Source organism: Polaromonas sp. P1_E12 (assembly GCF_056405975.1).
The window spans coordinates 111,640-167,216 of sequence record NZ_JBFUBB010000010.1 but is presented as its reverse complement, the minus strand read 5'-3'; the positions used below and the strand labels follow the sequence as shown (position 1 = coordinate 167,216).

Here is a 55,577-nt window from a genome sequence, read left to right as displayed (position 1 = left end):
TGAAGGAATAGAACTCACATTGAAGTTTTTATCCTTCGCCAAATAAAACGAAATGCTTTGATCTGAAGGTAACGCATCTGGCCACTTGCGAAAGAGCTCCTGGTAAATTTTGGGTGACGCTACGCACGCACGCATAGCCCGGAAAAAATCCTCTCCGTCTGGCTCGGCAAGTAGAACCGTTAATGCATTGTCCGTAAGCTTCACGTGACGGTCGTTTCCTCGGCCGATGTCCTCAAGTAGTCCGAACTGCAACAATGTCGAAATAGCCTGACGACCGCCACTGCTGGTCTCTGAATAGCCAAAGTGACCTATTGCGGCTGCCACGGGCGCTTCGGCTTTCCGTTCGGCGTCGAAATACTTCTTAGCTAAATTTATTGCTGCCCCGATGTGTGTAGACGGATAAGATACTCCACGGGTGTTTGTACGACGCGGTGCAGCACCGTTTGCTGGTACGACTTCATTGCCCATGATGTGCCCCTTTGGCTTTGTGGAAAACTAAATTTTATCGTAACAATGGCTTTTTCTGATTTTATTTTTAATTAGCCATTGAATTATCCTTGACAGAGGATTTTTCATGGTTCAGAATCGTGTCTGCTGGTGGGATGAACTACTTGTGGGCATGAAAAAAACCCACGAGGTCCTTGGCGGGATCTGGTGGGTCATTTCAACGGTAAAGGCTAGTAGGAGCTGGATCCGACTGCCCTGCACCGAGACTATGGTAGGTCAGCCTGACATTTTAGACCGTCAGGCCGTTGTAGGCAACAAGATGCTCCCCGGTAACTTTTACCTGGAAAGGAGGACGCCATGCGTTACTCCCGGCTCAGGAGCGTTTTTGTGCGCGCTTACATTCGGTTCCGCTTCGGCAAGACCGAGCATGTATGCCAACACTTCCGCTCTCACCCCGGTCAGCTCGAACTGTTTGCCTAAACGGTTAGCTTGGCCTCCACGTAAGTGGTTTCAGCCTCTGACGCAATCCGGTCAGAGGCTGTCTTATTTGTTTGAGGACATATTCCGAGTAGATGAGCCGGTGCGCTACAGACTAAAGCACCCTCACCCCCGCAACATGGACACAAGCCATTCCTCAAACAACCGAATATTCCGCTGCTCCCGCCGCTCAGGCGGATAGGTGAGGAAGTAACCATTCCCGCTGTCGACCTCGATGTCGAAGGGCTTCACCACTTTGCGTGAAGCAATCAGGTCGGTGAACAAGGCAGCATCGGCAATGGCAACGCCCAACCCGCGCTCTGCGCTTTGCACGCACATGTCTACCGTGTCAAACAGTTGCTCACGTGCGCCCTGCAGGTCCGGCACGCCGGCGCCGCGCAGCCAGGTCAGCCATTCGTACCGGTTGGCTGTGGCATGCAGCAGGGTTGCGCCGGCGAGGTCGCGCGGCTCGCGCAGGCTGGCCGCCAGCTGGGGAGTGCACAAGGGCACCAGGTGCTCGCGCATCAGCGGCACCTCAACCAGGTGGGGCCAGCCGCCCTTGCCGTGGGCAATGATGGCGTCGGCATCGGTGTTACTGAAGTCGGGTGCGTCCGTCCAGTGGGTGGCGACGCGGATTTCAAGCCCGGGCAGTTCGGCCTGCAAGGCCGACAGGCGGGGCAAGAACCACCGTACGGCCATTGTGAGAGGGGCCGAATAATCAACGCCAGACTTCTTTACGCCCGGCTGGGCGTCGCGAGGAAGTAGGTCCCGCCTGACATCTCCTCCAATCGAAGGACGCGTTCGACAAGCGTTGGTGCCACTATGTGATCGACAAGGCTTGGACTGAAGAGACAAATTTGGGGAGATCTGCGGCCTCGATGGCTTGCACACTTCGACTCACTCAAGGGAACCGCGATGCCAATAACCAGCGTAAATATCGCTCAAGCGAATACACTTCTTGCCCCATTTTGTACGCCCAACGCCGGCATTGGGATTTCCCGAGCCCTTGTCGAAAAATTACTACTTGACCAGGTCAATCTCGCTAATAAAGTAATTAATCAGGTTGCCGCAAACGAAGGATTCCACACTCTGGATACTCGTTTCTCCGGCAACATAGATACGTCGGCGTTGAGGCTGATTTTTGCGAACGTCACCAATCCAAAAAATCCCACTGAGTTCTTTCCTACGATTGAGATCGCAGGATTGCAGATAGCTATTTCGATTTTCATCGAACAAAAAGAAGTTGCGGTGATCGTGATCGATTTTCAGCGAATTGTCGCCCAGATAATTTTCGAAAAACGACGGATGCGCTTGGTAATGGTGAGCGATCAGCATGGTGTCAAGTCAACCGATAAAAAGTGGGAACACGACAAGACTCTGAAATTATTTTTTGAGACCTCTTTCAAGTTCCAGCCAGATGATTGGCTAGACCTTGGTGTATACCTGCGAGCAATCTCGGTCTTCTCAGGTTCAGAGATCTGTGAATCAGTCGTGCAAGCCCTGGAGTTTCCAGATCTCCTGTCAATCTTTGTAGGGATAAAGTTTGGTGACGATGTTCGAATACGTTGTGACGTCGATATGGTGATGCTGACAGCTACTTCGGAACTGGACTTCTCACACTGCCCGACATCGCCTTTCTCTGGCAGCATTCGCACAACGGCTACCTCTACCGCGACTGAGGCCTGGTCCGGCCATGAGGGTAAAACTACGCAGCCGAAACGCACGGAGGAAGACGTCTTTGTGAACGTCAGTGTGGACGACGATTCCCCCTCCAACCAATATCCCCCCGGCCCTCCAGTTCCAGAGAAACTGCATCAGGGGGACGTTTTCCTCTTCACTCCAATCACGCTCCTTCAGCAGAATTTCAACGGGGTGGTCAAACCATCTATTACCGCTTCAGATACTGGGTCTTTTGGTCCTATTTACTGGAGATACTCGCTGACGGCAGCTCTCAAGCAGCAAGGATTTTCACTAAAAGTGTTCCCGACTTGGCCAATCCGATTCACCATTGATGCACCGGTTGATGTAACAGCTCAATGCGGTGCCGGAATCAAGATCGGCTGTGTGCGATATGAGGCGGCAGGCGCCATGGCAGATGGGTCTGTAGATCCTCTGCAGATCGAGTTCCGAATCAACCTCGACGTGCCGCGCCTTGAATTAGTTTTTGAATCCCGAATTGCCGATATACAAGGCAAAGATTTTTCATTCCGAACGTTTCCCGAGGCGGAATTTCCAGTCAGTCAAATTCTGGATTTCCTGCTTGCGCGCATTGCCGAAGTGGCGATCACGGGTCAGGCTGGCCGTATATTGAACACCACACGCATTCCCCTCGCACGGTTTGGTGTACTCAAGCGAGTTGCTGACTTGGTGAACGGTCTTGCAGGAGTTTCCGATGGCGCCGGAAATGTCACTATGGGGGCAAAGCTGAAATTAGTTTGAAGACACGACGAGCCATCAGCTAGCCACACATTGGACGGATCGCGTTGATTTGCGGGGGCCGCTCGGACCGGCCGAGAAATGGCTGACTATCGCCAATCGAACATTAGCGTTAGTCAGCTCTACTGCCCAACTCGGCAAATAAAATTAAATACCGTTCCCGCGGTTCACCTGAAATGCGCGAGCCGGCCTTTCGGAACACCTCTGCCAGCCGAGCCCGCTCAGCCTGGACGCCAATACGAGATTCCCTCATTTGGGCAAGAGCACCCTCACCCCCGCAACACACCCAACATCCACTCCTCAAACAGCCGAATACTCCGCTGTTCCCGCCGCTGAGGCGGGTAGGTTAGTAAATAACCGTTCCCGCTGTCGACCTCGATGTCAAAGGGCTTCACCACCTTGCCCGAAGCGATCAAGTCAGTGAACAGCGCAGCGTCGGCAATCGCAACGCCCAAGCCGCGCTCGGCGCTCTGCACGCACATGTCCACCGTGTCAAACAGCTGCTCACGCGCGCCCTGCAAGTCGGGCACATCGGCGCCGCGCAGCCAGGTCTGCCATTCGTGGCGGTTGGCTCTGGCGTGCTAGAGGGTGGCATTGACCAGGTTGACGGGCTGTTGCAAGCCGGCGGCCAGTTGCGCATGGTGCCACCGTGGCGAGCACTTCAGCTTGCACTAGGCCCCGCACATCCGAGCCATGAATAAAAAGGTACACGTTCCGCCTGTGTAACCATCGCCCAACGACAACCAAAGACGGCTCGCCCAACGCGGCCAACACTGGCAAGATCAGCACAAGGCTGGCGGGGCAACAAAAACCAGACTTTCATGCCCCGGCTGCCGTGAAGCCAATGGAATACGGCGCACCGCCAGACGGCCGCGCCGCAATTCCCGCTACCTCGCAAAGAAGGTCTTCATGAAGACCTCCCCAAGCGAAGGCGGGGCAGATTCCGTAAGCCAAATATTAGGTAGAAGCCCCACTCCCGCCCTCTTCTTCCCACCCGGTACCCAAGGGAAAATCACTGATATTGTTGTTGCCCGCACCCCGCCCCGCTCACAGAAGAATCCGCTCTCAATGACGCCCACCACGCCAGCAGCCCCCGAAGGCGCCGTTCGATGACCCCACGCGAGACCTGGGTCAGCGTGCAGCTGGCCCGCACGTTTGTGCAAAATGCGCAGCCTACGCTGCATGCGGCCGTGCTGATCATTCTGGTGGTGGTGGCAATGCTGCATGGGCGTGTGGCGCCATGGGACTTGTGGGTATGGACCCTGGCCACCTGCTCCATGACGCTGCTGCGTTATGCCATCCTGCATGCATACCGCCACCGCCTGGCGGAGGCCGACGGGGTGGCGCTGCGGGAGTTCATGTCCCTCCTTGGATGGGCCTGGCCCTTGAGCGCGGTGGTCTGGGGCTCGCTGATGTTTGTGGTGTACCGCCAGGCCCCCATTGAAGACCAGCTGGTGTGCATCATGATCCTGGGGGGCATCGCGGTGGTCGCGGTGGCTTCGGGCCCGCCGAGCCTGCGTACCGTCTCAGCGTACTGCAACGGCTTGAGTGCCTCGGTGCTGGCGGCCCTGGCCTGGCGAATAGACCTGACGAGGGGTGTTTCTTCGGTACTCGACACCGGCGCGGAGATGGGGGTGGTGCTGGTCTTCCTGTGGGTGGCCCATGTGACGGGCCGGCGCATGTACCGGGCCCAGCACATCAGCCTGGAGCGGCAGTTCGACCGCCAGGAACTGATCAAGGCTCTGGAGGAGCGAAAACAGGCCCTGGCGGAGGCGGAGGCCGTGCGGAGCAGCTTTATTGCCAGCGCCGCGCATGAGCTGCGCCACCCCGTGCAGGCGCTGGGCCCGTATGCCGACTGGTTGACGGCGGAGCCGGAGTTCGCGGCGCAGATTGCGCGCAAGATTGGCGATTCGACACGCAAGATTGACGAGCTGTTTGAATCGCTGTTCAGCCTGGCGGGGCTGGAACCGGCTTCGCTGAGCGTGCACCTGCAGCCGGTAGACCTTGGCGCGCTGGTCCAAACGCTGGCCGAAGAGCACACGCCGCAGGCGCGCGAAAAAGGCCTGCGCCTGCGCACCCGAACCGCCGCGGGACGGGCGGTGTCAGACCCGGTGCTGCTCACGCGGCTGGTGGGCTGCCTGCTGTCGAACGCCTTGCGCAACACGCATGGCGGCGGTGTGTTGCTGGCCGCGCGGCCGCGCCGGGGCAAGTGGCGCATAGAGCTGTGGGACACAGGCACGGGCGTTGCGCGTGAACGCCAGCAGACTTTCTCTGAAGGCATCCCGCAGCAGGGCATGGCCGAGGGCTTTGGGCTGGAGCTGGCGGTCGTCTACCGCCTGAGCCAGCTGCTGGGGCACCCCGTGGGCATGACAGACCGCCGGGGGCGGGGCAGCGTCTTCTGGGTGGAGCTGCCCCGATACGAAGAGGTTGAGAAAAGCGCAGATACTCCCCGCGGGTCTGTACCTGGGCCTGTGATTGGGCCTACACATCCATCGCAGGCAATGCCTTCCGCAGCCGCCCGGGCGAAACACCATACAGCTGTTGAAAGTGCCGGATGAAGTGCGAGGCATCGGCAAAGCCGCATTCGTAGGCGATGGTGCTCACCGGTGAGTCGGTTGAGGTCAGCAGCCACCGGCCGTATTTCAGCCGGGAGTTTCGGTAAAACCCTGAAGGGGAAGCGCCCGTTTCTGCCAGAAAGACCCGTTCAAGTTGCCGGCTGCTGGAATCCACAATTTTGGCGATGACGGAAATTTCCAGCGGCGTGGTGATGTTCTTTTCCATCAGCACAATGGCCTGGCGGAGCTTGTCGTTGTCGGCACAGGCATAGCCCAGGGCGCGCCGGCGTGCGACGTGCGAGATGGCGGATTTGCGGGTTACCGTCATCTGGTGCACGACCTTGGCGGCGCGGTCCGGGCCGCAGTGCAGGCGAATCAGCTCGGTGGCCAGCTCGATGATCGAGATACCGCCCGCACAGGTGATCCGGTCACCATCAAAGATGTAGTCGCAGTTGGTGGTGAAGGGTAGATCGGGAAAGGCTTCCTTCCAGTCATTGACATGGAAGGGATGAACACAGGCCATGCGGCCTTGCATGAACCCATGCCGCGCGAGCGCAAAGCTGCCGGTGCAAATGCCGATCAACGGCACACCGGCTTTTGCGGCGTGGTTCAGAAACTTCACACCTCGAGGGTCGGCCGTTTTCATGAAGGGCAGCAAGCCTCCGATCACAGCCACGTAATCAAAGTTGCAGTCCGACGAAGCCGCGGGCAGCGTGGCCACTTCGACGCCACAGCTGGAGGCCACGGTCTCGCCGGCGGCGCTGAGCACCGCCCACGTGCAGCGAAGCTGTCGGCTCTGGTCGCCCAGGTCTGCGGCGTGGCGCAGCGCATCGCATAGCCCCGCCAGCGACAACAGGGGAAAACGCGGGCACAGAAAAATACCGACCCGCAGTTCCACACCGGTTTTGGGAGGCGTTTTGGCCTTGGCCGCGTCAAGCCGGTCCACCAGCTGGTTGCCCTCATCCTGTACGCCGGCCGCCCTGTTGGCCTTCGCGGGTGCACGCTTTGCGCGCTTTGCCGCCGCAGCTTTGGGCGCAGAAGCGCCCTTCGTAGGTAATTTTCCCGAATGTCGCATACGTTCAATTTACACGCCAAAGCTTCCTATGACAAGTTGACGGTGCTTCATACCATCCACCCCGTCAGTGAGAGTTTCGTTAAACCACCATCAGGAGTTTTCATGAAAAAAACATTCGCCGCACGCCTCTTGTGCATGCTTCTCGCCGCGGGGGCGGTACTGCCGGCTGCCAACGCCCAGGCCTTGCAAACCGTTGAAAAAGACGCGTTGACGATCGCCTTCACTGGTGACATGCCGGGCACCGGCTACCAGGACGGCGCCATGATTGGCTACGACGGCGAGATCCTTCAGCGCGTGGCCGAGGCCGTGAAGCTCAAGGTCAAGCCCGCCCTCATGGAATGGTCGGGCACCATTGCTTCGGTGCAGGCCAAACGCGTCGACGTGATGGCCGGCACCATGGGCTGGACCGAGCAGCGCTCGAAGATCATGACCTTGAGCGACCCGATCCATTACTTCAAGAACGGCATCACCCAGTCGAGCAAGACCAACTGGTCGCACCTGAAGGACCTGGAAGGCAAAAAGGTCGGCACGATCACCGGTTTTTCGTTCATTCCGGAGCTTCGCAAAATCACCGGCCTGCAACTGACGATGTATGACACATCCGACGCGGCAGTGCGCGACCTGCTGGCCGGCCGCATCGACGCCGTCATCGGCGACCCGCCCGTGATGCAGTACGCCATTTCGCGTAACCCGCAGTGGAAGCTCAAGTTCAACGCCTTTGTTGACAACAACCCGGACTACCCCCTGCTCACCGGGCTGGGCCAGGTGGTGTTTGGCCTGAACAAGGACAACCCGGAACTCGCCAAGGCCGTGAACGCGGAAATCGCCAAGCTCTGGCAGAGCTGTGAGCTCAAAAAGATCGGCGGCAAATACGGCCTGGTGCAAGACGTCTGGTATGTGCCCGTGGGCCAGAACTTCCGTGCCGGCGTAGACCGCCCCGCCGACTGGAAACTGCCGTCCTGCAAGTAAGCCCTTCGAAGCATGGATACAGGCGAACGTGTGTGTGCACATACGTTTGCCTGCATCAAAAAAATGAATCCAATGAACAACACCCTGTTAAAAGTCGACGGGCTGAAAAAAAGCTACGGCCCGCTCGAAGTGCTCAAGGGGATTTCCTTTGACCTGCGTAAAGGCGAAACCCTTTCGCTGATCGGGCCCAGCGGCTCCGGAAAGTCGACCTGCCTGCGCTGCCTGAATTTTCTGGAACAGCCGGGCGAAGGCGCCATCGTGCTTGACGGCGAGCGAATCGGCCAGGTGCCAACCCGGCACGGCGGGTTCCGCTTCATGAATGACCGTGAACTTGCACCGCAGCGCCGCGAGATCGGCATGGTGTTCCAGTTGTTTTACTTGTGGCCGCACCTGAACGTTCGCGACAACGTGGCCCTGGGCTCCATCAAGGCCGGCGGCATGTCGAAACCCGAAGCCTATGAGCTGGCCGACGCCATGCTGGAAAAGGTTCACCTTTCCAGCAAGGCCGATGAATACCCGGAGCGTTTGTCCGGAGGGCAACAGCAGCGCGTGGCCATTGCCAGGGCCCTGGCCCAGCAGCCCAAGCTCATTCTGTTTGACGAGCCAACCTCTGCGCTTGACCCGGAGCTGGTCGGCGAGGTGCTCACGGTGATTCGTGAGCTGGCCGAAGAAGGCCGCTCGATGATTCTGGTCACACACGAAATCCGCTTTGCCAGGGACGTGGCCGACCGCGTGATCTTCATGGACGGCGGCCACATTGTTGAGCAGGGCCCCGCTGTCGATGTCATCAACAACCCGCAGCTGGAACGCACCCGCAGCTTTCTCGGCCAGGTGGCGGACAACCCGGGGCTGGCCAGGTGATGGAACAGCTGGGAATTTTCGGGGGCATCCTCGCCGTGCTGATGGGTGGCGCGGTTACCGCCGCGGTGGTGGCCCTGGGTGCTTTCGTCATTGCGCTGGCGGGCGGAATGCTGCTGGCGGTGACAGTCACTTTCGCACGCTTTCGTTTGCTGAAGCTGGCCATTGCCGCCTACATCGAATGGATGCGCAACGTTCCGGCATTGGCCCACCTCTTCGTAATCTATTTCGGGCTGGCGGCCGTCGGCATACGGCTCTCGCCGCTGGTGGCGGCAATTTTGGGCCTGGGGCTGGTTGGGGCGGCGGTGTTGTGCGACGTGTTTGTCGCCGGGCTCAAGTGCCTGCACGCCGGCCAGCGCGAGGCCGCCCTTTCCGTCGGAATGACACCGCGGCAGGCGCTGATTCACATCCTTCTTCCACAAATGCTGCGGGTGACTTGGCCATCCCTCGGCAACTACACCAGCCAGCTGCTCAAAGACACGTCCATCGCTTCTGCGATTGCCGCGCCGGAAATCATGTTTTTTGCCAGGAACCTGGTGACCTCTACCTTTGAAACCACTTCGATCTATCTTGCCGCCATGCTGTTGTATGCGGCCATGGTGCTGCCGGTCAGTTGGGGATTTGCCAAGGCCGAAAGCCGCATGGAGAACAAGCGATGAACAGCTTTTTTGCAGTCTTCCTGCAATACTGGCCCGAGTGGGCTCCCCGCCTTGCAGAGGCGGCCAAGGTAACGGCAAAGCTGTCATCTGCGGGCTTTGTGATGGCCCTGGTTCTGGGGGCGGCCCTGGTGACCATGATCCGCAGCGGCCGGCCGGCCCTGCGTTTTGCCGCGAACTTCTTCATCCAGTTCGTGCGCACCGTGCCCCTGCTCGCACTGCTGCTGGCGCTCTACTTTGCGCTGCCGCCGCTGGGCCTCACGCTGCCGGGCTTCTGGGCCGGGGTGGTCGGGCTGGGCCTGCACGGCGCGGCCTATGTTGCCGAGATTTTGCGCGGAGGCCTGCAGTCGATTCACCGCGGGCAGCGCGAAGCAGCCCTGGCCGTTGGCCTGGCGCCGCACCAGGTGTTCATGCATGTGGTGTTTCCCCAGGCGCTGCGCGTCATGCTGCCACCCTTGCTGAACACCTATGTGGCGCTGTTAAAAGACAGCTCACTTTGCGCACTGATCGCCACGGACGAGCTGATGCTGACGGCGCGGGCCATGTCCAGCGAGTTCTTCCTGCCCCTGCACATCTTCCTGCTGGTGGGCGCCTTCTACTTTGCCATTGCTTTCCCCTTGTCAATGCTTTCGCGGGCGCTGGAAAGGCGCCTCTCGCGCGGCCGGCGGGTCATGGGTGCTGCATGACCGACACCGCCCATACCTCCCATATCTCCAACACCCCGCTTGCCTACGCTTCCATGGAGCAGACGCTCGAGGCTCTGGCCAGCGGAGAGACCAACAGCGAAACACTGGTCGAAACCCAGCTCTCACGCATAGACGCCTTTGACGCCAAGCTGCACGCCTATGTAGACCTCTATGCAGATGAAGCCTTGCAGGCCGCCCGCGGCCTGGACAAGCTCAGGCAGGCCGGCTTCACGGTGGGCCCGCTGCATGGTGTGACCATTGCCGTCAAAGACCTTTTTGAAATTAACGGCCACGCCATCACCGCGGGCTCCAGATCGCTTCCGCCGCGCACCTCCACCATCACGGCGACGGTGGTCGACCGATTGAGGGCAGCCGGCGCCATCGTGCTGGGGAAAACACACACGGTGGAGTTCGCCTTTGGCGGCTGGGGAACCAATACTTCCATGGGCACACCCTGGAACCCTTGGGACCTTGAAACCCACCGTGTGCCCGGCGGCTCCAGCAGCGGCTCGGCCGTGGCGGTTTCGGCGGGCATGGCCAGCGCAGCGCTGGGCACGGACACCGGCGGCTCCGTTCGCATTCCGGCCGGGCTCTGCGGGCTGGTGGGGCTGAAAACGACGCATGGCCTGATCAGCCGTTACGGCCTGATTGACCTGTGCCCCACGCATGACACAGTGGGCCCCATCACACGAACGGTGAAGGATTGCGCGACGCTGCTGGACGTGCTGGCGGGGCCTGACCCGCAGGACGCGGCATCCCGCTTTTCGCCCTCGCGTTCGGTTTCAAAAGAGATTGAAAAAGATGTCAGGGGAATGCGGGTCTGGACCCTGCCAAAAGCTGAACGCGAAGACGTGGACCCGGAAGTGCTGAAGGCTTACGACAGGTCTCTTTCCGTGTTCACCGGGCTTGGCATGACCCTGGTGGACAAGCCGCTTCCGCAAAGCCTGGCGCAATCCATGCGCATTGCAGGCAGCCTGATGAGCGCCGAAGGCTATGCCAATCTCGGCACGCTTTTCGAGCGCAATGAGCTGGAGTTTGACCCGAACATCAAGCGGCGGATCATGCTGGGCCGGGACATCGGGGCCGCCCAATACATCACCCTGCTGCGCGACCGCGAGTCTGCGAAAGCCGCGATGCTGGACGCCATGGACGGCGTGGATGTTTGTGTATTTCCGACCAACGCCATTACCGCCATACCCGTCAGCGAGGTCGACGAACTGACCACGCCACTGTCGCGCTTCGGCCGCTTTGTGAACCTGCTGGATCTGTGCTCGGTCGCCATTCCGGCAGGGCTGTCTGACGGCGGACTTCCGGTTTCGATTCAAGTGATCGGGCGCCCGTTCGCCGAGCCAACGATATTGCGCGCGGCGTTTGCGTTTGAGAAGGCAACGCCATGGAACCGCCTGTATCCCGCAGGCCTTGAGCTGGAGCGCTGAAAGGGCGGCGCTGCAGCGTGGTGGACCGCCGTCGGTTTTCGCCTACAAAAATCAGCGCCAGCCTGGCTGGAGTTCGCTTTGCACCTTGCTGAAAATGCACTGATCATGCCCAGCACTGCGGCTCACCTTTCCGACAGCACGTCCCCGGCAGCCGCAACGTCGCTGTGGCCGCGCATCCGCCGCTGGGTGTTTCCTGCGCTGGGCATCGTCGTCCTGGGTTTGCTGATTTCCCATGCCCACAAGGTGGACTGGGAAGGCGCCTGGCAGACGCTGCGGCGCTACTCGCCTCTTTTGCTGCTTGCCGTGCTGGGCCTGGCCACGGCCAGCCATGCGCTGTATGGCTGCTTTGACCTGATAGGCCGGCAGCACACGCGCCACAAGCTGCCGCGCCTGCAGACCTGGGCCATTGCAGTCACCAGCTACGCCTTTAACCTGAACCTGGGCTCGCTGGTCGGCGGGGTGGCGTTGCGGGCGCGGCTGTATGCGCGGGCCGGGCTGGACGAAGCCACCATTGCGCAGATCGTGGGCTTGAGCCTTGCGACCAACTGGCTAGGCTATGGGCTGGTGGCGGGGAGCCTCTTTGCCGCCGGCGCCATTGCGCCGCCCAGCCAGGCACACATTGGCGCCGCGGCCCTGCGCCTGCTGGGCGTGGTGATGGTGCTGATTGCGCTGGGCTACGTGGTGGCGTGCGCGTTGGCGCGCGGGCACGTGTGGCGGGTGCGCGGGCGGCGGCTGAAGCTGCCTTCTGCGCAGCTGGCCCTGGTGCAGCTGGGTATTTCAGCCAGCAACTGGGCACTGATGGGAGCGGCCATGTATTTGCTGCTGGGCCAGCAAGTGCCCTACACCACGGTACTGGGCGTGCTGATGGCGGCGTCCATCGTGGGGGTGATCATGCCGATCCCCGGCGGGCTGGGTGTGCTGGAGGCGGTCTACCTGGCGCTGCTGTCGGGCAGCGTGCGGCAGGGTGCGCTGATGGGCGCGGTGCTGGCCTACCGCGCGCTTTACTATCTGTTGCCGCTGGCGGGCGGGCTGGTGCTGTATGCGCTGCTGGAGCGGTATGCGTCAACCCATGCGGATGCCCATTCGCCATGAGTTGCTATCAATAACGTAGCTGCTCGCGCAATACCAGAAAGGGTCGCAGGCCAAAATAATGCCAAATCAGCCCGGCAAGGCCACCGTACGGCAAACCCGGCCAGGCGCCGCACGCACTACCTGAATATGCGGGAGCCGATCAGCACGCCCAGCTTCCGGTAGCTTTCCCACTGCGCTTCGTCAAAGAACTGGTCAAACGTGGTTTGTTGCGGAAACGACGGTTTTTTGGTCTGGTATTCAAACAGGTCAAGGGGCGCGCCCTTGATCAAACGCGGCTTGAGCACCAGCAAAATACTTTCAGAGGGCTTGCCCGGCTGGCTGCTGGCATAGCGCACGCGGTAGAGCAGTGCGCATTTTTCGTCGAGTGGCGCCAGCGGGTCGGTTGCCGGGCGCAGTTCAGACTCGTCGCGGGCGAAATAGGGCGCGAGTGTGGCGGCATTGGGTGCAAGCCGTGGCACCGCGCTCGGCCCGACGCATTCAAACTCGGCACCGAAATCAATGCGTGCCAGGCGCATCAGATTGGCAAGGTCTTCAAAGCTGTAGTTCGGGTCTGCGCCGCAATCGCAGCAGACGATGAATTCCACCCGCCTGCGCAACAGCTCGAAGACACCGGTGTTCTCAAAGTGCCCGCCGTCGCTCAGGTACCAGTGCGAGCCGTCCGTGCCCAGGAAGCGGGCCCGCAATTCGCACTGCAGATAGCTCTGGTTGCGCCATAGAAAAAAAGGTGTTTTGGTGTCCTTTTTGCCGGAGTCCCACCACCAGCCCAGGCGTATGTTGGTGATGGTGAAAAGCATGGCCTGCCCCAGCGAGGTGCCGCGGCCCAGCCCTGTCGAAAATGCCGCGCCCGACACGCCCACCCATTGGCCGATGGACAGCTCGGGCGGCGCCCGCCTGGCGGCTTTGGCCTGCGTGCCCGCAAAATTGCCGGTCTTTGCATTCCAGAGCCTGCCGTCCACGGTGATGCCCGCAGGCGTGACCGCCAGCGGCAGGCCCTGCCTGTCCCGCTGTGTCAGCTGGTCGCCGGTGCCCGTGGTGGCATTGATGGTCACGTTGATGAGGTGGGCCGGACCCAGGTGGTCGTTGCGGTAATAGGCCTCGCGCGTGAAGTCGTCGCTCGCATCGGCTTCGGTCACGTCCATCTTCGGGCGTTCCGATTCAAACCGTGCCTTGTTGGACGCACCCAGGTAGGCACGCGTGAGGCGCGCGCCGTACATCACCTGCAGGCTCGACAAATTGATGAACCCCAGAAAGTAGCCCGCCACCGCCACAGCCGTCAGGCAAAACACAATGGAGATGACGGGGTAGAAGTATTGCCAGACCCATGATGAGTCCGCGCCAAAACGGACCGTGGTGAACATGGATTCGATCATCAGCTGCCCAAGCCCCGGCAGCGGCGGCTGCATGCCAAACAGCAGGGCCGCGGCCGCGCAGTTCCAGGCCACGGCCAGCAGCAGGGCCAGCGCCAGCCCGACCGCGCCAAGCAGGGTGTTGAGCGGAAGCCTGCTGAGCAAGCCGTCTTTTCCGGGCTGAGCCAGCACCGGCGCAAACTGCTTCACGGCCGCCACCAGGGCCGCGACCACGCCGGCCACGCTGAAAACGGTCAGCGGCGTTGACTGGCTTGTCGCCAGCCAGAGATACAGCGTCTGCCCCGCGGTTTCAATCAGCGCCAGCACGGCAATGATGAATGAGTACGTCAACACCCTGGAGAGCCACCGTGTGATGCGGTTGCGAAACAGCCCGGGTGATTGCTGCGGAAGGTACTTCGCCACAAAAAACACGCCCAGGGAAAAAGCCAGGATGACATCGATCAGCACCAGCAGCAAAACAGGTACCGGAACAGCCTCAAGCAGTGACCCGGCGCCGGCGGCCGGCGGCGCTACCCGGCTCCAGATGACGCAGGCAGCCAGCACACCCGCGGCCAGCAAGCCGGCAGCCGCCAGCGCCGGTGCGGGAATGGCCGACAGCAGCGCTTTTTTTGTGTTGCTGCCGGAAGGCGAGGTGTCCTGGTCGAGCCAGTAGGCCGCGCCACACGGTATGACCGCAAGCACGAGCCAGATGCCCAGCACACCGAACCACGGGCTGAACCAGATGTCTCCGCCCTTCAGCGGAGGCCTGGGCTGCATCATGGATTCCAGCGTAAGCCCCAGCGCATGAAACCCCTCCCATGGAATCTGCAGGCTGCCGTAACGCAGGGCAAACATCAAAAGGAAAATGGTCAGCAAGGTCACGCCAATCACGTAATGCACCGCACAGAGGTTGCGGATGGCAATGGCGATGTCGTAGAGAAAGTCACCGGTGTTGTTCGGTGCCAGGTAACGCCCGTTTTCACGCAGCCAGCGCAAGGGGCGGTCAGGCATCTCGGTGAGCGCGGTCTGGACCTTGCTCAGCCTGCCGGGCGGGTCGGTCGCGAGTGCTTCGTAGGCTTCGGTGGCCAGCACTTCGGGTGCGGGCGGCGCAGGGGGTGTATGGGGCGCCGGAGGGGTGAGGGGATCGCGGGGGCGAAACAGGGCCGAGAAAAAACTGCCGGTATACCCGCCCCCGCTTACGGTGGAGAGGAAGTCAAAGCGGGCGAGCAGCGGCCAGGGCTTTTGCCTGTCTTTGGGGCTGCTTTCGGGCCCGCTTTCTCCCGGGAGGTTGAACCCGGCTTTTGCCAGTGCCTGCAACACGCCAAGGCAAAAGGTGGCGCTGCGGATGCCGCCGCCCGACAAGGCCAGGCCCCACAACTCCTGGGGCGCCGTGCCGCTGGCGTAAACAAAACCTCGCCGGAAATCAATGGCCTTGCGCTCTTCTTCTTGCGCCCGCTCCTGCGCTTGTTCTTGCGCCTGTTCCGGTGTGACGGGGTTTCCAGTGCCTGGCTCGGTCATATCTCGCCTCCTTGGGCAAACAACACAGCTACCGCATGGGCTTTGAAGACGGCTCCGGCGTTGTCATGAAACGCGACGCCCTGCAAAGACTCAGGCGAGCTTAGGCAGGCGGTGCGGGAAAGACAAGGCTCTTATTTCCACAAATCGTATCGAAGCAACGCGCAGGCGGTGGCGCCATCCGGCAGACGGGGTGGCAGTGGCGCCAGTGATACTTGACAGGTGCCCATCTTGCTATCAATAGCATAGCTTGTCGCGCAATACCATCAAGGGCTGCAGGCCAAAAGGATGCGTAAACTGTTGCTGTGGAGGCCGCAGGAATGCATGGGGGACCCTGCCCCGCGCACTTCATGTCCAATACAGGCATGGAACCGACGAACGACACACCCCAAACCGACCAGCGCCTGACGGCGCTGGAGATCAAGGCCAGCTTTACCGAAGACCTGCTGGACCAGCTCGACAAGGTCATCGTGCGGCAGCAGCAGCAAATTGATGCGCTGGTGCGCGAGGTGGCAGAACTGAAAGCCGGCCCGGTGCGCGACGGCGATGTGACGGTGGGCCGCAGCCTGCGCGACGAGTTGCCGCCGCACTTCTAGGCCTGCCCGCTGCTCAGACGCCGAGATGGGCGGCGAGCTGGTCGAGGGTGCCGCCGTAGCCTTGCGTGAGCGACGGCTTCAACTCTTCAAAGTACTGGCGTTCAGCCGCAAGCTCACCGAAGGGTTGTGCGCGCAATGCCACGATGGTGCTTCCGTTCTTCTCGGTGAAGGTCACGGTGTTTTCTATTTCCAGGGGGCAGGCTTCGCTGAACGGTGCGCGCGCAATGCCGCAGTGTTCATTGGCAAACGAGTTCAGCCACACGATGCGTTCACCCTCGGCTATTTCACGGTAATTGAACCGGCCCCACATCGTGGGTGCGCCCGGAAACTTCATGGCGTAGTGAAAAAACCCGCCGGGCCTGAACTCGAAACGCAGCAGGTCGACGGTGCAGCCCTTGGGCCCCCACCATTGCTGGATGTTGCCGGCTTCGCTCCATGCTTTCCAGACGCGCTCACGCGGGGCCTTGAATACGCGGTCGATCAGGAAGGGGGAAGCCATGGCTGCCTTGCTGTCATTTGCGGGCATGTTTCTTTCCTTTTGCAGAGGTTGATTGAGTTGACTGGGCTGATGACGTGGATGTGTCCGGCTGCAAAAACGCATCGAGCCTGTCGAAGCTGTCTTCCCAGACATTGCGGTACAGCGCCATCCAGCTGGCGACTTCTTTCAGGGGTGCGGCCTCCAGGCGGCACGGCCGGGTTTGCGCCGCACGTCCGCGAGAGATCAAGCCCGCCCGTTCCAGCACCTTCAGGTGTTTCGAGATGGAGGGCTGCGTCATGTCGAAGGGGGCCGCGAGTTCATTGACCGTGGCTTCGCCGGAAGCAAGCCGGGCGACGATGGCGCGGCGGGTCGGGTCCGCGAGGGCGGCGAACGCCTTGTTGAGGGTGTCTGGGGTCATTACATGGCCAATCGTTTATATAGCTGTTTAGCTATATTAAGGCGGTCAAAACGGGATGTCAACCGCCTGCCTTGGGGCTCAACTACCAGAGGTTCTTGCCGTCGATCACTGTCACGGGTGCTTCGGCCGCGTCGAACCCGTCAAAGAGGCGGGCATTGACGCCGATGCGGCGGGTGGTGCCGTCCCAGCTGCCGTCCATCTCGAATGCCGGGCTGTCTGAATAGGTGGACACGCCGCATTCGGCGCAGAAGTGGTGGTCTACCAGCTTGGTCTGCCAGCGGTAGATGGCGTCGCCATCCGTGGGGGTGGTGACGTGGAACTGCCCGGGTGTGTAGTACGCCAGCAGCGCACCGCGCCTGGCGCAAAACGAGCAGGTGCAGCGCGTCAGCTGCGCGGGGATTTCGCCGTCAATGCGAAAGGCGTTTTTGCCGCAGTGGCAGCTTCCTGTGATCGTCATGCGCCACCTCCACGAACTGTTGCATCGCCGTCTTCACCTTCCCCGTATTCGTCATCTTCTTCATCCTCTTCATCTTCATCGGCCAGGACGCCGGCAATTTCCTCTGCACCGCCTGCGGCCCAGGTAGCTTCGCCCTCCTCGCCCCTTGCTTCCGGGTCTTCATCACGGGCGCCTTCCCCTTCTTCCAGGAAGTCGGCCTCGTCCATTGTCCGGTCGGGCAGGATGTCGGCATCAGGTCGCTCATCGCCGATGACACCGGCACGCTCGCCGGTACCGGCAGCGTCGCTGTCGCTGGCCAGTTCCTCTTCGCTGTAGGCACCTAGCGTGTCGCTGCCGGTGTCTGAACTGTCGCCCGGGCCGAGCGACTGTGTGTCTTTTCCGCGCATCCACTGTTCGGGCGGAATGCTGCCACCCGCAATGCTGCTTTTTGCCATGCTGTGCCTTCTTTCATGCTTGTACCGGCGCGAATCACGCGCAATGGTGATGGGGAAGGCGCCAACCGCTGCCCCTTGAGATGACGCTATTTTTTACCCAGGTACTGGCGCACGGCGGAGGCTGAATTGCCGACAGCCTTGACGGCCTCGCGCAGCTGCTGCTCGGTGCAGCCCAGGGTTTTGGTCCAGTCGCGAACTTCATAGTCCTGCCCCAAGGCGATGAACCTGCGGTCCACACCGGTTTTAGTTGTGTCGTCTGCCATGACGCATCTCCTAGGGAAAAAACGAATGCTAGGACGAAATGTCTGGGGTACCCTGTAGGACAAAACCCGTCACGCAGGCAGTCCACTTTCTGACACCGGCTGACATCTCCAGCTCCAGGTGCACGCCATGTCACTTCCACCGGATTTCAAGCCTTCAGACTTTTCCATCGGCTCCATCAGCGACCGCCAGCTCGTGAACCTGGCCAAACTGGCCGGTGCCATGACGGAAGGCGACGCGCTGACGCCGGAGTTGCAGGAGTTCACCCTGCTGATCATGGAAAAGTGCGCAGACATCGGCGACAAGTACAAAAGCCAGAAACACGGTCGCACCGCCGGCGACGAGATTCGCGCCCTGTTCGGGGTTTACTGATCACCCTGCGGGCGGCGGACCCACGCCGCCGCCCCTGTCAATCCGCTACCAAATTAATAGCTGCTTGCGCTTTTATCTATTGGGCTGAAGGCCAGTTTGATGCATAAACCAGCCGTGGCTAGCCGCCGGCTTCCGTCGCCGGGTGCGCACCCGGCACTGCAGCGCCCGTGCGAAGCAGCACGGCGCCCAGCAAGGCGGCGCAGGCCGCAAACACCGCACCGATGACAAACGCCAGCTGGTAGCCGCCGTTGAGCGACACCACGGCATCGGCACCCGCACCGGCCAGCGAACCGGTACGCGCCGCCGCCAGGCTGGCCAGCACCGCCAGCCCCAGCGCGCCGCCCATCATGAAAGACGTATTGACCACACCCGAGGCAATGCCGGACTCGGCCGGGTCCACGTCGCTCATGGCGGCCAGCAACACCGGGTTGAAGGCCATGCCGGCCCCCAGCCCCAGCAGCAGCATGCCGGGCAACACGTCGAGCACAAAGCCGCCGCCCACCGGCGCACGCGCGAACAAGGCCAGGCCCAGGGCGGCCAGCAGCAGGCCGGCAGACAGCGGTGCGCGTATGCCGAAACGCATGACGATTTTGGCCGACAGGCCCAGCGAGAACGCGGCCATGATCAGGTTGGCGGGCAAAAAGCCCAGGCCGACCTGCAGGGCGCTGTAGCCCAGCACCAGTTGCATATACAGCGCCGAAATAAAGAACCAGGCAAACATGGCCGCGGCCCACAGTACGCCGACCACGTTGGCGGTGGCGACGTTGCGCAGGCGGAAAAGGCCCAGCGGCACCAGCGGCGTCGAGACCCTGGCCTCGATGGCCAGGAAGATCGCCATCAGCACCGCGGCAACGCCCAGCAAACCGAGCGTCTGGCCTGACAGCCACCCGGCTTCGTTTCCATTGACGATGCCGTAGACCGCCAGCATCAGCGCGGTGGTGACGGTGACGGCGCCCCACACGTCAAGCCGCGCGCCGGTGGCCTGCCCCTTGCCGCCGGGCAGCAGGAACAGGCACAGCGCAAACACGGCGCCGCCTATGGGCAGGTTGACCAAAAAGATCCAGTGCCAGTTGAGCGAATCGGTCAGCACGCCGCCCAGCAGCACACCAATGCTGCCGCCGCCGGCACAGACAAAGCCGTAGACCCCCATGGCCTTGGCGCGCTCGGCCGGTTCAGTGAAGAGGTTCATGATGAGCGACAGCGAAATCGCCGACACCACCGCGCCGCCCAGGCCCTGCACCGCGCGGGCCACCACGAGCAGCACCTGCGAATTGGCCAGGCCGCAGGCCAGCGAGGCCACGGTGAACAGCGTGAGCCCCGCCAGGAACAGCCTGCGCTGGCCGTACAGATCGCCCAGCCGGCCGCCCAGCAGCAAAAAACCGCCGAAGGTCAGCATGTAGGCGTTCACCACCCAGACGAGCGAGGTTTCGGTGAAACCGAGGTCGGTGCGGATGGAAGGCAGTGCCACATTCACGATGGTGGTGTCGAGCACGATCATCAGCACGCCCAGGCAGAGCACCACCAGTGCCCACCAGCGCTTTCGGGTTTCCATGTTGTGTGTCATCGGCGGTTTCTCCCTGGTTCAATGAAGGTTGATCGGTGTGATCAGCGGAATCAATTCATGAGGCTCGTCTGGTTCGCAAACCCGGATGCTATCAAATCAATAGCTGGTCGCGCGCGTTCATATTGTTCTGGAGATCATTTTTATGATGAACACGCCGCAGGAGCGGTGCGGGGTGCCTGTGTCCTACAAACGCAGCGGGATTTGGCGGATAGAAACCGGGAGTTCGGCTGGCTAATTTAGCTGTCAGGAAACGGGAGCACCGTGGCCCTCCCGGCATCCTGGCACCCCACACAGGCCGCTGACCTTTCCCATGGGACTCCTCATGCTTTTGACCCCACCCTCCGGCCGGGCAACCCGCGCCGCCAGATTTGCGAGCCTCGCCGTGCTGGGCGGCGCCGGCCTCGTGGCCTTGCCGGCACTGGCAGACCCTTCGCCCGCACTGGACCGCGCCAGCCTTTCCATCGGCGCCTTTCATGCAGACCCGACCTTCAACGCGGCAGTGGACACCCGTTTCGGCCGGCTGGATTCCGGCGATGTGAACCGCAGCAGTGTGACCATGCCGCGCATCAAGGCCGACGTACTGCTGTTTGACAGCCAGGGGCTGTCGCTCGACTACTACCAGTTCAAGCGCGGCTACTCGGATTCGCTGGTCAGCAACACCAATGTGGGCAGCGGCACCGTGACCACCACGGGCACCGCCAATCTGGACGTGAAGCTGGACTTTGCCAAGCTGGCCTACAAGTGGTGGCTGGGTTCCGGCAACACCGTGCTGGGCCTGGGTGCAGGCGCTGCCTACTACCGCGCCAACCTGGACTTGCGCGCCACGGCTGCGGTGGGGGCCACCACCGGCGCCATCAACGAAAGCTACAGCGACGACGCCGTGGCGCCGCTGCTCGAGATCGGCGTGCGCCACGCCATCAGCCCTGACCTGCGACTGTTTGCCGATGCCTCCGGCGTGAAGAAAACCGGCGGCAGCGTACGCGGGGAGATTTATAACGCCGCGGTGGGTGTGGAATGGTTTCCCCTGAAGAATGTGGGCGTGGTGCTGGACTATGGCCTGACCGATATCGACCTGCACCGCGACAGCAGCAACGCCCGCTTTCGCGTCAAGCTCAAGGGTCCCTCGGCTTTCCTGAAAGTGCGCTTCTGAGGTTTCCAACACGGGCTGGCTCCGGGGCTGTTCAAGCGGCTGAACCGGTGCGGGCCTGCCGCAGCATGACAGCGGTCAGGATGGCCGTGCCCAGCACCAGTGCGGCGCTGATGCCGGCGGTGACCTGAAAGGCCTGGGCGTACGCATCGCGTGAAGTGCTGAGCAAGGCCGCACCGCTGGCGCCGGGCAATTCAGCCGCCACTGCCACCGCGCCGCCCAGTGTGCTGCGGGCGGCCTCTGCGGCTACGGCCGGCACACCGCTGAGCACGGTGCCCTCCATTGCATGGCGGTAGACCCCCGTCACCACGCTGCCCAACACAGCAATGCCGAGTGCGCCGCCAAACTCCGAGCTGGTTTCTGAAATCGCCGCAGCCGCACCGGCGCGCTCGGGCGGTGCGGAGCCGACGATGAGGTCGGTACCCAAGGTCACGACCGGGGCCAGGCCCAGCGAAAAAATCACGCTGCCGGTGACCAGCGTGGCCAGGCCCGAGGCGCCACTCACCTGCGTGAGCACGCCAAAGCCCAGAAACGCCAGCGCCAGCCCGCCCGTGACGGCCAGCCCGGCGCGGATGCGCCGTGCAATAACAGGTGCCAGCATGGAGCCCACCACAAAACCCAAGGCCGACGGCACGGACCACAGGCCGGCTTCCAGCGGCGACAGGCCAATCACCAGCTGCAAATACTGCGCGATGAAAAGAAAAGCGCCAAACGCGCCGAAAAAGCAGAAGGTGTTGATGGCCAGGGCCGCGCTGAATGCCGGCACACGAAACAAGGCCAGGTCAATCAGCGGGCTGGCCAGCCGGCACTGCCTGCGCAGAAAGGCCGCGCCTATCACCAGCCCCGCGAGGATGCAGCCGACGGCCAGCCAGCCCAGGCCGCCCTCCGCAATGCGCTTGAGGCCGTAGATGACGGCCAGCACGGCCGCAAGCGACTGCGCCGCGCTCAGCAGGTCCAGCCGGCCGGCGTCGGGGTCGCGGTATTCCGGCAGCAGCACCGGGCCCAACACCAGCAACAAGACCATCACGGGCACGCTGACCAGGAACACTGAGCCCCACCAGAAATGCTCAAGCAGCACACCGCCGATCAGCGGGCCAATCGCGCCGCCTACCGAGTAGCTGGTGATCCAGACGCCAATGGCCACAGTGCGCTCGCCGGCGTCGAGGAACATGTTGCGTATCAGCGAAAGTGTGGAAGGGGCCAGCGTCGCCCCGGCAATGCCCAGCAGTGCGCGCGTAGCGATCAGCATTTCAGCCGTGGTGGAAAACGCCGCCAGCATCGACGCAGCGCCAAACGCGGCAGCCCCCATGAGCAGCAGCCTGCGCCGGCCAATGCGGTCGCCCAGCGTGCCCATGGTGATGAGCGAGCCGGCAATCATGAAGCCGTAAATGTCGACCATCCACAGCAGTTGCGCGCCCGTGGGTTTGAGGTCGGCGCTCAGGTGCGGCACCGCCAGGTTCATCACGGTGAGATCCATCGAATACAGGAGGCACGGCAACGCGATGACGGCCAGCCCGATCCAGTCGCGCCGCGTGGCTTTGGGCGACACCGTCATGCGGCGCCGGCCTCGGCGTGACAGCACGCGGCCGCGGGCTGGCTGGCCGGGGCGCTCTGGCCCGCATTGCCAGCGCCGTGCGGTCCCTCAGCGTATTTGTCATGGTGGCGCACCCAGGCCATGGGGAAAGGCAAGCCGCCTTCATCGCGCCCTTTGGGGGTGAGGTCCATGTAGTTGTAGGCGCCCACCAGCATGTCCGCCCCGCGGGCGTAGCTGGAATAGGTGTGAAAGATGTTGCCCTGGCCATCCTGGTAAAACACACTGATCCCGTGCAGCTCCTGCATGCTGGCGCCCTCGACATCGTTCATGCGGTAGTTGTAGTCAAACTTTCCGCTGGCCAGCTCTTCGGGCGTGAAGGAGACGTGATAGTCGTGGTTGAAGTCATTGCCGAAGGACGACACCCACTTGAAGCGCCAGCCCATGCGCCGGCGGAACGCAGCCAGGTCGGGTTGCGGCGCGTGCGACACCACAGCCAGCGTGATGTCGCGCTCTGCCAGGTGCGGCAAGGCGCCGTCGATGTGGTCCGAAAGGAAGGAGCAACTGGGGCAGCCTTCCTTCCAGCCGGGACCGAACATGAAGTGATAGACCACGAGCTGGCTGCGCCCCTCGAACAAACCAGCAAGGGTTTCCTTGCCCGCGGGGCCGTCGAACACATAGGGCTTGTCGACCTTGAGCCAGGGCAAGCGGCGCCGCTCGGCGCTCACCAGATCCCGGTGGGCGGTGAGTTCTTTTTCACGGGCCAGCAACAGCTGGCGGGCGGCAAGCCATTCGTCTTTGGATACCACGGAGTGGAAAACGGCGTTGGCAGCGTTTGCGGGGGTTGAAGTCACGGCGGGCTCCCTGGATACGGTCAGTTCAGTGAAGGGTCGAGTTGCTGGAACGGTGGCCTATTGGTTCAGGATGTGAAGGATGTTGCCGTCCGGGTCCTTGAACCAGGCGCCTTTGAAGTCGCCCGCTATGTGCGCATCGCCCTGCCGCGTCATGCCGGGCATGTCGTAGTGCTCAAACACAACGCCTTTGGCCTTCAGCGCTTTCAGGATGTTGTCGAACTCGTCGCCCACACCCCAGGTGGCGGACGTGGCCTTGTTGGTTCCGGCGAATGAGGAGACATACACCACCAAAGTGGCGGTGCCGCTCTGGTAGGTGAGCACGCCCTCCTCGGCGGTCTCAAGCGGGGTGAGGCCGAGTGTGCCTCCATAAAATTTCTTCGCCGCCGCAAGGTCCTTGACGGCGATGGTGGCCATGGCGTTTCGGTTGGCAAGCATGGTGCGTCTCTCCTGGGGTTGGGGCTGAACAGCGGTGGTGGTTTGGGGTGACTTTCAGGTCACAGCCGATGAAACAAACAGTTTGTCGAGCTTGAGGAAAGCGCCGGCCCAGCCCTCGTTGTGGCTGTCGCGTGCGGCTAGGTCGTAGAAGCGCTCATGCTTGAACACCAGCTCGGTGCCGGCCCCGGAAGGTTTGAGCGAGACCGTGACCCGCGACACGCGTTCCGGTGTGCTCTTCCAGCCCCAGTCAAACACCAGCTTGCGGTGTGGTTCGACTTCGAGGTAAGTGCCGCTCACGTCGTGTGTTTCCCCGCCCGGCACGCCGAACTGGATGTGGTAGCGGCCGCCCACACGCACATCCATGTCGGCAATGGTCACCACGCCGGTCGGGTCGGGGCCGAACCACTGCGCTAGTGCTTGCGGGTCGGTCCACGCGCGCCAGACTTTTTCGGGAGCGACGGGGTAGTGGCGGGTGATGTCGACGGACGGGCCGGCGGACGGTTTGCCTTGCGCTGTGCTTCTTTCCATGGCGGGTTCAACTCCTCTTGCTGGTAAAGGTAGCGGCCCAGCGCGTCAAGGCGCTCGGACCAGAATTTCTCGTAACGGGATAGCCACATGGCGGCCTCCTGCATGGGCTCGGGTGAAATCGCCAGGTTGACGACGCGGCCATCCTTGGCGCGGCTGACCAGGCCGGCGTCTTCCAGCACCCGCAGGTGCTTCATGAAACCGGGCAGGGACATGCCGTGCGGCTGGGCCAGCTCGCCGACGGACAGGTTGCCCTGTTCCAGGGCCTGCAACACCTTGCGCCGCGTCGGGTCTGCCAGTGCGGCAAATACGGCGCTCAGGGTCTCTTCTTGCGCATCATTTTTATACTTAACCATTTAGCTTAGTATTTGATAAGTAATGGGGCTTGTCAACCCGGTTGGCCCGGGAAATCTGTTTCTTTATGTACGCACGATTTGTGGACAGGCCGCCGGAGTGAAGCGCTTTTTTTTTGAGCGTGCAAATAAATGTGTCGGCTTGCACCTACCCTGTAAAGCGGCGAAACACCCTGCAAGTTGGCTGGCACTGAAACGTGAATTGACATCCAATCAGGGTATGAACCATTCACCTCATTCACCTTTCACGACCCCGTTCACGACCCCGATGATTTTGCCCAGCCCGCAACAAACCTTCCCTACGCCCGGCCGCCGTGTGGCAGTCCGCTACGTGGGTGCAGTGGCGCTGGCCCTGGCCGCAGCAGCCATGCTGTACACCCCACGTGGGCATGCGCAGGCTACAGACCCGGCCGCCGCTGCGTCGGCGCCTGCGGCCGGTGCATCGCAACCCTCCGCTGCCGCGGCTTCCCCCACTCCCAAATACGCGGCCAGAGACCTTGAGCGCGCGTTCAGTTTCATGGACAAGGACAACAACGGCAAAGTCAGCCGCGATGAGGCGTCCAACTTTCGCGGTGTCTCCAAACACTTTGACGAAGCCGACACCAACAAGGACAACATGCTGTCGCGCGAAGAATTTGAACGTGCCATGAACGGGCCGAAACCCCAGTAAACGACGCGCCGGCTTGCGCAAATGGTGATGCGGGAAATGGCTTGTGAAAGCTATTTTTTCCGGTAAACATACCAGGCCGCGAAGGCGGTGAAAACGCCAATGATCCCCACGATCACCATGAAGCCGTGGGGATGCTCGGCCAGGGGGATGCCGCCCACATTCATCCCCAGCAGGCCGGCAACAATGTTGATGGGCAGCGCCAGTACCGTGACCATCGTCAGGATGAAGACGCTGCGGTTGGTCTCCTCGCTGACCTGCGCGGCAATTTCCTCTTGCAGGAGCTTGATGCGCTCCTTCAGCTCGGACATGTCCCGGATGGTCAATGAGAATTCTTCCGTGGCCTGCCGAAGCTCCTCGAGGTCGTGCTCGCTGACCCATGGCGGCGGCAGCCGCAGCAGGCGGAAAAGCGCACCGGGCTCCGGCGCGAGCAGCCTTTGCAGCCGCACCAGCACCCGCCGCAGCTTGCCCAGGTCAGCCCGGCGGTTGTGCAGCCGGCCGATCAGGAATTTGTCTTCCACCACATCCACCTGGACAGTGGCGTCACGCACGATGCGCACCAGCACATCGCCCTGCTCGCGCAGCAGCTGGTTCAGAAATGACACCGATGACGCCAGCGGCTTGCCGTTCTTGATGGCGTCACGCATGCGGTCGATGGAACGCAGGGGATGGGAGCGCGCGCTCAGCGCCATATGGGGCGCCACGTTCAGCCACAGGCTGGACATCTCAGCCGGGTCAAACGCGAATTCATACGCCACGTCGTTGACGACAGCAATCAGTGTGTCGTGCGCATCTTCTATGCGGGTGGATCTTGAACCCGCATGCAGAGCCTCGAAAAACTCGGGTACCGCGTGCAGATGCTTGCGGATGCTCGCCTCCGCCGCGGCGTCACTCAGGTTGAAGTGCAGCCAGACGAAATCTGATTTTCCCTTGGGGCTTTCGTCCTGCAGCCAGGCGGCCGCCTCCAGGAGATCTACCGGGATGCCGGGCGCGCCGTTTTCAAACCTGTAACCGCAGAGCAGGCCGGTTCTGTCGGCGCCGTAAGTGATGTCCATTCAGAAGTGGCGTGAAGTAGTCGAGAAATGGGGTGAATCGGACACGACAGGCACCGGCAGCCGGTATCCGGCGACCTGCCCCGGGCAGTGGCGGTCATACAGTGTGTTGCCTTTGCATGACGGTTCGGTGACAGCGGCGTGACCGCGTTCTTCAGGCGCCTGGCCGGGCGGTGCATGCCCGCAGCACGCCGGGTTGTCACTGAGCTCCAATGCGCCTCATAATTTCAGGACAGGCTGGCAGCACCTCAGGCCTCGCCTGGTTCCTTCACATCACCGACGGAGACGATATGGCCACCCACGAATTGTTTGCCTACCTTCATGTCAAAAATGCTGCAAAGGCCATGGCGTTTTACATCTCGGTTTTTGGTGCCACGGAAAAATTCCGGCTCACAGAACCCGATGGCCGCATCGGCCATGCCGAACTGGACTTTGACGGCGCCACGCTGATGGTGTCGGAAGAATTCCCGGAGTACGGCACCCGGGCGCCGGATGCCGGCGCGCCGGCCACCGTCACGCTGCATCTGCATGTGGACAACTGCGATGAGGTGATTGCGCGTGCGCTGAAAGCCGGCGCCACGCTGGAAATGGCGGCGCAAGACCAGTTTTATGGTGAGCGCTCGGGCAGCTTTCGCGATCCGGCAGGCTACCGCTGGAGTGTGGGGCACAGCATTGAAACCGTGTCGCCAGAAGAAATGCAGCGCCGCTATACCGCGTTGATGACCACGCCTTCTGCGTGAATTTGCTATGAAAAATATAGCTGCTCGCGCCCGCCAGTAAAGGCTACAGCCCGGATTTATTCACTAGCGCGCTAGAAACCCCGTAGCCTGCCGCGGACCCGGTACAGGTTCAGGCTTCGTCCGTCGGCGATCCCGCAGAATTGCTTTGCCCGAGCACGCGCCGCAAGGTTTCGAGGAGCTCGGTGTTGGAGGTTTTGGCCTTGACCAGCACGGCGGCTGCCCGTGTGGCCTGAAGCCTGTCCACCTCCAGCGCCGAGAAAATCACCACCGGCGGCGGACCGTCCATGGCCTCGACGTCCTTGAGCAAATCCCAGCCGGAGCCGCCCGGCAGGCTGAGGTCCAGCAGGATCAGGTCGAAGCGCTGTTCCTTCAGCCTGTCGCGTGCTTCCTGCACCGTGTCGGCAAAGACGAAGGTCGCAAACCCCTGGGCAATGGTCGCTGCGATGCGCTGGATGTCCGGATCGTCTTCAACATGCAGGATGACGGCGCGGGCTTCGACCGAACCGGCAATGGCGCGCCGCACGCCCAGCACGAGCATGTTCTCGTCGATGGGTTTTTCCAGCCAGTCCGATACGGTCAGGGACTGCTCGTTGAACTGGATCCGCCCCTCGGCCGCCGAGGCCGACACCACCACGATCGGCACGTCGCGTGTATGCAGCTGGGCGCGCAGCGCCCTGATCAGCGCAATGCCGTCCTGGTCGGGCAGCTTCAGGTCTATCGTGACGGCGGCATACCGCCTTTTTGCCAGCTCCGCGACGGCCTGCTTGGCCGTGTACACCATTTCGGTGTCAAAACCGCCCTTGTCGAGCATCATGCTGATCAGGCGGGAGATGTCCGGGTCGTCCTCGCAAATCAGGACACGCGGCCGCTGTTCGACCAGTGCCGAGAAACCGGAAGTACGCTCCGGCGAATCCACCCATTCGGGCAGTTCAAAGAAGAAGGTGGTGCCGACGCCGGCGTCGGTATTAAAACCGATGCTGCCGCCCAGGCGCTCGATGATGGCCCGTGAAATATTGAGGCCCAGACCCGTGCCGCCCTTTTGCCGTGTATCGGAGGAGTCGGCCTGGGAGAATTTCTGGAAGATACGGTTGCGGAATTCCTCCGGAATACCGGGCCCGTGATCCCGTACCTCGACGCGTATGCCCGTCTCGCTGCGTGCCACGTGAATGTCCACCGTGCCGCCTTCGGGGGAGAACTTCATCGCGTTGGACAGCAGGTTGGTCACCACCTGCGTCAGCCGGTCGCTGTCGACCCTGACCTGCAGGTCTTCATCGGGAAATTCGAGCTGCAGATGCACATTCTTCGCCGCGCCGTAGCCTTCGTTGGCGGCCAGCGCCTGCTCCAGCAAAGGCCTGAGTTCGATGGCCTGGAAATCCAGGGTCATCTTGCCGGACTCGATCTTCTCGATGTCCAGGATGTCATTGATCAGCCGGATCAGGCGCTCACAGTTGGTCTTCGCGATGCCCACCAGCGTCTTGACGGCGTCGGGCAGCTGGCCGGCAACACCACCGGAGATCAGGCCCAGCGAGCCCCGGATCGAGGTAAGCGGCGTGCGCAGCTCATGGCTGACGGTCGACACAAACTCACTCTTCATGCGGTCAATGCGCTTGAGTTCGGTAACGTCGTTGGCCAGCGTGTAGAAGCCGATCACCTTGCCTTCGTCGTCGCCGTCGCCGTAGCGCGGGAAATAATTGACCACGTAGTCGCGCATGCCACCGCGGGCGGTTTTTTGCGATCGCTCGTAGACCACCGGGTAGCCCTGCAGCACCTCTTCCACCCGGGGCTTGATCAGGGCGTACATCTCATCGCCCACGATGTCCCGGATGGTCTTGCCTTCGAGCTGCGCTTGCGTCATGCCGAAGACTTCCTCGTAGGCCCGGTTATGAAAGCACAGGCGCTGGTCGGCGTCAGCGTAAGTAATCCAGGCCGGCACGGTGTCGGTGATTTCGCGCAGCTGCGCTTCGCTGGTGCGCAGGGCCTCGGTGACACGACGGATTTCGGTGGTTTCGCGCCCCGTGCCGCGGTAGCCGGTGAATTTTCCGTTGGCGTCGAATTTGGGCACGCCGCTGATGCTGAAGTAGTGCAGCCGACCCTTGGAGTCGCGCCGGGTACTTTCAAGGTCGCGGAAAACCTCGTGCCGGGCTATCGTGGCCTTGTACTCGGCCAACGCACCGGCTTCGATGTTGATGTAGTCGAGCTCCCAGGCAGTCTTGCCATGGGCCGCTTTCGGGATGCCCGAGGTGCTTGGGGCTTCGCCGGGAACCTCGACGAAGCGGAAGTTTTCGTCCTGCTCCCAGAACCAGTCGGAGGCCAGCGAGGTGAGCGCGCGAAAGCGCTCCTCGCTTTCACGCAGAACCTGCTCGGTCTGCTTGCGCTCGGTGATGTCCTGGATTTGCGCGATGAATTGAAGCGGCTTTCTGTCCGCATCGCGCACGAGGGAGCAGCTCATGTAGCCCCAGACAGTGCGGCCGGACTTGTGGATGTAGCGCTTTTCGACGTGGAACGATTCGATTTCACCGGCCAATGCCCTGCGGCGCTGCTCCAGGTCCCAGGCAATGTCGTCGGGATGGGTCAGGTCATGGATGGTGCGCGACAGCATTTCCGCTTCTGAATACCCCAGCATCTGGCAAAAAGCGGTATTGACCTTCAGCCGGCGCGAGTCGATGCCGATCAGCGTCATCCCGATGGCCGCATGTTCAAATGCATTGCTGAATTGCTGGTCACTGACCGTGAAGACATCGTTGTCCGTGCTGATGGGGCCGGCCCCCTTGGGATTTACTTCTCCGGCGTCCTCGAACGCGCTTGCGCCGCCATCCGTCAGCGCGACGCCTGAATCGTCAAACACGTCCCCTTCAGCTGGCATGGCCCCGGCCTGCTCGCCTCCGAGCGTGAAATAAAAGGTACTGCCCTCACCCACCGCCGACTTGGCCCAGATTTTTCCGCCGTGACGGGTAATGATGCGTTTGACCGTGGCCAGCCCGATGCCGCTGCCGGCAAACTCTTCCGGTGAATGCAGCCGCTCAAAAGTGCCGAAGAGCTTGTCGGCATACGCCATGTCGAAGCCGGCGCCGTTGTCCCGCACAAAGTACACCACCTGGTCCTCAGGCCCGGCTTCTTTTCCGACCAGGATTTCGGTGTGCGGTTTTTTCGAGGTGAACTTCCAGGCATTGGCGATCAGGTTCTCCAGCACCTGACGCAGCAAGGCAACGTCCGCCCGGCCCCACAGGTTGGGCTCGACGGTGATCCGCACCCGCCGGTCTGGATCGTTTTCCGTCCATTGCTTGATGATCTTGGCCGCCTCGGTGCTGATATCGACAGACTCCCAGTTCAGGCTGGTCCGCGACAACTGGGCCAGGGACAGCAAACCGTCGGTCAGCTCACCCATGCGGCGCACACTGCTGCGTATGCGGCCCATGAAGTGATGCGCGCGCTCCCCCGACTCAGGTGGAACCGCTTTTTCAAGCAGCGCACAAAATCCGTCGATGGTGCTCAACGGTGTCCGCAAGTCGTGCGCCACGGAGTATGAGAAGGCCTCGATCTCCCGGGTGGCGACTTCCAGCTGGGCGGTCCTGCGCAGCACGCGCTTTTCCAGGTTGACGTTGAGCCGGACGATTTCCTGCTCCGCCTGCCGGCGTTTGCTGATGTCGGTAATGGTGCTGACATACCCCGACGGAGCGCCGTTCCCGTCCACCAGGGGCTGCACGTTGATCAGTGCCCAGAACTCGCTGCCGTCGGGCCTGCGATGGCACACCACACGGTTCAGTTGTGGCTGGCCGGTACGCACGGCGACAACACTGGGCCACTCTTCCCTGGGCATTGGCGTGCCGTCTTCGCGGAATCTTTGCCATTCCGGCTCGACCGAAGTCTGGCCTTTGAGCTGGGCCAGGGCCAGGCCGAGGATGCGCTCTGCACTGGCATTGCAATCAACGATATGCCCTTGGGCGTCCCGCAGGATCACACCTTCGGCCAGCGCACCCACAACCGCCCGGAAGCGGGCCTCGCCGACCCGCAGCGCCATCTCCACTTCCTTGCGCGACGTGATGTCGGCGCCCACACCCCGATAACCCGCAAAGGTTCCTTCGTCGCCAAACACCGGTTCCCCGCTGACGCTGCGGTAAACGACGCTGCCATCTTCCTTGGTCAGCCGGTATTCAAAATTGCGGAACGGCAAATGCGCCTGTAACACCGCCTTGTGCTCGTCCCATGTACCGACAAGCGGCGCAGCATTGGGGAGGTCCCATCGGCATTGCCCCTCTCCAATGACCTGGGTTCCCAGGGAGAAGCGTTGCGGATCATTGGAGACAAAGACGTTGCGGAAATTTGTATCCTGTTCCCAGTACCAGTCGGACGAAAGACCGGTGAGGCTGCGAAAGCGCTCTTCGCTGCGACGCAGTTTGGCCTCGGCCTCAAGCCGCGCGGTGATGTCGGTGCCCACGCCGTGATAGCCGGTGAAGCGGCCGTTGGCATCCACCATGGGCTCCCCGCTGATACACAAGGTCACACGCCTGCCGTCTTTTTCTTCGCGTTCGTATTCAAAGTTGCGGAAGACTTCGTGGCGTTCCAGCAGGGCCCGGTGGTTGGCCCAGAGCTCCTTGTTGACCGGGCTGTGGTCGATCTCCCAGCGTGTCTTGCCAAGATGCTCATTGATCGCGCGCTTCGCTTCGTCCGTGTTGCCACCGGACAACTTGGTGAACCGGAATTTTTCATCCGTCTCCCAATACCAGTCGGACGAAAGGCTGGTCAGGCTGCGGAATTGGCGCTCGCTGCTGCGCAGGCGCGCTTCGTCGGCCAGCTGCTGGGTGATGTCTTCAGCGATGACCAGGACATGCGTCACCGCACCGCTGGAATCCTTCAGCGGGACCTTGCGCATGTGGACATGAATAGCGCCCCTGTGTCTTGTGTAGGTAAGCCGGTCAGGGAACTCCTGCTTCTCGCCTGAAGCAATCAGGCTCAGATCCGCCGCGTACATATTGTGAGCATGGGCCTTTGGCCAGAGATCATGAACCGTGCGGCCCAGCGCTTCTGCGCTGGTGACACCGTACAGCTCTTCTGCGGCCCGGTTCCAGGCCAGGAAGCGGTGGTCCGTGGCGGATTTCAGGTGAAGAGCGACCGGGAGGTTCTCAACGATGTCATCGAGCAGGCGGGCGACCTTGCGTTCTTTTTCTTCAGCACGCCTGCTCGCCGTGACATCGCGTGTGATGCCCCGGTACCCCACGAACTCCTGATGTTTGTTGAACACCGGCACACCGCTGATGGAAAAATAATGCGCGACGCCGTCGTCCAGAACGCGGATGTATTCGAAATCGCGGAAGGGCTTGCGTGCAGCCAGCACGGCGCGGTGGTCTTCCCATGACATGGTGACCGGCAGGGCGCCAGGCAGTTCCCAGCGGCATTTGCCGACGGAACTGTCGAGATCCTCATCTTGTGACTTGTTGCTGTACTCGGCAGTGAAGTCGGTAAAACGATACTCCGCGTCCTGCTCCCAGTACCAGTCCGCCGAGATGGTGGCCAGGCTGCGCAGCCCGCTGATGTCGTCCTTCAGCGCCTGGACCAGGCGCTGCTGTTCCACGATTTCAAGCTTCAGCGCATCATTGGCGGCCGCCAGCGCAAGCGCTTCGGCCTGTATGCGCTGCTGGGACTGCTCTGCCGTCTCGTCGCGTTTCATCGCGGCACCTGACCTGTAACCGTGCCGGGCCGACGCGGCAGGGGCACGGGCGCCCCCATCAGGCCAGGCTCACGGTGGACTGCGGTGAATGCGCTTGGCAAACTGGGGTTCATCCGCCGGTGGTGACTTTCTTTGCAAAGGTGCGCGGCTCCATCAAGACCCGCTTTCCGTAGCTGCCGCCCTGCAAGTGTGTAATGCTGCATTTAATTGCACTATAGGACAACACCCTGATTTCTTTTGGCCGTGCCTTCGATTAGATTGGCCTGGTTTTTGCATACTTAAGACCTCCTATGACGGCAGTTAATAGGTCCTCGGAATTACATGAATTGCCGGTTCGGTATTTGGCAATTATTACCACCACTCCACTCAGGCAGTCTGGGGGTATTCCAGCGCCAGCCCGGCCGCCTGCCAGGCATCAATCCCGCCGTGCAACGGCCTGACATTGCTGAACCCGGCCGCCATCAGGCGCTTGGCCACCAGGGCTGCAGAAGCATCGTTGGGACAAGCGCAATAAACGACCACGGCGACATCGTGCGGGATGTCAAGCGATGCCCGGGTTCGGTCCAGGTCCGACCAGACCAGCGCGCCGGGAATGATGCCGCCGCCGGCGCGCGCCAGTTCCGTGCGCACGTCCAGGATGACGGCAGGCTTGTTCTGCTGTGTGAGCTGCAGCAGCTCCTGCGGTGAAATGCGGGCCATGCGCAGCTGCCGGTAAAAGCGCTGCCGCTGCCACCATTTGTGCGCCAGGAAGAGCGCAAACGCAGCCAGCAGCACCATCAGCCCGATGCGTCCCATCTGCTCGAAAATGGCCAGCACGTCGGCCACCGCGTCATGAAAAATCATGCCGATCCCCACACCGGCACCGGCGTAAAGCGTTGCGCCCAGCGCATCAAAAACCAGAAAGCGGCCGAAGGGAATGCCGGTGCGTCCGGCCAGCGCTGTGGCGAGCGAAGCAAACCCGGGAATGAACTTTGCCAGGATGAGCGACTTGACACCCCAGCGCGTGAAGATGGATTCGGTTTGCCGCACGCAGGAGTCGGGCGACAGCGAAATGCGGCACAGCGTTTTCAGCACACGGCTGCCGTAGCGGTGGCCGGCCCAGTACCAGACGCTGTCCGCGGCCAGGCAAGCCAGCACGGCGGTGAAGATAAGGCCTGCTGCGGAGTATTGGCCGTTAAAGCTCAACGCGCCGGTGAGGATCAGCACCGGATAGGCCGGAATCGGCAAGCCGAGCTGTTCCAGCCCGACATTCAGGAAAACGGCGGCGAGCCCGTAGTGCTCGAGCCACACAATGATCTGTTCCATGGAGTCGCGTTACTTTCTGCGGGGGTCGTTGCGGGCTGCAAAGCCGTTCAGCTCCGCTTTTGTTGCCCATTGATGCAATGTAGACGGCTACAGCGCAGCAGTAAATGGTGGCCCGGTGAATGTTCTTTTTCCATGGGGAGAACAATTCGGGCAATTCGGGTTATTTGGGCTGATTTTGGGAGGCGGCGCCCGGCGCCTGCGCTACCATGAACCCTTCCCCTGTTCATGTGACTCAGAGAGCGACTACCGATTGAAATACCTTGTGGCTGTCCGGGCCCTGTGCGAGTTCACCGCCAAGCATGGCGACCTGGACCTGCGCTTTACGCCATCACCTTCCGCACAGGAAGGCATGGCCGGGCACGCCATGGTGGCGTCGCGCCGTGCAGAGTCTTCAGAGTCCTATCAGGCCGAAGTCAGCCTGGAGGGCGAGTACAAGACCCTGAAGGTGCGCGGCCGTGCCGATGGCTACGACCCTGAACGCAACCAGCTTGAAGAGGTCAAGACTTTCCGGGGCGACCTGCACGCCATGGCCGACAACCGCCGGCACCTGCACTGGGCACAGCTGAAGATTTACGGCTGGCTGCTTTGCGAAGCCAAAAAGCTGCAGGACGTCAACCTGACACTGGTGTACCTTGACGTGGCCAGCACGCAGGAAACACCGCTGACCGAACATTTTTCCGCCGCGTCGCTCAAGGAATACTTTGAAACGCAGTGCGAGCGCTTTCTGGCCTGGGCCAACCAGGAACTGGCACACCGCCAGGCGCGTGATGCTGCGCTGGCCACGCTGGCATTTCCGCACCCTGCATTCAGGCCGGGTCAGCGTGAACTGGCCGAAGCGGTTTACAAGACAGCCCAGGCCGGCACCTGCCTGATGGCACAGGCGCCCACGGGCATCGGCAAAACCATTGGCACGGTGTTTCCGCTGCTCAAGGCTGTGCCGAAAAAGCAACTCGACAAGCTGTTTTTCCTGGCGGCCAAAACGCCGGGCCGCAGGCTGGCGCTCGATGCGCTGGACCGCATCAAAGGCAGCACGGCGGCCCTGCCGCTACGCGTGCTGGAGCTGGTGGCGCGTGACAAGGCGTGTGAACACCCGGACAAGGCCTGCCACGGCGACGCCTGTCCGCTGGCCAAGGGCTTTTACGACCGGCTACCCCAGGCGCGCAGCGCTGCGGTGCAGCATGCCGCCGCACAAGGCCCGCTCGATAAAGCAGCACTGCGTGAACTGGCGCTGGCCCATCATGTGTGCCCTTACTACCTGAGCCAGGAACTGGTCACCTGGGCAGACGTGGTGGTGGGCGACTACAACTATTACTTCGACACCAGCGCGCTGCTGCACGGCCAGGCCGTGGGCAACCAGTGGCGCGTAGGCGTGCTGGTGGACGAAGCGCACAACCTGGTGGAGCGCGCGCGCAAGATGTACTCAGCCACGCTGAGTCAGGCGCAGCTGCAACAGGTGCACGCTACCGCGCCCCGCGCCGTTCGCGGCGCACTGGAGCGGCTCAACCGCAGCCTGCTGGAATTGCAGGAGGCGCAGCAGGCGCGGGGCGAGGCCTACCAGGTCCATCCCGAGCTACCCGTACCTTTTCTGAAAACCCTGGCGCAGGCGCTGACCCAGATCACCGACTTCCTGCTGGCCAACCCGACCCGCATGGACGGCGAACTGCAGGATTTTTATTTCGAGGCACTGCACTTTTCGCGTATGGCTGAAGACTTTGGCGAACACTCGCTGTTTGACGTGACGCTGCAGCAGGAAGCCGGCCGCGACGCGCTGGGCCAGGTACTCGGCCAGCAGCTCGCGGTGCTCAACATCCGCAACGTGGTGCCTGCGCCCTTCCTGGCGCCGCGTTTTGCCGCCGCGCAGTCGACGGCACTCTTCTCCGCCACGCTGAGCCCGCAAAACTACTACGCCGACACGCTGGGCCTGCCGGCCGGCACGGTCTGGACAGAGGTGGAGTCGCCCTTCCTGGCCGAGCAATTGCAGGTCTCGGTGGTAAGCGACGTCTCCACACGCTTTCAACACCGTGACGATTCGCTTTCGCCCATCGTCGACCTGATGGCTCGGCAGTATGAGGGCCGGCCCGGCAATTACCTGACGTTCCTTAGCAGCTATGACTACCTGCAAAAGCTGGTCACGCTGTTCCGGCGGCGCTACCCGCATATTCCCGTGTGGGAACAGACGCGCGGCATGGAAGAAGCCGCGCGCGACGCCTTTTTGGCACGCTTCACGCCAGCCTCGCAAGGCATCGGCTTTGCGGTGCTGGGCGGCTCGTTCGCCGAAGGCATAGACCTGCCGGGCGACCGGCTGATAGGCGCGTTCATCGCCACACTGGGTTTGCCGCAGGTCAATGCAGTGAACGAGCAGATCCGCGAACGCATGGGCATCAACTTCGGCGCGGCCCAGAGCTACGACTACACCTATCTCTATCCCGGCCTGCAGAAAGTCGTGCAGGCGGCCGGACGGGTCATACGCACCACCTCGGACCGCGGCGTGGTCTATCTCATGGACGACCGCTTCACCCGGCCCGAAGTACAAAGCCTGCTGCCGGGCTGGTGGAAGGTGGCGCGGCTACGCGCCAGGCGGCGGGAACCGGCCGCGGCGTTGTCGGAGCCCCACCCACTGAATCACTAAAGCAAAAGCCCGCGTCCGCGGGCTTTTGCCTGCACGGCCATGAAGGCCGCTCACCATGCGGGGCCTAAAACACGCCCAGCAGCATGAGGATAAGAACCACACTAAGGGGGACACCCAGTAACCAGGCAATGAGAGGCATTTGATTCTCCTGAAAGTTGTCAAATTGAAGACAACTTCAATGTAGATTGCGTCCGGGGGCGGCCATGCCAGCCTGAAGGCTTGCTGCAAGTAAGGAATCGCTGACGCGCGTGTAGTTGTGCGGCTCGGCCGCCTGAAGTCCAGCAGGGAAACACCCGGAACTCAAGGAAAATCGGCCTGCAGGTCAATCGGGACGGGCGCAAGAAGCTCCGAAAATGATAGCAACCCTACCACCTCCATCAGCAAGGAATACGGTCCGCCATTTTGGCAGTTGCCACAACTCACAGGCCAGGTGCCAGCAGCATCCACGCGCGCAGAGGCGTCAGCGAAGCTGTTTATAAGGATTTAGCGCTGGCTGAATTGCAGCGCGCCCAGCATGCGCTGCACGGGCTGGGTTTCAGGCAGGACATACACCACGCCATGGCTTTTTCCCAGCACGGGATTCACGACGGTTTCGTAGAAATTGACGGGCACTACGACACATCCCAGCGAAATGCGGTTGTCGTCAGGTGTTTCAGAAGCCAGCCGCTCGGCGCGGCGTTCTGCCGGAGCCGCAGGGCGAAGACGGTGGATTGCCAGCTTGGCCGTGTAGTCGATCCACACAATAGCCTCGCCGTGAAGGTTGTGGCCGGGTTCGGAAACAAACCGGCCTGCCGGCGTGGTGCGTTCGTCTGCGCGCAGGCTGGCAACGTTGCGCTGCTCCATGCCCGGCACCGTGTGGTCGCCGGCTGTCAGGCCGGTCAATGCCGGCGATGCACCGCGCAATTGCCCCGTGGCGTCAAACACAAAAATGCGCCCACCCTTTTTATCGACCACCACAAATGGCAGGCCCTGGTTATCGCGCGCGTTCATGATCCAGCGCAGGGCGTAGCGTGCATCGGCCGATGCCGCGACCAGTGTCATGTCGGCGGAACTGCCGGCGCCCGGCACCGCCATCACGGGTTCCGGGCCGCGTACCAAGGGCGGATCTACGGGAATGGCAGATGCCCACAGAGGGATCGCAGCGAGAAAGGCAAGGGCCGCCGTGCAGACGGTTTTTGCGCGCAGTGCCTTTCCTTTGAACAACATCCTGATCCTGGGTTGAATTCATTGCCATGTGCGGAGCACATGAAAAAGCCGGCCTCGAACCTTTGGGGTAGGAGCCCGGCTGTGGTTGCACCATGTTAGCGATGCAAGCAAATGTTCACAACGGAAAAACCCTGAAATCCTCTGGATTTTTGCTATGCTTTTAATAGCAATAAATCGTTTGCCGTATTGTCATTCATGCTTTTTTTGCATCCAGATTTAGCTACTCAGGAATTTGGTAACAGCGGCCACATGCGGGCATTTTTCGCATTGAAGATGCGAGCGCGCAACAGTACGCAGGGGGTTGTTACAACTCACTCTTCGCGAGAGGTGATCGAAGGAGCGAACAGGCGGGTGTCAGGCGGCGGGGCGAAGCCCCTGTTTTGCGGCAAGCGCATGGGCGGCAGGAAAAACCTCAGCCAGTGGTTTGATTTCCGGCAAAACGTAAATCACGCCATAGCTCGCATTGAACGCGGGCTTGAGTACATCTTCGAAAAATGCCACCGGCATGTTGATGCACCCGTAGGAAATACGGTTGTCCTCGGTACCGGGAGACGCAAGCCTTTCCAGCCGGCGCTCTTTGGGCTCCAGTGTTCGCACGCGGTGCATGGAAACAGCTGCTTCGTAATCCACCCAGACAACATCTTCGCCCAAGGTGTTGCGGCCAGGCTCCCCCATAAACCGGCCCGCCGGTGTGGTGCGTTCGTGGGGCTGCACCTGCGCAATGGGCCGCCCGCCGATACCGGTCACGGAATCATCGCCGACCGCCGCACCGATCAGCACGGGCGTGGCGCTGCGCAACTTGCCGGAGGGTTCGAAAACAAAAACCTTGGTATTTATCTTGTCGAGGATGACAAAGAAAAGCCTGCGGTTGTCCCCCGAGGCAACCACCCAATTGGCAACCTGCCGCGCCTCATCCGACGCAGGCTCTTCACCAAAATCGGCAAAGCGCAAAGACGGCGCCAGCTGCAAGGCGCTGGAAGGGATGGGGTTCAGGGCCGGAGAAGAAACCGGACGGGCATGAAAAAGCGGCAATGTCAGGACAAGCAGTGCCGAGCCCAGCAAGATGCCTTGCTTGATGCCGTCAAGAACGTCTGCGCGGCTGGTGCCGGGCCCATCGCCGGCCGAGGGCGTGGGCGACGCAAACATGTTCATGAAAATACGACGCATGGCCTGCGCTAAAACAATGACGATCCGGCAGCCATGTGAAAACGCTCCGGAAGCCGCGCCTTAAAAGACATGGCAAACCGGAGCGGTGTCACACCAAGGTGCATGACGGTCTGGGTTTAGTTGCGGTCAGCTTGTGCTGGGCGCTCGGTCTGGAAGCCAGCCGTGTTGCTTTCAGTCGTGGTGGCAGGTGCCGCACTGCTAGGGGTGGTGGTGTCCTGGTTTTGCATGGTCTGGCCGGACGACTCTGCAGGCGCAGCTGGTGCCGTTGGGGTTTCGGTCTGGGCGTATGCCAGGCCAATGGTGCTCACAACAGCGGCGGCGGCTACGGCAGAGGCCAGGGATTTGGAAAACTTCATGTCTTGCTCCTTAAGTCATGCCCATCACAGGCAATCAGGGTTGGTAAATGGCTGGCCGTATTGCCAGCTAATTCCAATTTACGAGGGGAGACTGGGACACGGCGTCGGTCCGGTACGGCCTGTCGTGTAGGACAAGCGAGGTCACAAAATGCTACGCACCGAACCAATATAAACACCTGGGCCTGATTCAGAATCGCCCATGCTCCCTGCGCGTTCTGCGCTGAGTGGGGCCGCACTTGCCATGCTGCGGTGCTGCCGTTCCTGCATATCTATCCGGCGGACTATTCGTTGGGATTGTTGCCCTTGAGGCCGTGTTCGGCCTTGATGGCCAGCTGAATTTTCTCAAGCTCATCGATGAGCTGATCCATGCGTGGAAAATCTTTTACCGGCGCCGCCTCCAGGGCCTCAAGCTGTGCGCGGAGCCGCACGTACTCCGCTTGCAGATCGGGTTTCACGCAGGTACCGCACCCGGTTTGATGCCGGTGTCTCTCGCCGCACGGATTTCCGGGCTGCCCGCCGCCGTATTTTTCTTCGCAGAACTGGCAGCACCGAAAAGATCGACCTGCTGAGGCTCATCGCTGCGCGGGCCGTATTGCAGGTCGGGACCGATCAGGCGCTGCAACTCGCCGTAACCGGTGGCCAATGCAGTGTCATATGCGGCAAAACTGATATCGGAGCAGGACACCGATTCAAACACCCGAGGATCCGCGTGGCTCTCCAGGATGCGCCAGCAAAATTCGCCTGGCGCGGGTTCTTCGACTGTCAGGGCAAGGGAACGCAAGGGGACATTGAGTTGCGCATTGACCAGCGTGGATTGGCTCATAAATATCCTAGAAAAAGGCCGTGATGGCCGGGCATGACGTTGTTGCGCAGTTGATAGCGCAGCCGAAAAATATCAAGGGAATGAAAGGTAACTTTCAGCATCGGCGCTTGCTCAGGTGCAAGCACGATGTGAGCGGGAAGAAGACCTGGGTCCGGGTTCATGTCAGCGCTGGGCTTGGGGCTGTGGGTTGATTGATTTTGTTATCGCGTCAAAGCAGCTGCGGGTAATTTGGCGAATGTTGGGCATTGGCTGCACTGCGACAGTTTAAGCAAGAGACTGTGACACCCGGCAGTGATTAGTACCGTGAAAATGTAGGAGAAAGCCGACACCCTCCCTGGCGAGGTGTGTCATGCGAAATGGTTATATTGCAGGCTAGCCAGAAAAATGCACCATGCGCAGCGCGCCTTAACGAAAAGCCAACGAAAAGCCCATGAAAAGCCTCTATAAATATTTCTTTCGTGGCCTCATCACCATCCTGCCGGTGGCACTGACGGTATACCTCCTCTATATCTTCCTGGCATGGATGGAAACTGCCGCCCTGTGGATCCTGCGCCCTCTTATCGGCAGTTTTTACCTGCCCGGCATGGGCTTGGCGTTCGGCATCCTGACCATCCTGGCGATTGGCTTCCTGGTATCCCAGCAAAGTGTGCGCAAAGTGCTGTCTTTTGCGGAATTGCCGTTTACCAATTTGCCGGTGGTCAAAAGCATCTACTCGTCGCTCAAGAGTTTTGCCGACTACTTTTCACCTTCGGGCAAGCAGGGCGAGCAAAGCGTGGTGATACTGCGCATGCCTGGGCACGCGATGGAAATCGTGGGCCTGATCACCCGCCGCAGCTTTGCCGACCTGCCCTCCGGATTCCTTCCGGGTGAGCGTGTCGCGGTTTATTTACCCATGGGCTACATGATCGGTGGCTACACGGTGTTTGTGCCGACGGAGTGGGTGCAGCCTATCGACATGTCGGTGGAAGAAGCCATGCGCTCGTCACTGATTGCGTGGATGGCCCGCCCGCCGGCCGCGGGTAGTGGCAGCGGCAGCCCGGCCGGCTGAGCTTACGCCGGGGCGGCGTAAAGATTTGTTATCTGTGGTTTCCCACATGGACAAATCGCGTGGCGGGGCTATATTGAATCCGTCCCCCACAACCCGCGCATTCGCTGATGCGACCCGGCCATGACAAGCACAACGACAACGAAGACAAGCCGCAAGCCACCCCTTTACAAATCGCTCTACTTCCAGGTGATCTGCGCCGTGATCGCCGGTGTGCTGCTGGGGCATTTTTACCCTGAGGCCGGAAAGCTCATGAAGCCGCTGGGCGACGGCTTCATCAAGCTCATCAAGATGATGATCGCACCCATCATCTTCTGCACCGTCGTGATCGGCATCGCCGGCATGGAGGACATGAAGAAGGTCGGCAAGACCGGCGGCCTGGCGCTGCTGTACTTTGAAGTCGTCAGCACCTTCGCGCTGATCATCGGGCTGGTCCTGGTCAACGTATTCAAGCCGGGCGAAGGCATGAATGTCGACGTGTCCACGCTGGACACCAAGGCCATCGCGGCCTATACCGGCCCCGGGAAAATGGTCGGCACGACCGACTTCATCATGAACATCATTCCGTCCACCGTGGTGGATGCCTTCGCCAAGGGTGAAATTCTGCAGGTGCTGCTGATCGCGGTGATGTTCGGCTTCGCGTTGCACCGTTTCGGCGGGCGCGGTACGCTGGTGTTCGACTTCGTCGAAAAAGCCTCGCATGTGCTGTTCACCATTGTCGGCTTCATCATGAAGGTGGCGCCCATAGGCGCTTTCGGCGCAATGGCCTTCACCATAGGCGCTTATGGCGTGGACAGCCTGGTGTCGCTCGGCAAGCTGATGGCCGCTTTTTATGCGACCTGCCTGATCTTCATCTTCGTGGTGTTGGGCACCATTGCGCGCCTGCACGGGTTCAGCATCTGGAAGTTCATCAAGTACATCAAGGAAGAGCTGCTGATCGTGCTGGGCACCTCGTCGTCCGAGTCCGTGCTGCCGCGCATGATGGAAAAGATGGAGAACCTGGGCGCAAAGAAAACCACCGTCGGCCTGGTGATCCCGACCGGTTATTCGTTCAACCTGGACGGCACCTCGATCTATCTCACGATGGCGGCGGTGTTCATCGCGCAGGCCACCAATACGCCCATGACCCTCACGCAGGAACTCACGCTGCTGGCGGTGCTGTTGCTGACTTCGAAAGGCGCGGCAGGCATCACCGGCAGCGGATTCATTGTGCTGGCCGCCACGTTGTCGGCGGTGGGTACCGTGCCTGTGGCCGGGCTGGCGCTGATTCTGGGGATTGACCGCTTTATGTCGGAAGCGCGGGCGCTGACCAACCTGATCGGCAATGGCGTGGCCACGATAGTGGTCGCCAAATGGACGAATGATCTGGACACTGAGCGGCTCCAGGCCGGGCTCAACCATGAAACCTGGGTCGAGGCCCAGGAGCCCGAAGTGCTGATCAACAAGAAGACCGAGCACATGGCGACCGGCCGGCGCTAGGGCCTGTTCACAGTTCAGGGAAAAACAACAAAGCCCGGCAAACGGAGGATTCTCCGCCTGCCGGGCTTTGTGCTTTTTTGGGGCGCGACGAGCCGCCGGTTTAGCGAGCCTGGCGCGGCGCCGGGCCTGGGCCACGGCCAGCGATATGGCGGAAGGTGATGCGGCCCTTGCTCAAGTCATAGGGCGAGAGTTCCAGCGACACCTGGTCGCCGGCAAGGATACGAATATGGTTTTTCCGCATCTTGCCGGAGGTATAGGCCACGAGCTTGTGGCCGTTGTCGAGCGTGACGCGAAAGCGCGAATCAGGCAACACTTCGTCTACCAGCCCATGCATTTCAATCAGTTCTTCTTTGGCCATGATGTAACTCCTAGGGAATTGGAAAAATTGTCAGTGATGTCTGTTGTAAGGGCTGGCAAGGCTTATGCGCAGGCCGGCGCCGAACGCTCGTGGATCCAGCCGAGGGCATGTTCCGTCGCGTAATGCACGGCCGCGGCCGCACTGTCGAAAAGGCCGCTGAAGCGCATCACGCGGTCGTGCGTGGCGCTGCCGCTGCCTGAGCGGATGGAGACCGATGCAGCGTAGCGTTCGCCTTGCTGCTTGGCCAGTGGTGAGACAAGGTACTTGCCCACCGCGATTTTGGTGTGATCTACGTTCATAAAAAGTCCGTGCCGGGTATGTGTCCCGGCTTGATAAATAAGGAGTAATCGGCTTGCGAGCAAGCCGGCGGGTGTTCGGTGTCCACCCACCTGGCCCTTGTCAGGGGCTGGGCTGGTTGAGCCATGCGTGGCACTGTCGGGAATAGTGCTCGCCGGAAAAACGGAACAGTGTTGAGAGGGTTCAGGACTGTATGGGCACTGAAAACACTGTGGATTCGGGCTCTGGGAAGCGCCGCAATTGAGAAGGAAGCCTGTTGGGAAAAGGCCTCGATGAAAAAAGCTGATGCTTTACCGAAGCTCTTATTGTAACCGCCCAGCGGAAATCACGCTTTTTACCTGATAAGGCCATCGCAAACCGCTCATTCTTAGCAACCAGGGGCCGCGGAGCCGGCTTTGCCGGGCCGCAGGCGCAGCGGCCCCCTCGGGGGGCAACGCAGTACGCGAAGCGACAAGCGTGGGGGCTCTATCTCTAGCCCTCAAACTGGGGATGCAGCTGCCGTATGCGGTTCATGGCCATACCTGCGGCAGCGGTGCGGGTTTCCACACCCAGCTTGGCATACACCCGTTCCAGATGCTTTTTGACCGTGGCTGGGCTAGAGCCCAGGATGTCTCCAATGTCGCGATTGGTCTTGCCCTTGACCACCCAATACAGCACTTCAGCTTCTCGGGCGGTGAGCTTGAAGCTCAGGCTCATGGCTTCCACCACTGCGTCGTCGGAAATTTCGCGCATGACGATCAACCAGTCACCGCCGCCGTCGCCGTCGCCGGTCTGCTGGTGCAGCCGGAAGGTCAGGCGCCGCGGACCAAGCTCCACCGCCAGGCGCGGCGGCTCAACCTGGCGCTCGGCCTCCGCCATGTGGCGGCGCAGCCAGTTGAGTACAGGTTCGGGTGTTTGCGGCGCGGACGTACCGTAATAGCGCATGAGCAGGTCGCGCGCCAGCGGCGTTTGCCAGATCAATTTCCCGTCTGCCTCACCGCCCATGCGCACCGTGATGCTGGCGTAGCCGAAAGCGTCCAGCGCATTGCGTGCTTGCCCTGCCTGCCGCGCTTCCTGCCTGGCACGGCGGGCGCCTTGCAAATGCACGCCCATGCGTGCCATCACTTCCTTGGGCTTGATCGGTTTGGTAACGTAGTCCACTCCACCGGCTTCCAGGGCCGCCACGAGGTACTCGGTTTCCGTGAGACCGGTCATGAAAATAATGGGAATGTGCGCCGTTTCAGCCATGGCCTTCAGGCGCTTGGCAACTTCGAAGCCGTCCATCCCGGGCATCATGGCGTCTAACAAAACGATGTCGGGCAAAGCCTGCAGCGCACGCTGCAGCGCTGCCTCGCCACTGGTGGCCACAAGGACGGTATAGCCCGATTCATCGAGCGCATCGTGCAGGACCGACAGGTTGTCGGGCACGTCGTCCACAATCAGCACGATATCGCTGTTGGCCCGGTCCAGTGTGCGGTCCAGCTTTCGATCCAGCGTTGGTCCGTCGTCAAGCACGCTGCTCATGGCCCGTCTCCTTGTTGGCTAGCTGGCGGCCCATGGCTTCAAACTGAAATTGCCGCGCCAGCACGCGCATTTCGTCCACAAAGGCCGCGGCCTCCGGCCGCTGCCGTTCAATTTCTGCCAGGTTGTTCATGATGCCCCGGTAAAACCCGAGATTGACGACCTCGAGCAGGGCCGCGAGTTGAGACGCATCGGGCAGTACACGCGGTGGCACGGCCTGGACCACAGGGTCGCCGTCATCCGCAGCAAGGTCATAGCGCCACTTGAGGGCCAGCCGCCGTTCAAGCCAGTCGATCAGTTCGGTATGGCGCACCGGTTTGAGGATGAAATCCTCGGGAAGGATGCCGGCATCGTTCTCGGCGCCCTTGTCGAATGCGTTGGCGGAAACAATGGCGAGATGAATGTCCTCGTGCCCTGACGCACGCACACGGCGCAGGGTTTCCCAGCCATCGATCCCCGGCATGGCCAGGTCCATGAAGATCACGTCGGGCCGGTACCCGCTGGCCAGCAGATCCATGCAATCGTGACCGCTGGCGGCGGTACGCAATTCAAATCCCATGGGCTCAAGCAGTTGCACCAGCAGTTCACGGTCGGGCTCTTCGTTGTCGACCACCAGCAGCTTGCGGCGAACCCCTTCATAGCCGCGCGGCTGGCGCCTGGCTGGTTTGGTGGCGGCATCCTTGACGGCTCCTGCGGCCATGTGCACTTCGGGCAAAAACAGCCGGATACGGAAAATCGAGCCTTCGCCCGGGGTGCTGACCACCGTCATCTCGCCACCCATCAGGTCGGTCAGCATCTTGGCAATCGTCAAGCCCAAACCGGCGCCCGGTATGCCTTCCGCGCTTTGGCCGGCTGTAGCCCCTCGCGCAAAAGGCTCAAAAATCCGGGACAGCTCCGCCTCACCCATGCCCGGGCCGGTATCTTCAATGTCGATGTAGGCCATCTCGCGCGCATGGCGCAACCTGAAAATCACCTGGCCCTGCGCCGTGAACTTGATGGCGTTGCCCAGCAAATTGATGAGAATCTGCCGAACGCGTTTCTCATCGGCTCGCACCAGCTCCGGCAGATGACCGCTGGTCTCAAAGCGGAACCCGAGACCCTTGGCGGCGGCCTGCAGCTCGAACATGCCGGCCATCTCGTGCACACAGTCGGCGAAATGCATGGGCTTGACATTCAACGTGAGCTTGCCCGCCTCGATGCGGGCAATATCGAGCGTTCCCTCGATCAGCGAAAGCAGGTGTTCGCCCCCGCGCTTGATGACGCTGACAGCCTGTTTGCGGTGCGGCGGTATGGCGTTGTCTTCACCCATCAGCTGCGCGTAACCCAGGATGCTGTTGAGCGGCGTGCGCAATTCGTGGCTGATGGCGCTGATATAGCGGCTTTTCGCCTGGTTGGCCTGGTCGGCATGGCGGCGGGCCTCTTCTGCCACCAGCTTGGCCTGTTGCAGCGCCTCGTCTGTTTGCCGGTGCGACTCGATCTCGCGCATCAACAAATGGGTCTGGCGGTTCGATTCTTCCTGGGCCACCTGGCGGCTTTTATGCGCCAGCACCAGCCACCAGGCCACAAGGCCGGCAATGACCAGCAAGGCCATGTACGCCTTCATGAAACCTGAACGCAAAGCCGGCTCGGAAGGCTCGATGTCCGCCAGCGCGCTGATTTCCTGGTGGTACAGCAGGCCGAACACGCTGGCCAGCAGCGGCACGATGATGAGCATGAGCAGCAGGAAATGGCCCAGGCCCGTATCAAGGTAAGGCCAGGTGCGGCGCGGCAGCAGCCAGCGCAGCGCACCCGACCACTGCGCCGACAGGCTGGCGTGCGGCTTGCACAGGTCGCCGCAGCGCGCGTCCAGCGTGCAGCACAGCGAGCAGATGGGCCCCTGGTAGGCGGGACAGTGCGCCATGTCCGGGCCTTCGTAGGCGCGTTCGCAAATGACACACTGCTGCGTCGCATAGCGCTTGTAAGAACCGTCCGAAGCAGTCGCTCCGGAGCTGCGCGCAATGTAGTAACGGCCCTGGGTCGCCCACGCGATCAGGGGCGCGGTCACAAATGCGGTGCCCATGGCGATCACCGCGGAAAAAGCCCGCGCCGTTTCGCCGTAAAGCCCCAGATGCGCTGTGACCGACAAGAGCGAAGCCAGCGCCATGGCGCCCACGCCGACCGGGTTGATGTCGTACAGGTGGGCCCGTTTGAATTCAATGCCTTTGGGAGAAAGGCCCAGCGGTTTGTTGACGACCAGGTCGGCGACGACAGCCATCACCCATGCGATGGCGATGTTCGAATACAGCCCCAACACGTCGCCCAGCGCCTGGAACACATTCATCTCCATCAGCATGAAGGCAATGAGCGTGTTGAACACCACCCACACCACCCGCCCGGGGTGGCTGTGCGTGATGCGCGAGAAAAAATTCGACCACGCGAGGGAACCGGCGTACGCGTTGGTCACATTGATCTTCAGTTGCGACACCACCACGAACAGCGCCGTGGCCGCCACCGCCATGCCGTAATTCGGAAAGACATACTCGTAGGCCGCAAGATACATCTGGTTGGGGTCTACCGCCCGGTCCAGCGGCACCATGTTGGAGATGGCCAGATAGGCCAGGAAAGCGCCGCCCAGCATCTTCACCACGCCGAGTAGCACCCAGCCGGGCCCGCCCGCCAGCACACCGGCCCACCACCGCCAGCGGTTGGCGTCAGTCTGCACCGGCATGAAGCGCAAATAGTCGGCCTGCTCACCCATCTGGGTGATCAGCGCGATTCCGACTGTTAAAGCAGCACCAAACAGGTGCAAATTAAATTCGCCGTTCGTTCCAGTCTCCCCTCCGTAGTGCAAAACGCCCGAAAACGCACCGGGATCGCGCAGGAAGACATAAACAAAAGGCACCACCAGCATGATCAGCCATAAAGGCTGCGTCCAGACCTGCAGGCGGGAGATCGCGGAGACACCATGGGTTACCAGCGGAATGACCACCAGCGCGCAGATCAGGTAACCCCAGCTGGGCGGGATACCCAGGGCGAGGTCCAGGGCGTAAGCCATGACCGCCGCTTCCAGCGCGAAAAAGATAAAGGTAAACGAGGCGTAGATGAGCGAGGTCAGCGTGGAGCCGATATAGCCAAAACCGGCGCCGCGCGTCAGCAAGTCCATGTCGACGCCATAACGCGCTGCGTAAATGCTGATGGGCAGGCCCGCCATGAAAATGATGAGCCCGGTGGCCATGATCGCCCAGAAGGCGTTGGTAAACCCGTACTTCACCAGCAGCGTGGCACCCACAGCTTCCAGAATCAGGAAAGAAGCCGCGCCGAACGCGGTGTTGGCCACCCGCCATTCAGACCACTTGCGAAAGCGCTGCGGCGTGAAACGCAGCGCATAGTCTTCCATGGTTTCGCTTGCCACCCAGCTGTTGTAGTCGCGCCTGACCTTGATGATGCGCTGCAGCGGCGGCGCTTCGGCCGCCAAAGGCGCGGCCCCGGCCGCTTCGGGCGGCAGTGGCGGCAGCTGGGGCGTGAGCGGGGCGTCCATGGAGTGGGCAGATGCGCCGGGCGCGGAGTGATTGACCGTCTTCAGGTGCATGTTCTGTGCCATGCGTTCTACCCCGGGGCGGCCTTGGTGGCTCACGTTTCTTATGGCACCATTCTTGCACCCCGGCAAGCATCCCCAAGCCGGCAGCCTGCCCTGAGAGAGCCCCATGGAATTGACGCCCAGAGAAAAAGACAAGCTCCTTATTTTTACCGCTGCCCTGCTCGCCGAAAGGCGCCGCGCCCGCGGCCTCAAGCTCAACTACCCCGAGTCCGTCGCCCTCATCAGCGCCGCCGTCATGGAAGGTGCGCGCGACGGCAAATCCGTCGCCCAGCTGATGAGCGAGGGCCGCACGGTGCTGACCCGCGCCGACGTGATGGACGGCATCCCCGAGCTGATCCCCGACATCCAGGTCGAAGCGACTTTTCCCGACGGTACCAAGCTGGTCACCGTGCACCAGCCGATTGTTTAAGCATTACCCGAGATCGCCACCATGCAAATCAAAACCAAAAACGCTCTCTTTTTGATAGCTGCTTGCGCAGTATCGACGGGTGCTAGCGCCCATATTGACCATCAATCCGGCGCTGCGGTGCATGACCACGCCAGCGCCTTCCTCAGCGGCTTTTTCCACCCGCTGACGGGTATGGACCACCTGGCGGCCATGGTGGCCGTGGGCCTGTGGAGCGCGCTGGCCGCGCGGCGCGCCGGGCCTGAACTGTTGTGGGGCCCGCTGGGCTTTGCCGGCATGCTGCTGGCAGGCGCCCTGCTGGGCCTGCAGGGTCTGCAGATTCCCGCCGTCGAGCCCATGATCGCGGCTTCGCTGCTGGTCACCGGCCTGCTGGTCGTGACGCGCTGGCATGTACCCGGCATTGCGGCGGCGCTCATCGCCGGTGTGTTCGCCGTTTTCCATGGCCTGGCCCACGGCTATGAACTGGCCGGAGCGCCCGGCGCCTGGGCCACCCTGTCGGGCATGCTGGCCGCTACGCTGCTGCTGCACCTGGCGGGCCTGGGTGCGGGTTGGGCGCTGCGCAGCGCCAGCGTCTGGCTGCCTCGCATAGCTGGCGCCGCCGTCGCCCTCTTCGGCGTGACCCTGCTCGCCCAACTGGCCTGAGGCGCACCATGATTCCCGGCGAACTCATCACCGACGGCCCCGACCACGTACTCAACGCAGGCCGCCGCACGCTGACCGTCGTTGTGCAGAACACGGCCGACCGGCCCATACAGGTCGGCTCGCATTACCACTTCGCCGAAACCAACGGCGCGCTTGGCTTTGACCGCGAGGCCGCGCGCGGCATGCGCCTGAACATCGCGTCGGGCACGGCCGTGCGCTTCGAGCCGGGGCAGCAGCGCACGGTGGAATTGGTGGAATTTTCCGGCGACCGAAAAGTGTTCGGCTTTCGCGGACTCGTGCAGGGAGCACTTTGATGGCAACAATTGGACGCCGCGCCTATGCGGAAATGTTCGGCCCCACCGTCGGTGACCGGCTGCGGCTGGCCGATACGGATTTGGTGGTCGAAGTCGAAGCCGATTACACCCTGCGCGCCGGCAGCTACGGTGAGGAAGTCAAATTCGGCGGCGGCAAGACCATACGCGACGGCATGGCCCAGTCGCAAAAAACCCGGGCCGAAGGCGCGATGGATTGCGTGATGACGAATGCGCTCATCATCGACCACTGGGGTATCGTGAAGGCCGACATCGGCCTGAAGGGCGGGCGCATCGCCGCCATCGGCAAGGCCGGCAACCCCGACACCCAGCCCGGCGTCGACATGATCATCGGCCCCGGCACCGAGATCATCAGCTGCGAAGGCATGATCGTCACGGCCGGCGGCATCGACTCGCACATCCACTTCATCTGCCCGCAGCAGATCGAGGAAGCGCTGACGGCCGGTATCACCACCATGCTGGGCGGCGGCACCGGCCCGGCCACCGGCACCTTTGCCACCACCTGCACGCCCGGCCCCTGGAACATTGAGCGCATGCTGCAGGCAGCCGACGCCTTCCCCATGAACCTCGGCTTCCTCGGCAAGGGCAATGCCAGCCTGCCCGCCGCGCTGCACGAGCAGATCAACGCCGGTGTCATCGGCCTGAAGCTGCACGAGGACTGGGGCACCACGCCCGCGGCCATCAGCAACTGCCTGGATGTGGCGGAAGAAACCGACACACAGGTCGCCATCCACAGCGACACACTCAACGAGTCGGGTTTTGTCGAGAACACGATTGCCGCCACCAAAGGCCGCAGCCTCTGCGCCTTCCACACCGAAGGCGCTGGCGGCGGCCATGCACCCGACATCCTGCGTGTGGTGGGCGAAGAGAACTTCCTGCCCTCCTCCACCAACCCGACCATGCCCTACACCGTCAACACGCTTGACGAGCACGTCGACATGCTGATGGTGTGCCACCACCTGGACGCCGGCATCGCCGAAGACCTGGCCTTCGCCGAAAGCCGCATCCGCAAGGAAACCATCGCAGCCGAAGACGTGCTGCACGACCTGGGCGCCATCAGCATGATGAGCAGTGACAGCCAGGCCATGGGCCGCGTCGGCGAAGTGATCATCCGCACCTGGCAGACCGCGCACAAGATGAAACAGCAGCGCGGCAAGCTGCCCGGCGACACGGACCGCCACGACAACTTCCGCGCCAAGCGCTACATCAGCAAATACACCATCAACCCGGCGATTGCCCATGGCATCTCGCACGAAGTCGGCTCAGTCGAGTTAGGCAAATGGGCCGACCTCGTGGTGTGGAAGCCGGCCTTCTTCGGCATCAAACCCTCGGTGATCCTCAAGGGTGGATTTATCGCCATGGCGGCCATGGGCGACCCGAACGCCTCCATCCCCACGCCGCAGCCAGTGCACTACCGCCCCATGTTCGGCGGCTTCGGCGGCGCGATTGCCAAAGGTTCGCTGACCTTTGTCTCGCAAGCCGGGCTGAACGCCGGCGTCAAGGAGCGCTTTGGCCTGGCCAAAAACCTGAGTGCGGTGAAGAACGTGCGCGGCGTGCGCAAGCAGCACATGGTCCACAATGCCTATCTGCCCAGGATGGAGGTTGACGCCCAGACCTACCTGGTGCGCGCAGACGGCCAGCTGCTGACCTGCGAGCCAGCCACCAGCCTGCCGATGACGCAACGCTATTTCCTGTTTTAAGGTTCCATGCTCCAGGTTTCCAAAGTCATTTCGCAGGGCGCCGGCCTTGCGCCTGTTCTCGTCAAGCGCGCCTCCAGCATCGAGCTTGACTGGGATGTTCGCCAGAAAAGCCGGTTTGACGGTACCGATTCGCTGGGCCGGCAGCTCGGTATTTTTTTGCCGCGCGGCACGCTGGTGCGTGGCGGCGACGTGCTGGTGGCGGAAGACGGCTCCATGGTCAAAGTGATCGCCGCCCCGCAGGCCGTGCTCCGCATCACCGCGTGCCCGTCGCACGGCTCCCCTTTCGACCTGACGCGCGCCGCCTACCACCTGGGCAACCGGCATGTGCCGATTGAACTCAAGCCCGACCACCTGAAAATTGAACCCGACCATGTGCTGGCCGACATGCTGCGTGCCATGCACCTGATCGTGAACGAAGTTGAAGAAGCTTTCGAGCCCGAAGGCGGGGCCTACAGCGCTGGCGGACACAGCCATGGGCATGACCATTCCTCTGACCATTCTCATGGCCATGCGCAGCCCGCCCCCGCGCCACACGTGCATGGCCCGGACTGCAACCATGGGCATGACGACCACACCCACGAAGCCCAGCCGGTCGCCATCCAGATCCACAGGCACAAGCCGCACTAGGGCGTTGATGGACATGTCCGCCGCGCCTGCAGGGCAGCTACCGGCCGCCAGCCTGCTCCAGCTCATCTGGCTGGCCTCCCCGGCCTTGCCTGTAGGCGGATTTTCATACTCGGAAGGGCTTGAAACAGCCATGGAACGGGCGCAACCGGCTACAGAAATGATAGCAAGCAACTGGTTGACCGACCAGCTTCAGCTGAGCCTGGCGCGCGGTGACCTGGCGGTGATTGCCCAGGCTATTCCCGCCTGGCGCTCGGGCGACCTGCAGCGCGTGCAGCAACTCAATGCCTGGGTGCTGCAAACCCGGGAAACCAGCGAGCTGCGCGCCCAGGCCGAGCAAATGGGCAGATCCCTGCTGGACTGGCTGCGCAACCATGACGATGCCAACGCAGTGCACATTGAGGCCTGTGCGCAGATGCAGCCGACCTTCCCCGTTGCCTTTGCGTTGGCCGTTTCACAAACCGAGGCGGGCGTGCGCGACTGCCTGCTGGCCTATGCTTTCGGCTGGGCCGAAAACATGACACAAGCCGCCATCAAATCCGTGCCTTTGGGGCAAAGCGCCGGCCAGCGCATGCTGGCGCGCCTTGCCGGCGGCATACCTGCAGCGGTCGAGGCCGCCATGCAGTTGCCGGATGAGGAACGCCAGGCCTTTTCCCCCATGCTGGCCATTCTTTCGTCACAGCATGAAACCCAGTATTCGCGGCTGTTCCGCTCCTGACTTCTCACCGCAAATTCAACAAAGCCCCCCATGAGCCTGCATCACATCGCCAACCGTACCAAAAAACTTCCCCCCTTGCGCGTCGGCATTGGGGGCCCCGTCGGTTCCGGCAAAACCACATTGCTTGAAATGCTGTGCAAAGGCATGAAGGCCAAATACGACCTGGTCGCCATCACCAACGACATTTACACCAAGGAAGACCAGCGCATCCTGACCGTCAGCGGCGCGCTGGACGCCGAACGCATCATGGGCGTGGAAACCGGCGGCTGCCCGCACACCGCCATACGCGAAGACGCCTCGATCAACCTCGAAGCCATAGACCGCATGCTGGTGGATTTCCCCAATGCCGACATCGTGTTCGTCGAATCTGGTGGCGACAACCTGGCCGCCACTTTCAGCCCCGAGCTGAGCGACCTCACCATCTACGTGATCGACGTGGCTGCCGGCGAGAAGATTCCGCGCAAAGGCGGGCCCGGCATCACCAAAAGCGATTTGTTCGTCATCAACAAAACCGACCTGGCGCCCCACGTCGGCGCCGACCTGGGCGTGATGGAGGCGGACACCATCCGCATGCGCACCACGGCCAAAGGCCTGAAGCCCTTTGTCATGACCAATCTCAAGACCAATGCCGGCCTTGCGGAAGTCATTGCGTTTATCGAGACAAAAGGAATGCTGCTGGCCCAACCTGAAGCCGCATAGCGGCGAGCAGGCAAAAAAAAGCCCGGAAGACCGGGCAGTAAAACTGGCTTCGCCAGTGGAGGGAGGTGCGACCCGGGACGGGCCGCAAGGAAAGTTTAGCCAGCGGCTGGCTGGCGGTGTGTAGGACAAGGTCGTGAATGCCGCCTGCGGACAGCGTTCCGGCGACAAGCCCTGGCCACGACGGGCTGCTGACTCATATATATAGCAGGCACATAGCAGACCACTCTGACGCCCTTACAGCTCAAACTCGCTGGGGTGAACAGTTTCGAACATCCTTCCGTCCCGGAAGAAAACAACCATCCAGTTACCAAACCGTTGCGTAGGGTGCGCCGGAATGACCTGGTTCAAGGCATGTGCAATGGATTTCTTGACGGGTAACTCAATTTCCCGGATTTCCGGGGAAAGTGAGTCCACGCTGATCAACATGAAGGTTCCGCGGTCCTGGACTTCGACCCGCGGAAACGACCAGCGGGCGCCGGTGGCATGCACAAATGCCGTAGTAACCTTTTCTGCCGCCTCGGGGGGGAATGCTGGAGCAGTCATATTTGTGTCCTCTAAAAGTGCTGTAACTGAATGTTTCAATCATGGCTGCGCCAGCGCCTTTAGTCACCGTTCCAAAAAACGTTTAGGAAGCGGAGAGGAAATAGTTCCAGGAAATAAGTCCGTTTTTTTGGCTCTATTTGCTTGACAGTCACAAAGTGACCAATGACGAACCAAAAGAGGTGGAATTCAGCCCACTATTTTTGGCAGTGCCCCGCTTTGCGAGTAAATCAATGCCTGGAAGGCAGCCGATACGCCTGGCCCGCCTGTTGTCCGGGCTGCGAGACCGCATTTATCGACATGGCTCATCAACGAGCCAGATGACCGCCGACTAGCGGTTAAACTATGCGGCTCGGAAGCGTGGCAGAGCGGTTGAATGCAGCAGTCTTGAAAACTGCCGAGGATGCAAGTCCTCCGTGAGTTCGAATCTCACCGCTTCCGCCACTTGTTGGCACTGGCTTTTAGCTGCTCCAAAAGCCGTACGATCCGACTCTGCCTCAAGAGTCGCAGCTGACCTGTGACAGTCCGCAGATCACGATGGCGCTACAGAAAACGGCCGCTGCACCGTGAAACTGAACTGATAGCGATCAGCCTTGACGTGTGAAAGACCACGCAGCTCTTGCAAGACACCGATTCCGGCACAAAAAGGGTTTGGGAAGTTTCAATCCAGCGATTCTCGCAGGTGATTGCTGTCTTCAAGCCCATACATTTCCTCGCGCTGACCTGCAAGTTCGGGAGGAAAGATAGTCCTTTCATTGAGGTAAATTTAACTGCGCGTGGCTTGGTACGGCGGAAGAAACCTGCGAATCACCAAGCAGACCAACGTTACCGCCCCCTGCAGCACGCTAGCTTGAACAAGTGGCCAAAAACCATTGGCGTCATAACGCACGCCTCTGTTCACAAAATCTGCGTCGAAATAAATTGCAGCCGCACCAAGTAAAGTAGCGAAGCCCATCATCCACAAGAACTCAATCGACGTTTTCACAAATTCGTCTTTTGTCGATTCGAATACTGAAAATACAAGATGGGCTGCGGTCAAGAGAACCGGCAAGCTCAAGGCCAAATACAGTGACAGGG

The 55,577-nt window shown here is 61.4% G+C and carries 53 protein-coding genes, 1 tRNA gene and 1 pseudogene (1 of these 55 running past the window's edge); 24 read left to right on the top strand and 31 right to left on the bottom strand.

Going from position 1 to position 55,577, the window contains the following annotated elements; all coding sequences use genetic code 11:
- Positions 1 to 468 carry the beginning of a hypothetical protein gene (locus tag AC1D13_RS22985; protein ID WP_477690354.1) on the bottom strand. 498 nt of this gene lie to the left of the window's left edge, so the window shows 468 of its 966 coding nt (coding positions 1-468); the start codon lies at positions 466 to 468; its stop codon lies beyond the left edge, outside the window.
- A 582-nt stretch (positions 469 to 1,050) separates the two neighbouring features.
- Positions 1,051 to 1,623, bottom strand: coding sequence for a LysR substrate-binding domain-containing protein (locus AC1D13_RS22980; RefSeq protein WP_477690353.1), 573 nt, complete (start codon positions 1,621 to 1,623; stop codon positions 1,051 to 1,053).
- A gap of 216 nt (positions 1,624 to 1,839) precedes the next feature.
- On the opposite strand from AC1D13_RS22980, the gene AC1D13_RS22975 reads away from it, so the two are divergent.
- Positions 1,840 to 3,363, top strand: a complete 1,524-nt coding sequence (locus tag AC1D13_RS22975) for a hypothetical protein (protein ID WP_477690352.1) — start codon at positions 1,840 to 1,842, stop codon at positions 3,361 to 3,363.
- A gap of 266 nt (positions 3,364 to 3,629) precedes the next feature.
- Here AC1D13_RS22975 and AC1D13_RS22970 read toward each other — a convergent pair.
- A pseudogene (locus tag AC1D13_RS22970) lies at positions 3,630 to 3,917 on the bottom strand (LysR substrate-binding domain-containing protein); the annotation flags it as partial.
- Positions 3,918 to 4,469: 552 nt separating this feature from the next.
- Between AC1D13_RS22970 and AC1D13_RS22965 the strand changes: the two are divergent.
- Positions 4,470 to 5,918: a sensor histidine kinase gene (locus tag AC1D13_RS22965; RefSeq protein ID WP_477690351.1), complete on the top strand. Its 1,449-nt coding sequence runs from the start codon at positions 4,470 to 4,472 to the stop codon at positions 5,916 to 5,918.
- On the opposite strand, the gene AC1D13_RS22960 is transcribed toward AC1D13_RS22965, so the two are convergent.
- Positions 5,842 to 6,990 carry a GlxA family transcriptional regulator gene (locus AC1D13_RS22960; RefSeq protein ID WP_477690350.1) on the bottom strand — a complete coding sequence of 383 codons (1,149 nt, stop codon included), beginning with the start codon at positions 6,988 to 6,990 and terminating at the stop codon, positions 5,842 to 5,844. The two genes, AC1D13_RS22965 and AC1D13_RS22960, sit on opposite strands and share 77 nt — an antisense overlap.
- A gap of 102 nt (positions 6,991 to 7,092) precedes the next feature.
- On the opposite strand from AC1D13_RS22960, the gene AC1D13_RS22955 reads away from it, so the two are divergent.
- From AC1D13_RS22955 to AC1D13_RS22930, 6 genes are all read left to right on the top strand, one after another.
- On the top strand, positions 7,093 to 7,959 hold the full coding sequence (locus AC1D13_RS22955; protein WP_457282112.1) for a substrate-binding periplasmic protein: 867 nt from the start codon (positions 7,093 to 7,095) through the stop codon (positions 7,957 to 7,959).
- 63 nt (positions 7,960 to 8,022) lie between these two features.
- A complete protein-coding gene (locus AC1D13_RS22950; RefSeq protein WP_477690349.1) occupies positions 8,023 to 8,820 on the top strand; it encodes an amino acid ABC transporter ATP-binding protein in 798 nt (265 codons plus the stop codon).
- Positions 8,820 to 9,476, top strand: a complete 657-nt coding sequence (locus AC1D13_RS22945) for an amino acid ABC transporter permease (RefSeq protein WP_477690348.1) — start codon at positions 8,820 to 8,822, stop codon at positions 9,474 to 9,476. Before AC1D13_RS22950 ends, AC1D13_RS22945 begins: the two co-directional genes overlap by 1 nt.
- Positions 9,473 to 10,159, top strand: a complete 687-nt coding sequence (locus AC1D13_RS22940) for an amino acid ABC transporter permease (RefSeq protein WP_477690347.1) — start codon at positions 9,473 to 9,475, stop codon at positions 10,157 to 10,159. The genes AC1D13_RS22945 and AC1D13_RS22940 overlap by 4 nt, the downstream gene beginning before the upstream one ends.
- The gene (locus tag AC1D13_RS22935) at positions 10,156 to 11,595 is read left to right on the top strand and encodes an amidase (RefSeq protein ID WP_477690346.1); all 1,440 of its coding nucleotides are present in this window, start codon (positions 10,156 to 10,158) and stop codon (positions 11,593 to 11,595) included. The genes AC1D13_RS22940 and AC1D13_RS22935 overlap by 4 nt, the downstream gene beginning before the upstream one ends.
- A gap of 78 nt (positions 11,596 to 11,673) precedes the next feature.
- A complete protein-coding gene (locus tag AC1D13_RS22930) occupies positions 11,674 to 12,687 on the top strand; it encodes a lysylphosphatidylglycerol synthase domain-containing protein (RefSeq protein WP_477690345.1) in 1,014 nt (337 codons plus the stop codon).
- 116 nt (positions 12,688 to 12,803) lie between these two features.
- On the opposite strand, the gene AC1D13_RS22925 is transcribed toward AC1D13_RS22930, so the two are convergent.
- Positions 12,804 to 15,551, bottom strand: coding sequence for a hypothetical protein (locus tag AC1D13_RS22925; RefSeq protein ID WP_477690344.1), 2,748 nt, complete (start codon positions 15,549 to 15,551; stop codon positions 12,804 to 12,806).
- A gap of 362 nt (positions 15,552 to 15,913) precedes the next feature.
- On the opposite strand from AC1D13_RS22925, the gene AC1D13_RS22920 reads away from it, so the two are divergent.
- Positions 15,914 to 16,144 carry a SlyX family protein gene (locus AC1D13_RS22920; RefSeq protein ID WP_457282270.1) on the top strand — a complete coding sequence of 77 codons (231 nt, stop codon included), beginning with the start codon at positions 15,914 to 15,916 and terminating at the stop codon, positions 16,142 to 16,144.
- Between the two features lie 13 nt (positions 16,145 to 16,157).
- Here AC1D13_RS22920 and AC1D13_RS22915 read toward each other — a convergent pair whose 3' ends face one another.
- From AC1D13_RS22915 to AC1D13_RS22895, 5 genes are all read right to left on the bottom strand, one after another.
- Complete coding sequence (locus AC1D13_RS22915; RefSeq protein ID WP_477690343.1) at positions 16,158 to 16,670, bottom strand: SRPBCC family protein; 513 nt, start codon at positions 16,668 to 16,670, stop codon at positions 16,158 to 16,160.
- Positions 16,657 to 17,040, bottom strand: coding sequence for an ArsR/SmtB family transcription factor (locus AC1D13_RS22910; RefSeq protein ID WP_457282120.1), 384 nt, complete (start codon positions 17,038 to 17,040; stop codon positions 16,657 to 16,659). Before AC1D13_RS22910 ends, AC1D13_RS22915 begins: the two co-directional genes overlap by 14 nt.
- Before the next feature lie 82 nt (positions 17,041 to 17,122).
- Complete coding sequence (locus tag AC1D13_RS22905) at positions 17,123 to 17,497, bottom strand: GFA family protein (RefSeq protein WP_477668189.1); 375 nt, start codon at positions 17,495 to 17,497, stop codon at positions 17,123 to 17,125.
- On the bottom strand, positions 17,494 to 17,931 hold the full coding sequence (locus tag AC1D13_RS22900; protein WP_477690342.1) for a hypothetical protein: 438 nt from the start codon (positions 17,929 to 17,931) through the stop codon (positions 17,494 to 17,496). The genes AC1D13_RS22905 and AC1D13_RS22900 overlap by 4 nt, the downstream gene beginning before the upstream one ends.
- An 86-nt stretch (positions 17,932 to 18,017) precedes the next feature.
- Positions 18,018 to 18,194: a DUF3606 domain-containing protein gene (locus tag AC1D13_RS22895; RefSeq protein WP_457282123.1), complete on the bottom strand. Its 177-nt coding sequence runs from the start codon at positions 18,192 to 18,194 to the stop codon at positions 18,018 to 18,020.
- A gap of 127 nt (positions 18,195 to 18,321) precedes the next feature.
- On the opposite strand from AC1D13_RS22895, the gene AC1D13_RS22890 reads away from it, so the two are divergent.
- Complete coding sequence (locus AC1D13_RS22890; protein WP_477648985.1) at positions 18,322 to 18,564, top strand: hypothetical protein; 243 nt, start codon at positions 18,322 to 18,324, stop codon at positions 18,562 to 18,564.
- Positions 18,565 to 18,682: 118 nt separating this feature from the next.
- Here AC1D13_RS22890 and AC1D13_RS22885 read toward each other — a convergent pair whose 3' ends face one another.
- A complete protein-coding gene (locus AC1D13_RS22885; RefSeq protein WP_477690341.1) occupies positions 18,683 to 20,128 on the bottom strand; it encodes a DHA2 family efflux MFS transporter permease subunit in 1,446 nt (481 codons plus the stop codon).
- A 322-nt stretch (positions 20,129 to 20,450) separates the two neighbouring features.
- On the opposite strand from AC1D13_RS22885, the gene AC1D13_RS22880 reads away from it, so the two are divergent.
- Positions 20,451 to 21,278 (top strand): hypothetical protein, encoded by an 828-nt coding sequence (locus tag AC1D13_RS22880; protein ID WP_477690340.1) that lies wholly within the window; start codon positions 20,451 to 20,453, stop codon positions 21,276 to 21,278.
- A 31-nt stretch (positions 21,279 to 21,309) separates the two neighbouring features.
- On the opposite strand, the gene AC1D13_RS22875 is transcribed toward AC1D13_RS22880, so the two are convergent.
- Genes AC1D13_RS22875 through AC1D13_RS22855 form a run of 5 tightly spaced genes read right to left on the bottom strand, consistent with a single transcriptional unit; the run spans position 21,310 to position 24,976 of the window.
- Positions 21,310 to 22,830: an MFS transporter gene (locus AC1D13_RS22875; RefSeq protein WP_477690362.1), complete on the bottom strand. Its 1,521-nt coding sequence runs from the start codon at positions 22,828 to 22,830 to the stop codon at positions 21,310 to 21,312.
- Entirely contained in the window at positions 22,827 to 23,660 is an 834-nt protein-coding gene (locus AC1D13_RS22870) for a DUF899 domain-containing protein (protein WP_477690339.1), read from the bottom strand. Before AC1D13_RS22870 ends, AC1D13_RS22875 begins: the two co-directional genes overlap by 4 nt.
- A gap of 57 nt (positions 23,661 to 23,717) precedes the next feature.
- Positions 23,718 to 24,095 (bottom strand): VOC family protein, encoded by a 378-nt coding sequence (locus AC1D13_RS22865; RefSeq protein WP_477690338.1) that lies wholly within the window; start codon positions 24,093 to 24,095, stop codon positions 23,718 to 23,720.
- Positions 24,096 to 24,149: 54 nt separating this feature from the next.
- Positions 24,150 to 24,623 (bottom strand): SRPBCC family protein, encoded by a 474-nt coding sequence (locus tag AC1D13_RS22860; RefSeq protein ID WP_477690337.1) that lies wholly within the window; start codon positions 24,621 to 24,623, stop codon positions 24,150 to 24,152.
- The gene (locus AC1D13_RS22855) at positions 24,506 to 24,976 is read right to left on the bottom strand and encodes an ArsR/SmtB family transcription factor (RefSeq protein ID WP_457282130.1); all 471 of its coding nucleotides are present in this window, start codon (positions 24,974 to 24,976) and stop codon (positions 24,506 to 24,508) included. The genes AC1D13_RS22860 and AC1D13_RS22855 overlap by 118 nt, the downstream gene beginning before the upstream one ends.
- A 265-nt stretch (positions 24,977 to 25,241) precedes the next feature.
- Here AC1D13_RS22855 and AC1D13_RS22850 point away from each other — a divergent pair, with 265 nt between their 5' ends.
- Positions 25,242 to 25,643: an EF-hand domain-containing protein gene (locus AC1D13_RS22850; RefSeq protein WP_477690336.1), complete on the top strand. Its 402-nt coding sequence runs from the start codon at positions 25,242 to 25,244 to the stop codon at positions 25,641 to 25,643.
- Positions 25,644 to 25,693: 50 nt separating this feature from the next.
- Here AC1D13_RS22850 and AC1D13_RS22845 read toward each other — a convergent pair whose 3' ends face one another.
- Entirely contained in the window at positions 25,694 to 26,695 is a 1,002-nt protein-coding gene (locus AC1D13_RS22845; protein WP_457282132.1) for a transporter, read from the bottom strand.
- Positions 26,696 to 26,982: 287 nt separating this feature from the next.
- Here AC1D13_RS22845 and AC1D13_RS22840 point away from each other — a divergent pair, with 287 nt between their 5' ends.
- Complete coding sequence (locus AC1D13_RS22840) at positions 26,983 to 27,432, top strand: VOC family protein (protein WP_457282133.1); 450 nt, start codon at positions 26,983 to 26,985, stop codon at positions 27,430 to 27,432.
- Positions 27,433 to 27,541: 109 nt separating this feature from the next.
- On the opposite strand, the gene AC1D13_RS22835 is transcribed toward AC1D13_RS22840, so the two are convergent.
- Both AC1D13_RS22835 and AC1D13_RS22830 read right to left on the bottom strand, forming a co-directional pair.
- Entirely contained in the window at positions 27,542 to 33,097 is a 5,556-nt protein-coding gene (locus tag AC1D13_RS22835) for a PAS domain S-box protein (RefSeq protein ID WP_477690335.1), read from the bottom strand.
- 366 nt (positions 33,098 to 33,463) lie between these two features.
- On the bottom strand, positions 33,464 to 34,402 hold the full coding sequence (locus AC1D13_RS22830) for a DedA family protein/thiosulfate sulfurtransferase GlpE (RefSeq protein ID WP_457282135.1): 939 nt from the start codon (positions 34,400 to 34,402) through the stop codon (positions 33,464 to 33,466).
- Between the two features lie 250 nt (positions 34,403 to 34,652).
- Between AC1D13_RS22830 and AC1D13_RS22825 the strand changes: the two genes are divergently transcribed.
- Positions 34,653 to 37,031, top strand: coding sequence for an ATP-dependent DNA helicase (locus AC1D13_RS22825; protein ID WP_457282136.1), 2,379 nt, complete (start codon positions 34,653 to 34,655; stop codon positions 37,029 to 37,031).
- A gap of 483 nt (positions 37,032 to 37,514) precedes the next feature.
- On the opposite strand, the gene AC1D13_RS22820 is transcribed toward AC1D13_RS22825, so the two are convergent.
- The 6 genes from AC1D13_RS22820 to AC1D13_RS22795 form a co-directional block, all read right to left on the bottom strand.
- On the bottom strand, positions 37,515 to 38,237 hold the full coding sequence (locus AC1D13_RS22820; protein ID WP_457282137.1) for a hypothetical protein: 723 nt from the start codon (positions 38,235 to 38,237) through the stop codon (positions 37,515 to 37,517).
- 354 nt (positions 38,238 to 38,591) lie between these two features.
- Positions 38,592 to 39,404, bottom strand: a complete 813-nt coding sequence (locus AC1D13_RS22815; RefSeq protein WP_457282138.1) for a hypothetical protein — start codon at positions 39,402 to 39,404, stop codon at positions 38,592 to 38,594.
- A 116-nt stretch (positions 39,405 to 39,520) separates the two neighbouring features.
- Positions 39,521 to 39,760: a hypothetical protein gene (locus AC1D13_RS22810; protein ID WP_457282139.1), complete on the bottom strand. Its 240-nt coding sequence runs from the start codon at positions 39,758 to 39,760 to the stop codon at positions 39,521 to 39,523.
- 281 nt (positions 39,761 to 40,041) lie between these two features.
- Entirely contained in the window at positions 40,042 to 40,215 is a 174-nt protein-coding gene (locus AC1D13_RS22805) for a hypothetical protein (protein ID WP_477667666.1), read from the bottom strand.
- The gene (locus AC1D13_RS22800; protein WP_457282141.1) at positions 40,212 to 40,583 is read right to left on the bottom strand and encodes a hypothetical protein; all 372 of its coding nucleotides are present in this window, start codon (positions 40,581 to 40,583) and stop codon (positions 40,212 to 40,214) included. The genes AC1D13_RS22805 and AC1D13_RS22800 overlap by 4 nt, the downstream gene beginning before the upstream one ends.
- The gene (locus AC1D13_RS22795) at positions 40,580 to 40,744 is read right to left on the bottom strand and encodes a hypothetical protein (RefSeq protein ID WP_457282142.1); all 165 of its coding nucleotides are present in this window, start codon (positions 40,742 to 40,744) and stop codon (positions 40,580 to 40,582) included. The genes AC1D13_RS22800 and AC1D13_RS22795 overlap by 4 nt, the downstream gene beginning before the upstream one ends.
- A gap of 269 nt (positions 40,745 to 41,013) precedes the next feature.
- On the opposite strand from AC1D13_RS22795, the gene AC1D13_RS22790 reads away from it, so the two are divergent.
- Entirely contained in the window at positions 41,014 to 41,631 is a 618-nt protein-coding gene (locus tag AC1D13_RS22790) for a DUF502 domain-containing protein (RefSeq protein ID WP_457282143.1), read from the top strand.
- Between the two features lie 120 nt (positions 41,632 to 41,751).
- Entirely contained in the window at positions 41,752 to 43,107 is a 1,356-nt protein-coding gene (locus tag AC1D13_RS22785) for a dicarboxylate/amino acid:cation symporter (RefSeq protein ID WP_457282144.1), read from the top strand.
- A gap of 100 nt (positions 43,108 to 43,207) precedes the next feature.
- Here AC1D13_RS22785 and infA read toward each other — a convergent pair whose 3' ends face one another.
- The 4 genes from infA to AC1D13_RS22765 all read right to left on the bottom strand — a co-directional run bounded on the left by infA (position 43,208) and on the right by AC1D13_RS22765 (position 48,779).
- On the bottom strand, positions 43,208 to 43,465 hold the full coding sequence (gene infA, locus AC1D13_RS22780) for a translation initiation factor IF-1 (RefSeq protein ID WP_092132708.1): 258 nt from the start codon (positions 43,463 to 43,465) through the stop codon (positions 43,208 to 43,210).
- A 62-nt stretch (positions 43,466 to 43,527) separates the two neighbouring features.
- Positions 43,528 to 43,764, bottom strand: a complete 237-nt coding sequence (locus AC1D13_RS22775; protein WP_457282145.1) for a hypothetical protein — start codon at positions 43,762 to 43,764, stop codon at positions 43,528 to 43,530.
- Positions 43,765 to 44,233: 469 nt separating this feature from the next.
- A complete protein-coding gene (locus AC1D13_RS22770) occupies positions 44,234 to 45,265 on the bottom strand; it encodes a response regulator (RefSeq protein WP_457282146.1) in 1,032 nt (343 codons plus the stop codon).
- The gene (locus AC1D13_RS22765; protein WP_477690361.1) at positions 45,249 to 48,779 is read right to left on the bottom strand and encodes a hybrid sensor histidine kinase/response regulator; all 3,531 of its coding nucleotides are present in this window, start codon (positions 48,777 to 48,779) and stop codon (positions 45,249 to 45,251) included. The genes AC1D13_RS22770 and AC1D13_RS22765 overlap by 17 nt, the downstream gene beginning before the upstream one ends.
- A 166-nt stretch (positions 48,780 to 48,945) precedes the next feature.
- Here AC1D13_RS22765 and AC1D13_RS22760 point away from each other — a divergent pair, with 166 nt between their 5' ends.
- From AC1D13_RS22760 to ureG, 7 genes are read left to right on the top strand one after another with little or no spacing between them, the layout of a single operon-like run.
- Complete coding sequence (locus AC1D13_RS22760) at positions 48,946 to 49,248, top strand: urease subunit gamma (protein ID WP_007874763.1); 303 nt, start codon at positions 48,946 to 48,948, stop codon at positions 49,246 to 49,248.
- Between the two features lie 21 nt (positions 49,249 to 49,269).
- Positions 49,270 to 49,887: a HupE/UreJ family protein gene (locus AC1D13_RS22755; protein ID WP_477667668.1), complete on the top strand. Its 618-nt coding sequence runs from the start codon at positions 49,270 to 49,272 to the stop codon at positions 49,885 to 49,887.
- Positions 49,888 to 49,895: 8 nt separating this feature from the next.
- Entirely contained in the window at positions 49,896 to 50,201 is a 306-nt protein-coding gene (locus tag AC1D13_RS22750; protein WP_477690334.1) for an urease subunit beta, read from the top strand.
- The gene (gene ureC, locus AC1D13_RS22745; RefSeq protein ID WP_457282149.1) at positions 50,201 to 51,919 is read left to right on the top strand and encodes an urease subunit alpha; all 1,719 of its coding nucleotides are present in this window, start codon (positions 50,201 to 50,203) and stop codon (positions 51,917 to 51,919) included. The genes AC1D13_RS22750 and ureC overlap by 1 nt, the downstream gene beginning before the upstream one ends.
- 6 nt (positions 51,920 to 51,925) lie before the next feature.
- Positions 51,926 to 52,546 carry an urease accessory protein UreE gene (ureE, locus tag AC1D13_RS22740; protein ID WP_457282150.1) on the top strand — a complete coding sequence of 207 codons (621 nt, stop codon included), beginning with the start codon at positions 51,926 to 51,928 and terminating at the stop codon, positions 52,544 to 52,546.
- A 13-nt stretch (positions 52,547 to 52,559) separates the two neighbouring features.
- Positions 52,560 to 53,261 (top strand): urease accessory protein UreF, encoded by a 702-nt coding sequence (locus AC1D13_RS22735; RefSeq protein ID WP_457282273.1) that lies wholly within the window; start codon positions 52,560 to 52,562, stop codon positions 53,259 to 53,261.
- 30 nt (positions 53,262 to 53,291) lie between these two features.
- On the top strand, positions 53,292 to 53,960 hold the full coding sequence (gene ureG / locus AC1D13_RS22730; protein WP_477668214.1) for an urease accessory protein UreG: 669 nt from the start codon (positions 53,292 to 53,294) through the stop codon (positions 53,958 to 53,960).
- A 234-nt stretch (positions 53,961 to 54,194) separates the two neighbouring features.
- Here the strand turns inward: ureG and AC1D13_RS22725 are convergent, their stop codons facing one another.
- The gene (locus AC1D13_RS22725) at positions 54,195 to 54,503 is read right to left on the bottom strand and encodes a hypothetical protein (RefSeq protein ID WP_457282152.1); all 309 of its coding nucleotides are present in this window, start codon (positions 54,501 to 54,503) and stop codon (positions 54,195 to 54,197) included.
- 351 nt (positions 54,504 to 54,854) lie between these two features.
- Between AC1D13_RS22725 and AC1D13_RS22720 the strand changes: the two genes are divergently transcribed.
- A tRNA-Ser gene (locus AC1D13_RS22720) sits at positions 54,855 to 54,944 on the top strand.
- 322 nt (positions 54,945 to 55,266) lie between these two features.
- Here AC1D13_RS22720 and AC1D13_RS22715 read toward each other — a convergent pair.
- Complete coding sequence (locus AC1D13_RS22715; RefSeq protein WP_477690333.1) at positions 55,267 to 55,539, bottom strand: hypothetical protein; 273 nt, start codon at positions 55,537 to 55,539, stop codon at positions 55,267 to 55,269.
- Between the last annotated feature and the right edge of the window lie 38 nt (positions 55,540 to 55,577).

Excerpts from the sequence above, each read along its gene's own strand:
- AC1D13_RS22980 (WP_477690353.1), bottom strand. The coding sequence starts at position 1,623 with ATGGCCGTACGGTGGTTCTTGCCCCGCCTGTCGGCCTTGCAGGCCGAA.
- AC1D13_RS22975 (WP_477690352.1), top strand. The coding sequence starts at position 1,840 with ATGCCAATAACCAGCGTAAATATCGCTCAAGCGAATACACTTCTTGCC.
- AC1D13_RS22965 (WP_477690351.1), top strand. The coding sequence starts at position 4,470 with ATGACCCCACGCGAGACCTGGGTCAGCGTGCAGCTGGCCCGCACGTTT.
- AC1D13_RS22960 (WP_477690350.1), bottom strand. The coding sequence starts at position 6,990 with ATGCGACATTCGGGAAAATTACCTACGAAGGGCGCTTCTGCGCCCAAA.
- AC1D13_RS22955 (WP_457282112.1), top strand. The coding sequence starts at position 7,093 with ATGAAAAAAACATTCGCCGCACGCCTCTTGTGCATGCTTCTCGCCGCG.
- AC1D13_RS22950 (WP_477690349.1), top strand. The coding sequence starts at position 8,023 with ATGAATCCAATGAACAACACCCTGTTAAAAGTCGACGGGCTGAAAAAA.
- AC1D13_RS22945 (WP_477690348.1), top strand. The coding sequence starts at position 8,820 with ATGGAACAGCTGGGAATTTTCGGGGGCATCCTCGCCGTGCTGATGGGT.
- AC1D13_RS22940 (WP_477690347.1), top strand. The coding sequence starts at position 9,473 with ATGAACAGCTTTTTTGCAGTCTTCCTGCAATACTGGCCCGAGTGGGCT.
- AC1D13_RS22935 (WP_477690346.1), top strand. The coding sequence starts at position 10,156 with ATGACCGACACCGCCCATACCTCCCATATCTCCAACACCCCGCTTGCC.
- AC1D13_RS22925 (WP_477690344.1), bottom strand. The coding sequence starts at position 15,551 with ATGACCGAGCCAGGCACTGGAAACCCCGTCACACCGGAACAGGCGCAA.
- AC1D13_RS22920 (WP_457282270.1), top strand. The coding sequence starts at position 15,914 with ATGGAACCGACGAACGACACACCCCAAACCGACCAGCGCCTGACGGCG.
- AC1D13_RS22915 (WP_477690343.1), bottom strand. The coding sequence starts at position 16,670 with ATGCCCGCAAATGACAGCAAGGCAGCCATGGCTTCCCCCTTCCTGATC.
- AC1D13_RS22910 (WP_457282120.1), bottom strand. The coding sequence starts at position 17,040 with ATGACCCCAGACACCCTCAACAAGGCGTTCGCCGCCCTCGCGGACCCG.
- AC1D13_RS22905 (WP_477668189.1), bottom strand. The coding sequence starts at position 17,497 with ATGACGATCACAGGAAGCTGCCACTGCGGCAAAAACGCCTTTCGCATT.
- AC1D13_RS22900 (WP_477690342.1), bottom strand. The coding sequence starts at position 17,931 with ATGGCAAAAAGCAGCATTGCGGGTGGCAGCATTCCGCCCGAACAGTGG.
- AC1D13_RS22895 (WP_457282123.1), bottom strand. The coding sequence starts at position 18,194 with ATGGCAGACGACACAACTAAAACCGGTGTGGACCGCAGGTTCATCGCC.
- AC1D13_RS22890 (WP_477648985.1), top strand. The coding sequence starts at position 18,322 with ATGTCACTTCCACCGGATTTCAAGCCTTCAGACTTTTCCATCGGCTCC.
- AC1D13_RS22885 (WP_477690341.1), bottom strand. The coding sequence starts at position 20,128 with ATGACACACAACATGGAAACCCGAAAGCGCTGGTGGGCACTGGTGGTG.
- AC1D13_RS22880 (WP_477690340.1), top strand. The coding sequence starts at position 20,451 with ATGCTTTTGACCCCACCCTCCGGCCGGGCAACCCGCGCCGCCAGATTT.
- AC1D13_RS22875 (WP_477690362.1), bottom strand. The coding sequence starts at position 22,830 with ATGACGGTGTCGCCCAAAGCCACGCGGCGCGACTGGATCGGGCTGGCC.
- AC1D13_RS22865 (WP_477690338.1), bottom strand. The coding sequence starts at position 24,095 with ATGCTTGCCAACCGAAACGCCATGGCCACCATCGCCGTCAAGGACCTT.
- AC1D13_RS22860 (WP_477690337.1), bottom strand. The coding sequence starts at position 24,623 with ATGGAAAGAAGCACAGCGCAAGGCAAACCGTCCGCCGGCCCGTCCGTC.
- AC1D13_RS22855 (WP_457282130.1), bottom strand. The coding sequence starts at position 24,976 with ATGGTTAAGTATAAAAATGATGCGCAAGAAGAGACCCTGAGCGCCGTA.
- AC1D13_RS22850 (WP_477690336.1), top strand. The coding sequence starts at position 25,242 with ATGATTTTGCCCAGCCCGCAACAAACCTTCCCTACGCCCGGCCGCCGT.
- AC1D13_RS22845 (WP_457282132.1), bottom strand. The coding sequence starts at position 26,695 with ATGGACATCACTTACGGCGCCGACAGAACCGGCCTGCTCTGCGGTTAC.
- AC1D13_RS22840 (WP_457282133.1), top strand. The coding sequence starts at position 26,983 with ATGGCCACCCACGAATTGTTTGCCTACCTTCATGTCAAAAATGCTGCA.
- AC1D13_RS22835 (WP_477690335.1), bottom strand. The coding sequence starts at position 33,097 with ATGAAACGCGACGAGACGGCAGAGCAGTCCCAGCAGCGCATACAGGCC.
- AC1D13_RS22830 (WP_457282135.1), bottom strand. The coding sequence starts at position 34,402 with ATGGAACAGATCATTGTGTGGCTCGAGCACTACGGGCTCGCCGCCGTT.
- AC1D13_RS22820 (WP_457282137.1), bottom strand. The coding sequence starts at position 38,237 with ATGTTGTTCAAAGGAAAGGCACTGCGCGCAAAAACCGTCTGCACGGCG.
- AC1D13_RS22815 (WP_457282138.1), bottom strand. The coding sequence starts at position 39,404 with ATGCGTCGTATTTTCATGAACATGTTTGCGTCGCCCACGCCCTCGGCC.
- AC1D13_RS22810 (WP_457282139.1), bottom strand. The coding sequence starts at position 39,760 with ATGAAGTTTTCCAAATCCCTGGCCTCTGCCGTAGCCGCCGCCGCTGTT.
- AC1D13_RS22800 (WP_457282141.1), bottom strand. The coding sequence starts at position 40,583 with ATGAGCCAATCCACGCTGGTCAATGCGCAACTCAATGTCCCCTTGCGT.
- AC1D13_RS22795 (WP_457282142.1), bottom strand. The coding sequence starts at position 40,744 with ATGAACCCGGACCCAGGTCTTCTTCCCGCTCACATCGTGCTTGCACCT.
- AC1D13_RS22790 (WP_457282143.1), top strand. The coding sequence starts at position 41,014 with ATGAAAAGCCTCTATAAATATTTCTTTCGTGGCCTCATCACCATCCTG.
- AC1D13_RS22785 (WP_457282144.1), top strand. The coding sequence starts at position 41,752 with ATGACAAGCACAACGACAACGAAGACAAGCCGCAAGCCACCCCTTTAC.
- infA (WP_092132708.1), bottom strand. The coding sequence starts at position 43,465 with ATGGCCAAAGAAGAACTGATTGAAATGCATGGGCTGGTAGACGAAGTG.
- AC1D13_RS22775 (WP_457282145.1), bottom strand. The coding sequence starts at position 43,764 with ATGAACGTAGATCACACCAAAATCGCGGTGGGCAAGTACCTTGTCTCA.
- AC1D13_RS22770 (WP_457282146.1), bottom strand. The coding sequence starts at position 45,265 with ATGAGCAGCGTGCTTGACGACGGACCAACGCTGGATCGAAAGCTGGAC.
- AC1D13_RS22765 (WP_477690361.1), bottom strand. The coding sequence starts at position 48,779 with ATGGACGCCCCGCTCACGCCCCAGCTGCCGCCACTGCCGCCCGAAGCG.
- AC1D13_RS22760 (WP_007874763.1), top strand. The coding sequence starts at position 48,946 with ATGGAATTGACGCCCAGAGAAAAAGACAAGCTCCTTATTTTTACCGCT.
- AC1D13_RS22755 (WP_477667668.1), top strand. The coding sequence starts at position 49,270 with ATGCAAATCAAAACCAAAAACGCTCTCTTTTTGATAGCTGCTTGCGCA.
- AC1D13_RS22750 (WP_477690334.1), top strand. The coding sequence starts at position 49,896 with ATGATTCCCGGCGAACTCATCACCGACGGCCCCGACCACGTACTCAAC.
- ureC (WP_457282149.1), top strand. The coding sequence starts at position 50,201 with ATGGCAACAATTGGACGCCGCGCCTATGCGGAAATGTTCGGCCCCACC.
- ureE (WP_457282150.1), top strand. The coding sequence starts at position 51,926 with ATGCTCCAGGTTTCCAAAGTCATTTCGCAGGGCGCCGGCCTTGCGCCT.
- AC1D13_RS22735 (WP_457282273.1), top strand. The coding sequence starts at position 52,560 with ATGTCCGCCGCGCCTGCAGGGCAGCTACCGGCCGCCAGCCTGCTCCAG.
- ureG (WP_477668214.1), top strand. The coding sequence starts at position 53,292 with ATGAGCCTGCATCACATCGCCAACCGTACCAAAAAACTTCCCCCCTTG.
- AC1D13_RS22725 (WP_457282152.1), bottom strand. The coding sequence starts at position 54,503 with ATGACTGCTCCAGCATTCCCCCCCGAGGCGGCAGAAAAGGTTACTACG.